The sequence below is a fragment of the Paraburkholderia sp. SIMBA_053 genome, from assembly GCF_046534895.1.
GTDB lineage: Bacteria > Pseudomonadota > Gammaproteobacteria > Burkholderiales > Burkholderiaceae > Paraburkholderia > Paraburkholderia caledonica.
Genome location: NZ_JAWRXU010000004.1, coordinates 516,020 through 573,690, shown reverse-complemented (window position 1 = coordinate 573,690; position 57,671 = coordinate 516,020). Strand labels below are relative to the sequence as shown.

At 60.3% G+C, this 57,671-nt stretch carries 52 protein-coding genes (1 of these 52 cut by a window edge); 26 read left to right on the top strand and 26 right to left on the bottom strand.

Translation table 11 applies throughout. The annotated features are described in order from the left end of the window. Window positions 1-143: 143 nt before the first annotated feature. Window positions 144-836: a phosphatase PAP2 family protein gene (locus tag SB753_RS17615; RefSeq protein ID WP_020068532.1), complete on the bottom strand. Its 693-nt coding sequence runs from the start codon at window positions 834-836 to the stop codon at window positions 144-146. 479 nt (window positions 837-1,315) lie between these two features. Next, window positions 1,316-2,737 carry a UbiA family prenyltransferase gene (locus SB753_RS17610; RefSeq protein WP_410801014.1) on the bottom strand — a complete coding sequence of 474 codons (1,422 nt, stop codon included), beginning with the start codon at window positions 2,735-2,737 and terminating at the stop codon, window positions 1,316-1,318. Window positions 2,738-2,948: 211 nt separating this feature from the next. Here SB753_RS17610 and SB753_RS17605 point away from each other — a divergent pair, with 211 nt between their 5' ends. Continuing rightward, a complete protein-coding gene (locus tag SB753_RS17605) occupies window positions 2,949-3,128 on the top strand; it encodes a hypothetical protein (RefSeq protein WP_410801012.1) in 180 nt (59 codons plus the stop codon). A 194-nt stretch (window positions 3,129-3,322) separates the two neighbouring features. Then, on the top strand, window positions 3,323-4,882 hold the full coding sequence (locus SB753_RS17600; RefSeq protein WP_410801010.1) for an ABC1 kinase family protein: 1,560 nt from the start codon (window positions 3,323-3,325) through the stop codon (window positions 4,880-4,882). Between the two features lie 95 nt (window positions 4,883-4,977). Here the strand turns inward: SB753_RS17600 and SB753_RS17595 are convergent, their stop codons facing one another. Then, on the bottom strand, window positions 4,978-5,982 hold the full coding sequence (locus tag SB753_RS17595) for a L,D-transpeptidase (protein ID WP_408415105.1): 1,005 nt from the start codon (window positions 5,980-5,982) through the stop codon (window positions 4,978-4,980). 268 nt (window positions 5,983-6,250) lie between these two features. Between SB753_RS17595 and nadE the strand changes: the two genes are divergently transcribed. Further along, window positions 6,251-7,111, top strand: a complete 861-nt coding sequence (gene nadE, locus SB753_RS17590) for an ammonia-dependent NAD(+) synthetase (RefSeq protein ID WP_410801008.1) — start codon at window positions 6,251-6,253, stop codon at window positions 7,109-7,111. Between the two features lie 140 nt (window positions 7,112-7,251). Here nadE and SB753_RS17585 read toward each other — a convergent pair whose 3' ends face one another. From SB753_RS17585 to SB753_RS17565, 5 genes are all read right to left on the bottom strand, one after another. Further along, window positions 7,252-7,518, bottom strand: a complete 267-nt coding sequence (locus SB753_RS17585) for an RNA-binding protein (RefSeq protein ID WP_027779729.1) — start codon at window positions 7,516-7,518, stop codon at window positions 7,252-7,254. Between the two features lie 440 nt (window positions 7,519-7,958). Further along, window positions 7,959-8,318: a hypothetical protein gene (locus SB753_RS17580; protein WP_020068524.1), complete on the bottom strand. Its 360-nt coding sequence runs from the start codon at window positions 8,316-8,318 to the stop codon at window positions 7,959-7,961. A 155-nt stretch (window positions 8,319-8,473) separates the two neighbouring features. Next, window positions 8,474-9,112, bottom strand: coding sequence for a hypothetical protein (locus tag SB753_RS17575; protein ID WP_088175398.1), 639 nt, complete (start codon window positions 9,110-9,112; stop codon window positions 8,474-8,476). 163 nt (window positions 9,113-9,275) lie between these two features. Then, window positions 9,276-10,931, bottom strand: coding sequence for a S10 family peptidase (locus tag SB753_RS17570; RefSeq protein ID WP_020068522.1), 1,656 nt, complete (start codon window positions 10,929-10,931; stop codon window positions 9,276-9,278). 54 nt (window positions 10,932-10,985) lie between these two features. Further along, window positions 10,986-12,545, bottom strand: a complete 1,560-nt coding sequence (locus tag SB753_RS17565; protein ID WP_088175397.1) for a protease pro-enzyme activation domain-containing protein — start codon at window positions 12,543-12,545, stop codon at window positions 10,986-10,988. 308 nt (window positions 12,546-12,853) lie between these two features. Here SB753_RS17565 and SB753_RS17560 point away from each other — a divergent pair, with 308 nt between their 5' ends. Further along, window positions 12,854-13,363 carry a DUF1993 family protein gene (locus SB753_RS17560; protein ID WP_020068520.1) on the top strand — a complete coding sequence of 170 codons (510 nt, stop codon included), beginning with the start codon at window positions 12,854-12,856 and terminating at the stop codon, window positions 13,361-13,363. Between the two features lie 82 nt (window positions 13,364-13,445). Here SB753_RS17560 and SB753_RS17555 read toward each other — a convergent pair whose 3' ends face one another. Then, complete coding sequence (locus tag SB753_RS17555) at window positions 13,446-13,766, bottom strand: YnfA family protein (protein ID WP_131320797.1); 321 nt, start codon at window positions 13,764-13,766, stop codon at window positions 13,446-13,448. 172 nt (window positions 13,767-13,938) lie between these two features. Between SB753_RS17555 and SB753_RS17550 the strand changes: the two genes are divergently transcribed. Beyond that, window positions 13,939-14,112, top strand: coding sequence for a DUF1289 domain-containing protein (locus tag SB753_RS17550; RefSeq protein ID WP_020068518.1), 174 nt, complete (start codon window positions 13,939-13,941; stop codon window positions 14,110-14,112). 17 nt (window positions 14,113-14,129) lie between these two features. Here SB753_RS17550 and SB753_RS17545 read toward each other — a convergent pair whose 3' ends face one another. Next, the gene (locus tag SB753_RS17545) at window positions 14,130-14,795 is read right to left on the bottom strand and encodes a LysE family translocator (RefSeq protein WP_392394413.1); all 666 of its coding nucleotides are present in this window, start codon (window positions 14,793-14,795) and stop codon (window positions 14,130-14,132) included. 155 nt (window positions 14,796-14,950) lie between these two features. Here SB753_RS17545 and SB753_RS17540 point away from each other — a divergent pair, with 155 nt between their 5' ends. After that, window positions 14,951-15,418, top strand: a complete 468-nt coding sequence (locus SB753_RS17540; protein WP_020068516.1) for an Lrp/AsnC family transcriptional regulator — start codon at window positions 14,951-14,953, stop codon at window positions 15,416-15,418. Between the two features lie 85 nt (window positions 15,419-15,503). After that, on the top strand, window positions 15,504-15,737 hold the full coding sequence (locus SB753_RS17535; RefSeq protein ID WP_087754396.1) for a hypothetical protein: 234 nt from the start codon (window positions 15,504-15,506) through the stop codon (window positions 15,735-15,737). Window positions 15,738-15,857: 120 nt separating this feature from the next. Here the strand turns inward: SB753_RS17535 and SB753_RS17530 are convergent, their stop codons facing one another. Both SB753_RS17530 and SB753_RS17525 read right to left on the bottom strand, forming a co-directional pair. Further along, a complete protein-coding gene (locus SB753_RS17530; RefSeq protein WP_408174484.1) occupies window positions 15,858-16,334 on the bottom strand; it encodes an OsmC family protein in 477 nt (158 codons plus the stop codon). A gap of 87 nt (window positions 16,335-16,421) precedes the next feature. Next, window positions 16,422-16,778: a hypothetical protein gene (locus tag SB753_RS17525; protein ID WP_410801004.1), complete on the bottom strand. Its 357-nt coding sequence runs from the start codon at window positions 16,776-16,778 to the stop codon at window positions 16,422-16,424. Window positions 16,779-16,981: 203 nt separating this feature from the next. Between SB753_RS17525 and SB753_RS17520 the strand changes: the two genes are divergently transcribed. The 6 genes from SB753_RS17520 (at window position 16,982) to SB753_RS17495 (ending at window position 26,923) form a co-directional block, all read left to right on the top strand. Further along, complete coding sequence (locus tag SB753_RS17520) at window positions 16,982-18,985, top strand: VTT domain-containing protein (RefSeq protein WP_410801002.1); 2,004 nt, start codon at window positions 16,982-16,984, stop codon at window positions 18,983-18,985. A gap of 361 nt (window positions 18,986-19,346) precedes the next feature. Further along, the gene (locus SB753_RS17515; protein WP_410801000.1) at window positions 19,347-20,669 is read left to right on the top strand and encodes a DUF3300 domain-containing protein; all 1,323 of its coding nucleotides are present in this window, start codon (window positions 19,347-19,349) and stop codon (window positions 20,667-20,669) included. A 20-nt stretch (window positions 20,670-20,689) separates the two neighbouring features. Continuing rightward, window positions 20,690-21,634 carry a DUF2950 domain-containing protein gene (locus SB753_RS17510; protein ID WP_410800998.1) on the top strand — a complete coding sequence of 315 codons (945 nt, stop codon included), beginning with the start codon at window positions 20,690-20,692 and terminating at the stop codon, window positions 21,632-21,634. A gap of 208 nt (window positions 21,635-21,842) precedes the next feature. Then, on the top strand, window positions 21,843-23,606 hold the full coding sequence (locus SB753_RS17505; protein ID WP_410800996.1) for a methyl-accepting chemotaxis protein: 1,764 nt from the start codon (window positions 21,843-21,845) through the stop codon (window positions 23,604-23,606). Window positions 23,607-23,863: 257 nt separating this feature from the next. Then, window positions 23,864-25,036 (top strand): sigma-54-dependent Fis family transcriptional regulator, encoded by a 1,173-nt coding sequence (locus SB753_RS17500; RefSeq protein ID WP_087754320.1) that lies wholly within the window; start codon window positions 23,864-23,866, stop codon window positions 25,034-25,036. Between the two features lie 84 nt (window positions 25,037-25,120). Next, the gene (locus SB753_RS17495; RefSeq protein WP_020068507.1) at window positions 25,121-26,923 is read left to right on the top strand and encodes an NAD(P)/FAD-dependent oxidoreductase; all 1,803 of its coding nucleotides are present in this window, start codon (window positions 25,121-25,123) and stop codon (window positions 26,921-26,923) included. 55 nt (window positions 26,924-26,978) lie between these two features. Here SB753_RS17495 and SB753_RS17490 read toward each other — a convergent pair whose 3' ends face one another. Further along, complete coding sequence (locus SB753_RS17490; protein WP_408167205.1) at window positions 26,979-27,830, bottom strand: LysR substrate-binding domain-containing protein; 852 nt, start codon at window positions 27,828-27,830, stop codon at window positions 26,979-26,981. A gap of 121 nt (window positions 27,831-27,951) precedes the next feature. Between SB753_RS17490 and SB753_RS17485 the strand changes: the two genes are divergently transcribed. Both SB753_RS17485 and SB753_RS17480 read left to right on the top strand, forming a co-directional pair. Further along, window positions 27,952-28,656, top strand: coding sequence for a haloacid dehalogenase type II (locus tag SB753_RS17485; protein ID WP_410800994.1), 705 nt, complete (start codon window positions 27,952-27,954; stop codon window positions 28,654-28,656). Between the two features lie 18 nt (window positions 28,657-28,674). Continuing rightward, window positions 28,675-29,463, top strand: coding sequence for an aldolase (locus SB753_RS17480; protein ID WP_410800992.1), 789 nt, complete (start codon window positions 28,675-28,677; stop codon window positions 29,461-29,463). Window positions 29,464-29,465: 2 nt separating this feature from the next. Here SB753_RS17480 and SB753_RS17475 read toward each other — a convergent pair whose 3' ends face one another. Then, on the bottom strand, window positions 29,466-30,317 hold the full coding sequence (locus SB753_RS17475) for a TetR/AcrR family transcriptional regulator (protein ID WP_088175387.1): 852 nt from the start codon (window positions 30,315-30,317) through the stop codon (window positions 29,466-29,468). Between the two features lie 180 nt (window positions 30,318-30,497). Between SB753_RS17475 and SB753_RS17470 the strand changes: the two genes are divergently transcribed. Genes SB753_RS17470 through SB753_RS17455 form a run of 4 tightly spaced genes read left to right on the top strand, consistent with a single transcriptional unit; the run spans window position 30,498 to window position 35,068 of the window. Beyond that, entirely contained in the window at window positions 30,498-31,466 is a 969-nt protein-coding gene (locus SB753_RS17470) for an HlyD family secretion protein (protein WP_410800990.1), read from the top strand. Then, on the top strand, window positions 31,463-32,413 hold the full coding sequence (locus tag SB753_RS17465; RefSeq protein ID WP_410800988.1) for an ABC transporter ATP-binding protein: 951 nt from the start codon (window positions 31,463-31,465) through the stop codon (window positions 32,411-32,413). Before SB753_RS17470 ends, SB753_RS17465 begins: the two co-directional genes overlap by 4 nt. After that, on the top strand, window positions 32,410-33,552 hold the full coding sequence (locus SB753_RS17460; RefSeq protein WP_410800986.1) for an ABC transporter permease: 1,143 nt from the start codon (window positions 32,410-32,412) through the stop codon (window positions 33,550-33,552). The genes SB753_RS17465 and SB753_RS17460 overlap by 4 nt, the downstream gene beginning before the upstream one ends. Window positions 33,553-33,562: 10 nt before the next feature. Next, on the top strand, window positions 33,563-35,068 hold the full coding sequence (locus SB753_RS17455) for an efflux transporter outer membrane subunit (protein WP_410800984.1): 1,506 nt from the start codon (window positions 33,563-33,565) through the stop codon (window positions 35,066-35,068). A 23-nt stretch (window positions 35,069-35,091) separates the two neighbouring features. On the opposite strand, the gene SB753_RS17450 is transcribed toward SB753_RS17455, so the two are convergent. Then, window positions 35,092-35,478, bottom strand: a complete 387-nt coding sequence (locus SB753_RS17450; RefSeq protein ID WP_020068497.1) for an ester cyclase — start codon at window positions 35,476-35,478, stop codon at window positions 35,092-35,094. 180 nt (window positions 35,479-35,658) lie between these two features. Between SB753_RS17450 and SB753_RS17445 the strand changes: the two genes are divergently transcribed. The 3 genes from SB753_RS17445 (at window position 35,659) to SB753_RS17435 (ending at window position 37,642) form a co-directional block, all read left to right on the top strand. Continuing rightward, a complete protein-coding gene (locus SB753_RS17445; protein WP_088175383.1) occupies window positions 35,659-35,856 on the top strand; it encodes a hypothetical protein in 198 nt (65 codons plus the stop codon). Between the two features lie 138 nt (window positions 35,857-35,994). After that, on the top strand, window positions 35,995-36,504 hold the full coding sequence (locus tag SB753_RS17440; RefSeq protein WP_410800982.1) for a phasin family protein: 510 nt from the start codon (window positions 35,995-35,997) through the stop codon (window positions 36,502-36,504). 271 nt (window positions 36,505-36,775) lie between these two features. Continuing rightward, entirely contained in the window at window positions 36,776-37,642 is an 867-nt protein-coding gene (locus SB753_RS17435; RefSeq protein WP_310069605.1) for a hypothetical protein, read from the top strand. Between the two features lie 28 nt (window positions 37,643-37,670). On the opposite strand, the gene SB753_RS17430 is transcribed toward SB753_RS17435, so the two are convergent. From SB753_RS17430 to SB753_RS17415, 4 genes are all read right to left on the bottom strand, one after another. Next, window positions 37,671-37,994 (bottom strand): hypothetical protein, encoded by a 324-nt coding sequence (locus tag SB753_RS17430; protein WP_087754332.1) that lies wholly within the window; start codon window positions 37,992-37,994, stop codon window positions 37,671-37,673. Window positions 37,995-38,016: 22 nt separating this feature from the next. Next, window positions 38,017-39,042 (bottom strand): sugar-transfer associated ATP-grasp domain-containing protein, encoded by a 1,026-nt coding sequence (locus SB753_RS17425; protein ID WP_087754398.1) that lies wholly within the window; start codon window positions 39,040-39,042, stop codon window positions 38,017-38,019. A gap of 118 nt (window positions 39,043-39,160) precedes the next feature. After that, window positions 39,161-40,537 (bottom strand): undecaprenyl-phosphate glucose phosphotransferase, encoded by a 1,377-nt coding sequence (locus SB753_RS17420; protein ID WP_020068491.1) that lies wholly within the window; start codon window positions 40,535-40,537, stop codon window positions 39,161-39,163. A 39-nt stretch (window positions 40,538-40,576) separates the two neighbouring features. Then, the gene (locus SB753_RS17415) at window positions 40,577-42,088 is read right to left on the bottom strand and encodes a mannose-1-phosphate guanylyltransferase/mannose-6-phosphate isomerase (RefSeq protein WP_410800979.1); all 1,512 of its coding nucleotides are present in this window, start codon (window positions 42,086-42,088) and stop codon (window positions 40,577-40,579) included. Between the two features lie 613 nt (window positions 42,089-42,701). On the opposite strand from SB753_RS17415, the gene SB753_RS17410 reads away from it, so the two are divergent. Next, a complete protein-coding gene (locus SB753_RS17410; RefSeq protein WP_204522844.1) occupies window positions 42,702-43,949 on the top strand; it encodes an O-antigen ligase family protein in 1,248 nt (415 codons plus the stop codon). A gap of 77 nt (window positions 43,950-44,026) precedes the next feature. After that, window positions 44,027-44,662, top strand: a complete 636-nt coding sequence (locus SB753_RS17405; protein WP_410800977.1) for a phosphatase PAP2 family protein — start codon at window positions 44,027-44,029, stop codon at window positions 44,660-44,662. Here the strand turns inward: SB753_RS17405 and SB753_RS17400 are convergent. Genes SB753_RS17400 through SB753_RS17375 form a run of 6 tightly spaced genes read right to left on the bottom strand, consistent with a single transcriptional unit; the run spans window position 44,638 to window position 53,228 of the window. Next, window positions 44,638-45,825 carry a glycosyltransferase family 4 protein gene (locus tag SB753_RS17400; protein WP_087754335.1) on the bottom strand — a complete coding sequence of 396 codons (1,188 nt, stop codon included), beginning with the start codon at window positions 45,823-45,825 and terminating at the stop codon, window positions 44,638-44,640. The genes SB753_RS17405 and SB753_RS17400 overlap by 25 nt on opposite strands. Window positions 45,826-45,877: 52 nt before the next feature. Then, on the bottom strand, window positions 45,878-47,194 hold the full coding sequence (locus SB753_RS17395) for a lipopolysaccharide biosynthesis protein (RefSeq protein WP_088175379.1): 1,317 nt from the start codon (window positions 47,192-47,194) through the stop codon (window positions 45,878-45,880). A 28-nt stretch (window positions 47,195-47,222) separates the two neighbouring features. Further along, window positions 47,223-48,233: a glycosyltransferase family A protein gene (locus tag SB753_RS17390; protein WP_310069585.1), complete on the bottom strand. Its 1,011-nt coding sequence runs from the start codon at window positions 48,231-48,233 to the stop codon at window positions 47,223-47,225. Between the two features lie 42 nt (window positions 48,234-48,275). Continuing rightward, complete coding sequence (locus tag SB753_RS17385; RefSeq protein WP_410800975.1) at window positions 48,276-49,727, bottom strand: hypothetical protein; 1,452 nt, start codon at window positions 49,725-49,727, stop codon at window positions 48,276-48,278. 21 nt (window positions 49,728-49,748) lie between these two features. Next, window positions 49,749-50,864 carry a glycosyltransferase family 4 protein gene (locus SB753_RS17380; RefSeq protein ID WP_087754339.1) on the bottom strand — a complete coding sequence of 372 codons (1,116 nt, stop codon included), beginning with the start codon at window positions 50,862-50,864 and terminating at the stop codon, window positions 49,749-49,751. Between the two features lie 45 nt (window positions 50,865-50,909). Further along, entirely contained in the window at window positions 50,910-53,228 is a 2,319-nt protein-coding gene (locus SB753_RS17375) for a polysaccharide biosynthesis tyrosine autokinase (RefSeq protein ID WP_027804711.1), read from the bottom strand. Window positions 53,229-54,353: 1,125 nt separating this feature from the next. Here SB753_RS17375 and SB753_RS17370 point away from each other — a divergent pair. Together SB753_RS17370 and SB753_RS17365 are read left to right on the top strand one after the other, a co-directional pair. Continuing rightward, a complete protein-coding gene (locus tag SB753_RS17370; protein ID WP_020068480.1) occupies window positions 54,354-55,235 on the top strand; it encodes a GlxA family transcriptional regulator in 882 nt (293 codons plus the stop codon). A gap of 104 nt (window positions 55,236-55,339) precedes the next feature. Further along, on the top strand, window positions 55,340-56,362 hold the full coding sequence (locus tag SB753_RS17365; RefSeq protein WP_204522849.1) for an ATP-grasp fold amidoligase family protein: 1,023 nt from the start codon (window positions 55,340-55,342) through the stop codon (window positions 56,360-56,362). A gap of 125 nt (window positions 56,363-56,487) precedes the next feature. On the opposite strand, the gene SB753_RS17360 is transcribed toward SB753_RS17365, so the two are convergent. Further along, window positions 56,488-57,671: the 3' portion of a hypothetical protein gene (locus tag SB753_RS17360; protein WP_027804709.1), read on the bottom strand. Its footprint extends 139 nt past the window's final position; only the last 1,184 of its 1,323 coding nucleotides appear in the window; its start codon lies beyond the right edge, outside the window — the gene reads right to left on this strand; the stop codon is at window positions 56,488-56,490.

Here is a 57,671-nt window from a genome sequence, read left to right as displayed (position 1 = left end):
GGACGGCGCACATCTCGGCTCTTATTCGCGCAGCGAAACCCACGTCACTGCATGCTACGTGCGGGATAAGAGTCGAGAGGGCCGGCATTCGCGTAACGCGCTCCGCTTGAATCGTTCGGTCCACCGTCTGAATGACAAACGAATCAGACAACCTTGAAGACGGAAGTGGCGAAGGCTCTGATTTCATCGAACTGGGTGACGAGCTCCAGGCACAGCACGAATCCCAACATGGCCGATGGTCCAGGATTGCGCTCGATCCAGCGCAACATGGGCGTCGCGTAATGCGCTCTCACGGAATCGCGAGTCATGATGTAGGTGATGACAATTCCAATCGCGGCTCCAGCCAACAGGTCGGTTGGGTAATGGAAGCCGAGGTAAGCGCGCGGCATGCAAATGAAAATCGCAACATACAGCAGCGCAAGAATGCCAACGCGGCGAGAAACGATGAAGATGCCTACCGCAACCGACATCCACAACATTGCGTGATCGCTCGGGAATGAGCTCCACGCTGATAACAAGCTTTCGCTTTGCGGGACAACTGGGAAATGAAGATGCAGATCGGGCGAAAACGCCGGTCGCGTGCGGAACGGTAAAAAATGCGCCAGAAGTCTTCCGGCAAGAAGAGCCAATAGCCCGCTCACGGTAGTCGCAATGACGACTTCACGCCGCCATTGCCGACGCTCGGCCGACTGAAACCATAGCCACCATAAAACGGGAATCAGCACCAGACCTTTGAATGTGTACATGTCCGCGATGGCTTGCACCGCATGATTGCACAGGACACAAGAATGGAATCCGCTAAAAAAAGTCTCGATGCTCGTGTCGAAGCTATTCATTTTTCGCGTAGACAATAAGGTACGTACTGGGACAGGACGGTGACCATCCGTCTTGCGGAGTAGGCCCGCCCAACGAGTCGCTTTGCTGCCTGCGGTACACCCAGATTATGTTATTTGCCACCGTACGATGCCGGGAACCGGCTCTCGAATGCGCGCTGGCGCACGTAAGAATGAAGAAAAATCTGCGCTCCGGCCGCAAAATGCGGAATGCTTTCAGATTGCCCTCGAGCGCTCCAGTCGACGTCGGCCGATTAATCGCCGTCATCGGGCATTGCCTCTGAACACAACATATCGTGCGAAGTACTCGCACAAGCGGGGGACATTTACGGCCGGAAAAGCGCGCGCCGCAGCGCCCGCACTTTCGGAGGAAGATATGGGCATTCCGCTTGCTCACAGATTTAACCGAGGGGCGCTTATAGCAATGGAGTGCTGACGAAAAGAATAGAGAAACCTAGTTGCATCGATTGAATGCTCAGAGGTCAACTTGCCGCTATCACCGTCGCCACGCAGAGAAATACTACGAGCAAGCTCAGGCGATTCTTGATGGTGAAGACAATTGGATCGTCATGCATCTCGCCGCGAAAGGCTAACATCCATACACGGCTGATCCAGAAGAGCAGCAGTCCGAATAGAAACCACAGTGCGTGTGGATGTCGATAAAGCAGGCGTACATCGGATGAATTCATATACAGCGCAAGAACCAGTACTGCGACATAACCGGAGGCCGTGCCGAATGAACGCAGAATGCCCAGATCCTGCGTGACGTATCCGCGCCCCACCGCGCAGACTTTTGCTTCACGCAATAGCGCGTCGAGCTCCGCATAGCGTTTGACCATGGCGAGGCTCAGAAAGATAAGAATCGAAAACATGATCAACCAGTCGGAAAGCGGGATGTCCCCTGCGGCGCCACCGGCCACGACGCGCGCGGTGTAAAGAGCCGCGAGAACAAAGACGTCGACAAGCATGAACCGTTTTAGCCTGAGCGAATACGCAAGCGTGGTCGCAAAGTAGCCGGCCAGTACCAGCTGAAAAGTAAAAGGCAGTAGCAGAGCAAATCCCGCAGACGCGATAAGAAGCACACATTCGAGAAGCATGCCGAAAGCCAGCGACAACTTTCCCGACGCAAACGGCCGATCGCGTTTGTGCACATGGCGCCGATCCGCGTCGAGGTCCAGCATGTCATTGAGCAGATATACAGACGAAGCGCAGAAGCAGAAAGAAAAAAATGCAATGACTTCGGCTTGCAGTGTGTCTGCTTCGGTAAATCGGTGCGATGCAAGCAGCGGCACAAAAATCAGGAGATTCTTGACCCACTGGTAAACACGCATTTCCCTGACAGTAAGCGCGATTAGCGATCGCCGATCCTCGAAGAAGAGAACCTTGTGATTGACCATTTCGGCCGCCTCGGCAATCTGGCGCGTTCCCACAACGATCGCCCGTCTACATTGCTTCCACACCGGCACGTCGCATAGCGCGTTGCCGCAATAGTCGAAACCGTGCGGACCGAATTCTTCGGACAACGCAGAAGCTTTATGAACACCCGACAGATTGTGGGCGTCAGTGCTTGCCAGAATCCCTTTGAAGAAGCCGAAATACGAGGCTATCTCTTCAGCGAACTTGCGGTTTGCAGCGGTGCATAAATATAGATCTCTGCCATACGACCGTTCTTCTCGCAGATACTCCACGAGGCGCGCGTTATAAGGCAGCACCGTCACGTCGATGGCGGCACGCTGAGCAATCTGCGCCTTCAGATGAGCCTTGCCGCGCAACAGCCAGCCAATGCATAAGAACGCGTACAGTGGATTTCGTTTTACAAGCACGAGGAACGATTCCACCAGGAGGTCGGTGCTCGTCAGCGTTCCATCGAGATCGACACAAAGGGGTACGCTCGCTTCGGCCATCATTTCCTCGTGTGAATGTGTTTGGATGCTCGATACGTTCACGCAACGCGCACTGCATACACTTCCCGCTTCGAGAATAGTGGTCTAGTTGTTCCAAACTGTGCGCCAGAACACATTTGTCACTGCGTCGTTAAAAAAACTGTCATAAAGGCTGCAACTCGATTTTCTTCAGGTTTCCTTAAGTTTTTCGCCATACCATCGCGACGGATGTATGTTCTCCGCTGTACCGCACGAACACTATTTCGAGAACTGCTCTCCTCAGAAAACAACGGCGCTCACACGTGTCGCTTATGTGGGTCATCAGCATCGTTCGTTCTTCCTGCATGTGCTCGATACCGAATCGATCAGCGCAATCGCGGGCATCGTTGGCTTCGAGAAAAACCAGCGTTGAAGTTCGAACAATGGTCAGATGCGATCACCAAAGAGCGCATAGCGAGACTGACGCGTCCAGCACGCTGCCTCCATAGCATGACCGGGCTGCCGGTTCGCAGAAGCGCCCGTCGGCGCGCATTCCTGATAATCTGATTGTCCTGGCCCCGCGGCGCCCAGTTCTTGTGCGCCGCATTGCCGCCAATCGAACTGCCGATGCCCCCACTGTTTCGCCGCTTACTCCTGCTCTACCACGCACTGCGTTACGGCGCGCGCCTGATCTGGCTCGCCGCGCCAGCCAATCGCAAGCTGCACTGGCTGGTCGAGCTTGTCGGCCGCGTGCATTCGTCGACACGCAGCGCGCGCAGTGTTCACAGCCTGCTGCCCGCACTCGGCCCACTGGCGGGTCAGTTCGCGAAGACGCTGGTCGAGCGCCCGGAACTGGCAACCTCGACATTGCACGACGCGATCGACGCGATCGATCATATGGAAGCGCCGCTGCCGCCGCGCGAATCCGAGGAAGCCTTGACACGAGCGTTCGGCCGGCCGCTCGCGACCCTCTTCAGCGCGGTCGACCTGATACCGGTGCGCAGCGGCTTCGCGGAACAGACGCATTTCGCGCGATTGCTGATGCCGGTCAACGGTCATCGCGAGGTGGCCGTCAAATTGCTGCGTGCCGGACAGCTACAGCAGATCGGCGACGAGCTTGCGCTTTTGCGCTGGGTCGCCCGCTGGCTGGAAAAACTGTCGAGCACCGCGCGACGCCTGCGGCTGCGGGCGCTGGCTCAAACCTTCGCGGACGAGATTCAGCGCCGCTTCGACCTGCGCGCCGAAGCCGCCAACCTGAGCCAGACCGGTCATCATTTCGAGGGCGACACGCGCCTCGTCGTACCCGACGTGATCTGGGATCTCTGCACCAGTCACACGCTCACGATGCAGCGCATCGACACGCTGCCGGCTACCGACCTGAGCGGTCTGCACGCGCATCAGGTGAAGCTCGCACCGCTCGCCGCGCATATTGTGGAAGTGGTGACCGAGCAGGCATTCGAACACGGCTTCTTTCACGCGACGCTTGACGCGCGACGGGTCCGCGTAAGCGTCGAGCCCGATTCTTTAGGACGACTCGTGCTGGCGGAATTTTCGATCATGTCTAGCCTCTCGACCGGCGAGCGAGAGTTCTTCGTTCATGGCGCGACCGCCCTGTTCGAGCAGGACTACGGCCGGCTCGCAGAACTGCACCGCGACGCCGGGCACGTGCCGCATCAGACTCGCCCCGAAATGCTCGAAGCTGAGTTGCGTACCCGAGCCGAAGCGCATTTTGCGGCGGCTGCGCAAGACCGCTCCGCCGGGTCGCTCTTCCACCAACTGCTGCACGCGGTGCTTCCGTTCGATGGTGTTGTCTCCGGCCGGCTCGCTACCGCGCAGCGATCGTTCCATCAGGCGGAGATGCTGGCGCGCGCGCTGCATCCGGGCGTTGACACATGGAACATCGCGCGGCGCGTGCTCGCGGACATCGCGCGGCGCGACGTCGATCATCGCGGCTGGTTCCAGCGCATTTCACGCGAGCTGCCGCATCTCGCGCATATGCTGCCACGCGTGCCGCAACTGGCCGTGCGCTATCTGCAGCACGAACACGACCGCGCGCGCTCGCCGCGGCAAAACGCCCAACTGCTCGCCGACATCGGCCGCGAATACCGGCGCACGCGGGCGCTGTTGTGGGCGTGCGCTTTGTGCGGCGGAATACTCGGCGCGGGCACGATATTGCTGATGCGTTGATGGCGGCGCTGATGCACTGATGGCATGGCGTCGGCTCCACTAATGCGCGGACCACATGGCGCTCAAGACGCTGACCGCCGACCAAACGCCGCGCATCAATCCGCCGTGTCCGCCCCCGCCGGCACTTTGGCGCGCGTCCTGGCGTCGGGCGCCGGCGCCCACGCCGGACGAGCCTTGCGCGCCGAATCCACCACGACGATATACCGTCCTGCCCACGGCATGATCTGCCGATCGCTCTTCAACACCCACAGCGATTTGCCCGAGTCGACGAGCGCCTCGTATTCCGCGTCGAGGATCCCGTAATGATCCAGAAAAGTGTTGAGCGATGCGGGGATCCGGACGCAACCCTTCGAGTGGCGCACGCCAAGCAAAGGCTCCAGCCGGTCGGGGTCGGTGGCGTGCATCTGGAATCGCATCTGCGAAATCCCGCCCTTGCCCCAGCCACGCTCTGCCTGCGCCCAGCCCAGATCGAAAATGCGCATGTCACGCTTGCCGTAGCCGCGGATATGGTTCTCGTTCTCGGTGCCTTCAGAGCGGAAATCCATGTTGGACGGCGTGTGCTCGAACACGCCGAGCGGCGTGACGAAGTGGTCGTATTCGCCAGGCCGTCCGGTGGACACGGGCGACGCGCCGATCATCTGCCAGGCGTCGGCGGGCGCCGCGCGGAAATAGATCAGGAGCGCCTGCACGTTTGCATTGCGGTCGACCATCACGACGTATTCTCCGGATAGTTCGCCGAGCTCGTGCTCATGCAGCGCCGCTTGCAGACGAGCGGCGTAGGCGCGCTGCTCAGACGCCGGTACGTTGAGCCGTCGCGTGACGTGGCGGGCGAATACATCCCGCAGCGCGAATGCCCGGCGCGGGTCCACGCCGCCGGCCGCATCGGGTGCCGCGACGGACGACGCATCCACGGAAAACGCCGCGTCGTTCGTTACCGCGAGCGGCCCGGCAGCGAAGGCCGCACAAGCGGAGACGGCAAGCGCGAGGCCGCATGTAACCTTGCTCAACCCGGCAAAGGTGGATAGCGCCTGGCCAGGCGTCCGCCGCATTACGCGATACGACTCACGCGCGGCGCGCGACAAGGAAAATGCATACGGCATACAGCCGGCTTTGCACTGGGCGGCGACTCGTGCAAAAGTCGGACAGACGAATACAGGCGGGCGAGGCCGCTTGAGATGGTTCATCGCGGGTTCGCACTGATGTGATTATTATTGGTTGCTCGCAGGTTGATGCGGCTCTCGGAACGAGGATGTTACTCAGCGCATGGCAATCTGTCGATGGACCTTCGGCGGGTCCGCTACGTGCTCGCCACTTCCGCGCTGAAGTTGTTTCTTTGACATTGCGCCCGGGCGCGAGGAGCACAAGATCATGAAGCAAACCGATCCAGCCGCGATTCAGGCGGACATCGCCGCCGAAATGCACGTCACTGCCGAGTTCGACGCCAACGCGGAGATCGAGCGCCGCGTCTCTTTTCTCGCGAATTATTTGCGCAGCAGCGGCCTGAAAGCGTACGTGCTGGGTATCAGTGGCGGCATCGATTCGACTACGGCCGGGCGCCTCGCGCAACTGGCCGTCGAGCGGTTGCGCGCCGCGAACTACGACGCGCGTTTCGTCGCGATTCGCTTGCCGCACGGCGAGCAGAAAGACGAAGCCGACGCGCAGCAGGCGCTGGCCTTTATTCGCGCAGACGAGACCGTGACCGTGGACATCAAGCCCGCCGCGGACGCGATGCTCGCGTCGCTGCATCAAAGCGGGCTGCCGTTCACGGACGAAGCGCAGGAAGATTTCGTCCACGGCAATATCAAGGCACGGCAACGGATGATCGCGCAGTACGCGATAGCCAGCACGCGTATGGGCGTGGTGATCGGCACCGACCACGCGGCCGAGTCGCTAATGGGATTTTTTACCAAGTTCGGAGACGGCGGCGCCGATGTCCTACCGCTCGCCGGGCTCAACAAGCGGCGGGTGCGTGCGGTCGCGAAAGCACTGGGCGCCTCCGAGGCGCTCGCTCACAAGGTGCCGACCGCGGACCTCGAAGCGTTGCGCCCGCAACGGCCTGACGAAGACGCCTACGGCGTTCCATACGAGACGATCGACGACTTCCTGGAAGGAAAATCCGTAAGCGATGAGGCACTCAAGATCATCTTGCGTTTTTACGAGATCACGCGGCACAAGCGCGCGTTGCCGTACACGCTGTTCGATTGGCCGGAGGCTGGAAGGGGAGACTAAGACGGCAAGAGCCGCTGAGCGACACAGCGAACACCGGTTGGGCGCACCGCCGGCTCAAGTCTTGAAACGCCGCTTTCTGCGCCTTGCCCGCACCCTACTCGCGCCTTCGCTGCGGAAGACGCCCGAGGAAGGCGCAGCAGTCACTGCTCCGGTGGCGGCTCGTCGGTGAATAGATCGGCGCTCGCCTCGAGCACCATGCCGCCCAACTGCTTGCCGTGAATCTGACGCGCGATGACCTCGCCGACATACGGCACCTGCGCATCCAGTTCGACCGTGGCATAGGCGCCGGGCGTACCGGCGTCGACGACTTCGACATTGCGAGCGTAGTGCCCCAATTCGCGCTGGAGGAATTCGCGCACTTCCTGCTCGCTGCACGACGGCGCGATGTTGCGCACGATCAGGTTCATGCGGCCTACCCTCGGCGGCTACTGCGGTCGGAGGAATGTATGTGCACGCGGCGCAATGCGGCACGCTGTCTGGCCTGCGCGGCGGCGAGTTCACGGATGAGTGCGGCGCCCGCTGCGCCAAGCGCGGCCAATGACAGGTAGAAGGCAATCATTCGAATCTCCGGTAATTGGGCTGGCCCTGTTTCAGAAAGCCACTTGCGACCATGCATGCAGCACGTCACGGCGTCCTGGAGGACACCGCGTTAAAGACGCAGTCAGTGCACTGTACCTGAACAGCGGAACATTCGCTGGGCAGCGAAGCCGCACGCTCCCTGGGTGCGCCGGACTATGGACCGCGCTTCTGGGCATGCGGAAGCCGGTCGCAAGAAACGGACCGCCGCGTCAATCACCGCAGAGATCACACCGAGGTGCAACGGGGCAACCCGGCTTATGCGCGAGGATCAGTCCGCCTGTTGAACGTTGGCTGCGCTGACCCACCACGCGTTCTTGCCTTGTGGCAGTTCGACCAGGACGGCCGACGGATCGTCGACGCCGTCGTCCGCAACTTCGCACACTGCAAGTCCGTCGGGTAGATGCTTTACTTCGCCAGCCGACTGGAACAGCGCGACGCGTTGCGCATTTAGCGGACGCAACTGGCGATACACGTCGAAGCTAATGGCTGCAGGCACGTCGCCGCGAATTTGCAGCGCGTCCGCTTTACCGCAATGAACCGGCTCGGCGGCGAATACGGACGCGCTGCCGGCGGCACACGCGAAGGTCAGTGCGGCAAGCGTCGCCGCGGCAAGAGGTGAATGGGTCATGATGATTCTCCAGGAATAAGTTCAGATGGCGCGATGAACGGCAAGCGACTCATGTGCGCACGTTGAAAGAAAACCCTCTTCAATCTGCACACGAGCGCGGCCAGGTCCATGCGAACGAATTTGATCAGCGGCACGCAGTTTCCGGGAACACAGCCTCAAGGCTGCGAGCCATGTCCGGCTGCCCGCCCGCTCTCGGCGCTGGTGGCGACGTCCAGCCGGCTGACGTCGCACGAGGTCTGGCTGAAGCCCGAATAGACCACCGACCAGTCGCCGACAATCGCCGCTTGCGCTTCCGCGAGACTGATCTTGCCCTCGCAGACGCAGCGCTTGAGCATGACCGCCGCACGCGCCTTTCGACGCTCACCCTGGCGGCCCGCCCACGGCAGCAGACCGAGGTTGGAAGGCGCGTCCGGCGAACCGCCGAGCACCACGGGTACGCGCCTGTCCAGCGCGAAATCGGCGCCGTCGTCGGCGTCGATGCCGCGCTCGGCAAGCATCCGGTCCTTGTGCGCCATGAGTTCATCGAACGGCGGCGCGACCGCGCTGGCATAACCCGGGCGGCATATCGTTTCGCCGATCGATTGCTGCGTGACGCGTTCGTCGAGCATGCGCGCCTCCTGCGCATACGCGCCACCCACGCGCAACGCGAACAGCGCCGTGGCGCTCAGCGCCACGGCAAACCGCAACGAGCGAGGACGCCGGGACGCAAGCGCGAGCAGATGTGCTCTAAAGATCCTACCTGTGTGGTCGCTGGAATAGCCGCTGCGACGCCTGTCTGCAATTTCTGCGTTCATTCGTCGGCGCGCCTGCGGAGGCACGCAATAGTCAATTCGCAAGGCAATTAAAACACATTCAATACGCATGCGAAAAAAATGCTTGCCCGCCGGATGCACGACGTGCTTTGCGATGGACCTTCCACGGCGACGCAATGCCGCCGCGGACCCACCACTGCCCGACCTACTGCGCCACGCGAGCCTGTAGCGCCCGAATACGGCTCAGTGCCTCGGTGTTCGCCACCGCCGAATCGTACATTGCCGCGAGATCCGCCTTCAACGCGGTACGCGAGCCGCCGTCGAGATAAATCATGTGACCCGACGGATAGAAGCGCGCCGAAAGGTTCTGCCGAACCTGCTGACTGAGCAGCGGCATCTGCTGCAGGTCGAGCACAGTCTGATAGAACGGCGTGACGAAATCGTAGAAGCCGTTTGCCGACAGCACCTTGAGGTCCGGATTCAGTGCCATGACGGCGGCCAGATCGCCGGCCGTGTATAGAATCACGTTGCCCTTGTCGTCCACGCCCTTTTGAGCACCGGTCGGGTCGATATGGCTGAAGTCCCAGAACTGGAACGCCTGATCGTTGAGGTCCGTGAACGCCGAGTTCGACGTGTATTTCAACTGCTCGTTCAGATAGACGTTCCACATCGTCGTGTAGACGCCCGAAACCGCCGTCATGGTCGGGTCGTTGCCGCCCGAATTGGGATCGACCTTGCCGGCTATGCCGGTTCCGATCGCGGTGACCCGGCCGTCGTATGCGCCAAGCACGAGACCTTGCGGCTTGAGAAGCGTGGTCAGAAATAGCGAATTGCCGCGGCTGTCGTACGACGCGACATCGAGGCTCCACGCAAGCAAGGTCGTCTTGTCGATGCCCGTGTATTCGGCGAGTTTCTCGACCGTCGCAGAATCGGTGGTCGGGAATTTGCGCAGCGCCGCCAGGTAGTCGGTGCGCGCGAACTGCGCGACTTCTTCAGCGAACGCGCCCAGATCGGTCGGCCGCGGCGCGATGCCGAGCTTCTTGTGATACCACGCGTCGGCGGCGGCCGTGGGCAGCGCGCCGACAGGATTGCCCGCCTGCGTGTAGTCAAGAATCGACGATTGCAGCGTAATGCCGTTCAGATCGACACCGCCTTCGTGCAGCCGGTAGGCGACCACACAACTGCGCGCCGTCCCGTACGACTCGCCGAACAGGTACTTCGGCGAATTCCAGCGGTTGTTCTTCGTGAGAAAGCGCTTGATGAATTGCGCGATCGAATCCGCGTCCTGGTCGACGCCCCAGAAATCGCGGTTCTTCTTCGGCGCGATCGCCGCCGAATAGCCAGTGCCGACCGGATTGATGAAGATCAGATCGCTTCTGTCGAGCAGGCTGTCGGGGTTGTCTTCTATCGTGTAGGGCGCGGGCGGCGTGAAGTTCGGCATCGACGTTTTGATGCGGCGCGGCCCGAACGAGCCGAGCAGCACGAATACCGCGGACGAGCCCGGTCCGCCGTTATAGAAGAAGGTGAGCGGTCGGGTTTCCTCTTTCTGGTTGTCTTGCGTGAACGCGACGTAGAACATCCGCGCGGCGGGTTCCGAACTGCTCGGATCGACGATCACGAGATGACCCACCGTCGCTGTGTAGTTGATCTTCTTGCCGTCTATCGTGACCGAGTGATGCGTGATCGCGGCACTCTCGTCCGTGGCCGTTACGGAGTCGTCAGGCCCGTTGCCGTATGCAACCGGATCGAAGAAAGGCTGATCGGCCGGCTTGCGTTTCCCACCGGCCGCTGGGGGCGTGCCCGAGGTTTGAGAATTCTGCGACGATTGCGGACTAACGGACGTTGACTCTGTGCTTGTCATGATGACTCCCTGGGTACGTTCACGTCTTGTGCCGGTGCTGCGGATTCCTGCTGACTATAGTGCTCCGGCCACTTTCTGACCATTGGGGCTGCCGAGTCCCGTACAGGCGTCCCAGCCCGCCGACGCCGCGAAGCTGCCGTTGTTGCCCTGCGTGATGTCGTTGCAGACGCCCGCCGCCTTATAAAGCTTCGGGTTCACGAAGCCCGCCGGCTTGCCTTTCGCCGCGTTGATGCGGGCAATCAGCGCAGCCCAAAGCGGCGCGACTGCGCTTGTGCCGCCGACCACGGTTTGTGTGCCCGCGACGAGCACGGTGTAGCCGGTCAGCGGCGAGGCGTCGCCCGCGACGTCGGGCACGCCGCGCTTCGCAAGCGGCTTCTTGCCACCTTTCGACAGCGCAACCGACAAGCCCTCCTGCCAGGCCGGCAACGAAAAAGCGCCACTCACGCCTCCGCCGCCGGCGCCGCCTTGCGGGCCGTCGTTCCAGACCACCTCATGCGTGATGGACGTCCCCGATGCGCTCAGGCTCGTGCCGCCGCACGCGAGTACATACGGGCTCGCCGCCGGGAAATCGACCTGATCTCCCGCGCCCGCGCCGTCGCTCGATCCGCTATCGCCCGACGCGGCGCAGACCGTCACGCCGAGCGCGGCCGCGGTTTGCAGCACGCTGTTGAACGCCTTCAGCGACTGGCTGGTCCAGATGGATTCCGGGCCGCCCCAACTGATGGAGATGACCGACGGCTTGTTGACCGTATCGTGCACCGCACGGCTGACGGCGTCGATGAAACCCGCGTCGCTGTTCGGCGCGAAGTACACGGCAATGGTCGCGCCGGGCACGATTGCGCCGACGATTTCGATGTCGAGAGTAACTTCGCCGTCGGGACCGTTGGGGTCGCCAGTCGGCTCATTGCGCGCCTGGTCGACGCTCACCGACTTCACCGTGGGCGACGGCACGCCGAGGCTCTTGAAGTACGACGAGAGGTCAGCCGGGTCATACCCGCCTCCCAGTTCGATGATGCCGACGCACTGGCCGCCGCCGTCGCCTTCGGGAAATTTGTAGAGAGACGCCAGTTCAATCGGCGTGAACGAAGCCTGATGCGTCCGGGCCGGGCGGAACGGCGGGCGGATGCGAAAGTGCGGCCGTGCCTGCGGACGGTTGTCGAGCCCGAGCACCGCCTCCACGACGCCGTGCAGATCGTCGGGCACGTTGACCACGCCGGTGCGGCCGCGAAATTCCCCGGCCGTATGGTGCTGATACTTTTCAAGCTTTACTCCGAACGCATTCTGGAATTGCTCAACGGTTCCCGACAGCAGCACGGAGCGCGCGGCCGGGTCTTCACGCACCACGCTCAGGCCGTGCGCAGCCGCGAATGCCTTGACTTTGGCGATGTCGTCGGGGGCTGCGCCATAGTCTTTGGCCAACGTCTCACGCGACAGCGGTTCCACGTTCGGGTCGCCTGCCTCTATGCGTTTCATCAGCGCGTCGAACTGCGCCTGCTGCTGGCGGCGCAGCATTACGAAAACCTCGATCTTTTCCGACGGATCGCAAGCTCCGATGAGTTTCGAACCTTGTTCTACCGTTCGCTCGCTTCCGGGCAGCGGGTGCTTGGTGGCCATGTGTCGACTCTCCTGTTGGCGTGACGGCGCCGGATGCACGAGGGACTGGCGGGGGCGCCCTGTCCGCTTTCTGCCCGACGACAGACGGCACGTTGCTGATTTCAAGGTGCTGCTTGCAGGACTTCGCAAACCTTCGGACCAATGCATTCGAACACAGTTCCGGCGCAGGCGGCAGTAGGCCGAATGGCTAACGCGGCGGCGCGTCATGCGCGGTTCGCGTCGCTCCGCTATGATGCTGCAGCGGCTATCCCGCCGTTACATTGCCTTACGCGCCGTCCGCGCGGGCAATCGAAGAATCAGAGGAACCCATGTCAATTTCGATGTATCAAGCATCACTGCCCGTGCTGATTCGTGGCCTCACCAATCTGCAGGCCATCCTCGGCAAGGCTCAGGCACACGCAGCCGAAAAGCAGATCGATCCGTCGGTGTTCACGAACGCCCGCCTCGCGCCGGACATGTTGCCGCTCGTGCGTCAGGTGTATATCGCAAGCGACACCGCAAAGGGCTGCGCCGCGCGTCTCGCCAATGTCGAAGCGCCCAAATACGACGACGTCGAACAGACCTTCGACGAACTGCATGCCCGCCTTCAAAAAACGATCGACTATCTGCAGGAATTCAGCCCGCAGCAGATCGACGGATCGGAGGAGCGCACAGTCACCCTGAAAATGCGCAACGGGCCCGTCGAGTTCACGGGCCAGTCTTATCTGCTGGGCTTCGTGCTGCCGAACTTCTTTTTCCACGTGACCACGGCGTACGGCATCCTGCGCCACAACGGCGTGGAACTCGGCAAGCTCGACTATCTGGGCGGGTTGAAGTAAGCGATTGGAATAGCGAATGCGCTGGGGCCGCGCCGGAATCGCGCCGCGGTGCAGCGGCACCCGGGCGCGCTGGTTCACGCGCTCAGGCGCGCGGCTGGAATGCGATGATTGCCATGCCGGCCAGCGTCACTGCGACGCCGGCTGCGTCCCACAACGTCGGCCGCACCTTGTCGACGCACCATAGCCACAAGATCGCCACCGCCACATACACGCCGCCGTACGCCGCATACACGCGGCCCGCGGCGGTGCCGTGCAGCGTGAGCAGCCAGGCGAAAAGCGCGAGGCTGAGTGCGCCCGGCACGAGCAGCCAGACAGAGCCGCCCTCTTTCAGCCATCGCCACGGCAAATAGCAGCCGATAATCTCGGCGACGGCGGTAATCGCATAAAGCAGAAATGTTTTCATTGAAGGCGAAGCATGACGGTTGTGTTCGTGTCATCGCCGGCCGGACATGGCCGCTGAATGGGCGCTCCATCGGCGCTCTACCGGCTTTATTAACACAATCACTTGGCGCCCAGGCATGCGGCATGCGAAAGTCCCCTCACCTCCTCTGCCCTCCACAACCTGTCCACCGGCTATGAGCACAGCATCGCCCTGTATTGACATCTGCAAATTCGACAGTGAAACCGGCTTTTGCATTGGCTGCTTGCGCACCCGCGACGAATGCAAAACCTGGAAGAAGATGAAGGACAAGCACCGCAGAAAAATTATCGACGACCGTTCGCGCCGCGAACGCAAGCTGAACCGGTAGAGCAGGTCGCATTCGCGTCAATCGAGAGAAAGTCGCAGTGCGAATCCGATCAGCGCCGCGGAGAAGGTCCAGCGCTGCAACGTTTGAGCAAGCGGGTGCGCGCGCATCCATCCCGCGATCCGCGCGGCGCCGATCGCATACGTGAGGTCGAAGCAAAAGCCGACCGCGAGCAGCACTGAACCCAACTCGATCATCTGCAACGCAACGGGCCCCGCCTCCGGACGCACGAATTGCGGCAACAAGACCGAACAGAACAGCAGCGCTTTCGGATTCAGCAGGTTGGTCAGCAAGCCCTTGACGAACGCCGCCCTCAACTGTCGCATGCCTGCTGTCGCCGTTGCGTCCGTCGGGCGGTTAGCTTCGTCGCGCGCCGCGCCGTCTTCTGGCAACGCGAACATCGGCGAGCGGAAAATCTGGATGCCGATCCACGCGAGATAAACCGCGCCGCCATAACGCACCACGTCGTACAGCCACGGCGCGTTGCGCAACAGCGCGGCGGCGCCGCAAGCGGACAGCGTGACGTGAGTCGCACGCGCCAAACCGAGTCCGCAAGCCGCCGCAAAGCCACTCCTCACACCGCGCCCGATACTGGTTTGGAGGATCAGCGCCATGTCGGGCCCGGGCACGGCATAAACGACCAGCAGCGCGGCAATATAGACAGCAAGAAGGTGTGCGGAAATCATGGGAGCCTCGTTGTTTCGAGGCTCCATCTTGCTATTGTCGACGGAGGTTTTGCTGGCGAATTTCCGGAGTTCTGACTGGGAATTTGGCGGAATGCGCTAACATCGCGCTGTTTCCGTCAGCTTCCCGCTAAAACTCGAAAAGCGCCCGCCAACCCATGTCAACTGACCTCGATAAGACCGATCGCGCGATCCTCGCCGCGCTGCAGAAAGACGGCCGCATGTCGAACGCGAAGCTCGCCGAACTGGTCGGCCTGAGCGAAACACCGTGCGCGCGACGCCTCAAGCGTCTGGAGAACGACGGCTACATCGGCCAGTACCGAGCAGTGCTCGCACGTTCGGCGCTCGGCTTCGGCGTGGTCGCATTCATTCTCGTGCGCTTCGCCGTGCACGACAAAGATCTGGCCAACCGCTTCGAGCGCGAGGTGCAGGCCATACCGCGGGTGATCGCGTGTCACAACGTGTCGGGCAGCGCAGACTACATCTTGCAGGTGGTGGCGCGCGATCTGGACGACTACGGCAGCTTCATGCGCGACCAGATGCGCAGTCTGCCGGGCGTGACGTCGGTCGAATCGGCATTGTCGTTGCGCGAAGTAAAGGCCGACGGCGGCTTGCCGCTATCGTGAGCCCGAACGTGGCATAGTCACGCCATTTCACGCGGCGCGCGCCGCACCCACTAACACGGAGTACCGAATGGACAACACCGGCAACATCGATCACGAAAAAGCCCGCGCCGAAGAGAGCGCTGCAATGGAGCGCGTATTGACCGCGACGCAACGCGTGAAGACAGCGTTTGCATCGTTGCAATCGCAATTTCCGCCAGCCGGCAGCGGCAATCCGTCGCAATTCGCGCTGCAGACTTTCGACGCCGCGTTGCAGGAACTGGAAGACGCGCAGGCCGCGTTCGACGAACTGCTGGGCGATCTGCTCGACGGCAATCGCTAATGCGCTGGGAATGCCCCCGTGCGGTAGCGGCTCAATAGCCGCTCGGTACGCGCTCAACACCCAGGAAAGGCGCGCTAGCTTCCGCTTGCTTGCAACCAGCAGCGCCCGGCAATAGATCGCTCAGTCCGGGCTCGTCTCGATCACCGGCTCGCACAGAATCGGAAAGTTCACCGAGTTCGCGATATAGCACTTCTCGTGCGCAACGTGATGCAGGCGCCGCGCGAGTTCCACATCGCCGCCCGGCTGAATCACGACGTGCGGGCGCAAAACGATCTGCGAGAAGCGCCCTTGTTGCGGACTGTCGAGCATGGTGCCTTCGGCGTGGTCCTGGTACTGCACCACGGCAATGCCGGCGTCCGCGCACAGATGCAGATACCACAGCTTGTGACAGGCCGAAGCGGATGCGACCAGCAAGTCTTCGGGGTTCCACCGCTTTGCGTCGCCGAGAAACGCGGCGTCGGACGAGCCTGGAATCTCGGGCTTGCTTCCCGCCGCAATCACATGATCGCGGCTGTAGTCGCGATATCCCGAGGTGCCGCTGCCGAGGTTGCCTGTCCACTGCACGGAGACTTCGTATTTGTGCTCACCGTATGCCATGGGCGCTTCCTGTAGTCGAATGAACCGGTTGGTGGAACGCCCATTTTAAGCCGGCCGCGCCAGTCAATCCGGCCCTCGCGACTCGATCTATCGCGGCGCCGGGGGCCTTCCGCTCAGGCTCGGTACGCGCGGATCGGGGTTCTGGTTCAGGCTCGTGCCGTTCGCACGCATGTTGTTCGGCACGCGGCCCGCGCCGGCACCCATCACGCCAATCCCGCCGGTTCCCGCGGCACCTCCCGGCGTTGCAAGGCCGGGCGTGGGCGCCAGCGTCGTGCCCGCTGCTCCACCGCCATTGACGCTTCCTCCCGGCGGCGTAGCGCTCAAGCCGCCAACGCCAACGCCCGCGCCCGTGCTGCCCGACTGCGCGCAAGCCATTCCACTAAAGCAGGCGAAGCATGCCGCGATCAGCACCGTCCGCCCCACACCGCCAGTTGCGATTTTCATTTGCTGCACTCCGTTAGGTAACGCGCCCCTCGACCAGTATGACGAACCGTTGCCCACTTCGTTCACCGCCGTCACGGGTTCTACGGGACGCCCTACCCAAGTCATCACTCGAGCCGGCACCCGCGAAAAGGACAGCTTGGGGAATAGAAACGCTCCATGCGCGTTATGATCGATCGTTACGCCATAACGGCTGATTACGCACAATGGAGCAAGCCTACCTTCACCTTTTGCATCAGCTGGCCGGCCATCCGGAATGGATGCTCACGGTTGTATTTTTCGCGGCCTTTCTGGAGTCGGTCGCGGTCATCGGTACCTTCGTTCCCGGCAGCACCGCAATGTTTCTTGCGGGCGCATTGACCGGCACCGGCTCGCTGAGCCTCGGCTGGGTCCTTGCATGGGCAATCGTCGGTGCAATCGCCGGCGACGGCCTCAGCTTCTGGCTCGGCAGCCGCTACAAGAAGCGGATCGTCAAGCTCTGGCCCTTCTCCCGACATCCCGAAGTGCTCGAAGCGGGTTACCGCTTCTTCGACAAGCACGGCGCAAAGAGCGTGGTGCTCGCGCGCTTTGTCGGACCGTTGCGCGCAATCGTGCCGGTGGTCGCCGGAATGCTCGGCATGTCCCCCGTGCGCTTCTACGCGATGAACGTGCTCTCGGCGCTGCTGTGGGCACCGGCGCATATCCTGCCGGGCGTCGTGTTCGGCGCGTCGGTGCTGCTCGCCGGGGCCGTCTCGTTCCGGCTCGTGGTGGTCCTCGCGCTGCTCGTGGGCAGCGTCTGGCTCAGCTACCGCGCAGCGGCTTTCCTGCTCTCGCACGCCAACGCGTGGTCGAACGCGGCTGGGCGGCATCTCGGCAGCTGGGCATGCCGTCATCCCGGACCGCTTGGCCGGGTCGCGCGAAGAATGCTGGACCCGCAAGCGCCGGATGCCACCAGCGTCCTGCTGGCGTCGCTGGTCGTGCTGGTGTGCGGCGCACTGTTCTTCGGCGTGCTTCATCAGGTGATCACCGGAGATCCGCTCACTCATGTCGACGAGTCCGTGTACCGCTTCATGCAATCGGTGCGCACGCCGTGGGGCGACACGGTGCTCGCCGCTCTGGCGACGCTCGGCAGCAGCGCGACGCTCGCCGCGCTGATCGTCACCGTTACGCTGTGGATGCTGTTGGAGCGCCGCTGGCGCACCGTGGGCTACTGGCTCGCGGCCGTCGTCTTTTCGCAGATGCTGATCTTCGCCTTGCAGTTCGCCATGCAGCGCGCCGCGCCCAACGCGCTCATGACGAATACCTACGCGTTTCCGAGCAACCACGTGGCGGCCACGGTCATCGTCTATGGGTTTCTTGCGTTCCTGCTCGCGCGGCGGGTCGGCATGCTCGAAGGATTGCTGGTGGTCACCGCGAGCACGCTCGTCGTAACCGTGGTCGCGCTTGCGGGCGTGTACTTCGGCCGCTACTGGGTATCGGACGCGATTGGCGGTGCCGCGCTGTCGTACGTGTGGGTGGCGATCGTCGCGCTGACTGCGATATTGCGTCATCCGGAGTCACCACCGGCGCGCAGCTGGATGCCGGCAATCGTCCTCGTGGTGGTGCTCGCCAGCATGGGTCTGCAGTCGGGTCTCGGCATGATGACGCCGCCCGGCACGCCAGCGCCTGTGCCGCTCGCGCGTGTGACGCAGCAACAATGGACGCTCTCCGTGTGGAAGCACTTGCCGTGCTATCGCTCGGACATGGGCGGTGACCGCAAGGAGCCGCTCACGCTGCAATGGGTATCGGATGGCGACGCGATCCGCCGCCAATTGCGAAGCGAGGGATGGCTCGAAGGCACCGACGTGTCCGCCCATAGCCTGCTCTCGCTGGCCTCGCCGGACGTGCCCGCGGTCGCTCTGCCCGTACTGCCGAAGCTGAACAACGGAGTGCCGTCGTCGCTCGTTTTCATGCGTCCCGGCGACACGCGTGCCGAGCGCGACGTGTTGCGCTTCTGGCCGAGCGGTTATGCGGTCGGCGACGGCGCGGCAGCCGTGCCGCTGTGGGTCGGCGCCATTGCGCATGAGCGGCTATCGCATTCATCGTGGCCGCTCAACATTCTGCGCGTCGATAAACAGGTGTCGCCGTTCGAGACTCGCGTGAAGTTTGTCGAAGGCCTCGGCGTCGGGGTTGTCGCGACGGTCAGCTGTCATGGCGTGCCGGTATCGCTGCTTGGCTCCGTCGCAGAGTGACCCACCTTATTCGAACGACGCGTTGAGGCGAGCGCTGTATTGCATCGAACATAGAAAAACTCAGGACGAAACGCAAGCAGACAATTCGACGTGTCTGTATTTTCACGACCTCCGGTTTTATGTCCTGAAGCAATAGATAAATCGTTCTCTTAGGTGATCGTTTCGCCAACTTCAACCTGAATATATTTTCCCGCGCATTGAAATTCCATATAAAAGCCGGTTAATAATCTGTCCATTGGCGCACTACCGGACTTCAAAACGCGTGCATGAAATGTTTCCTTCAGACGCCATGTCTTTCGGAGTCCGATATACGTTGTACGCCGTAATGAGTTGACGCAGCTTCGAATAGGGAGAGTTCATCGTGAAACGCTCACGCGCAAACCAGAGAGCGACGCTGATCGCCCTCGCCATGCTGGCAGGTTTGCCGGTCATGCTTCAGGTCGCGGTTCCCGCGGCTCATGCGCAAACCGCAGCGAATGTGTCGAAGCAGCAACTCGATTCGCTCACCGCGCCAATCGCGCTCTACCCCGACGCACTGCTCGCCCAGGTGCTGATGGCATCCACCTTTCCGCAGGACATCGGGGCCGCAGCGGCCTGGTCGAAAGCAAACTCCAACATCAAGGGCGACGACGCGGTCAAAGCGGTCGCAGCAGAGCCGTGGGACCCGAGCGTGCAATCACTGGTGGCCTTCCCCCAGGTGCTTGCCACGATGGCCTCGAAGCCCGACTGGGTCGCGCAACTGGGCAATGCGTTTCTTGCGCAGCCGAACGACGTGATGGACTCCGTGCAACGGCTGCGCAAGCAGGCGCAACAGGCGGGCAATCTGAAGACCTCCGAGCAACAGAAGGTTATCGTCGAGCAGAGCACGATCCAGATCGTGCCGGCCAATCCGCAAGTCGTGTACGTGCCGACGTATAACCCGACTGTGGTCTACGGTGCGTGGCCCTATCCAGCGTATCCGCCCGTGTATGTACCACCGCCTCCGGGCTATGCGGTCGCGAGCGGACTCGCCGCGGGCCTTGCGTTCGGCGCGGGCATCGCGATCACGAGCGCGCTGTGGAGCGACGTCAACTGGAACAATCACAGCGTCAATATCAACGTCAACCGGTACAACAACGTGAACGTCAACCGGCGCCTCGATGTGAACAGCAACACGACCCGATGGAACCGCGACACCACGTTCAACCGGAACGCCTCCGCGAATATGGGTAGCGCTCAGCGCGACGCTTACCGGGGGCGCGATATGTCGGCATCTCGCGCGCAGGCGCAACAGACCTTGCAGAACCGCACGGGCCAGAATCTGGGCGGCAGCGCGAGCGAGCGTTTGCAGGGCATCCAGCACGGCGGCGCCAACGCGAGCAATGTCCGGTCGAGCGCACAGAATGTAAATCGCGACAATGCGCTGCGCGGCGCCGGCAACGGCGCGGCGGCGCAGCAGGACATGCACCGCGGGCAAGAAAGCCGGCAAGCACAAGCCGGCGCACGCAACGGCTTTGGCGGGGGCGGGCAAGCGCGCGGCGGCAGCCCGGGTGCTGGCGGCGGAGGGCAGTCTCGCGGCGGCGGTTTCGGAGCGGGCGGCGGGCACCCGCCCACTGGCGGCTTCGGTGCGGGTGGAGGCGGACAGCCGCACGGCGGCTTTGGTGCGGGCGGCGGCGGACAGCGTCACCTCGGCCGCCAACGTTGAACGATACCCAGGAGCCGCTCATGAACCGCATTCACTCGATCCGCGTTTTCCTAGCGAACGCCGCCGTACGGCGCTCATCGCATCGTCTTGCCAGCGCTGCAATCGCACTTTCGACGCTATTGTTTTGCCCCGCACCGGCGCAGGCCCAAGCCGTTTACCCGACCCCGGAAGCCGCCGCCGATGCACTCGTCGACGCGATCGCCACCAACGATCACGCGGCGATGCAGCACGTACTCGGCACGAACTACAACCGCTTCATTCCGACGAAGGACGTCGGCGAAGAAGACATCTACGAATTCCTTGGCGCCTGGGCTGCGGGCCATCGGATTGTGGACGACGCAGCGCCGCTTCACGGCCGCCCGAGCAAACACCTGTCGGTGGGCACGAGCGGTTGGACATTGCCGATTCCGCTCGTGCAGGCGGCCAACGGCTGGCGCTTCGATCCACCGGCAGGCAGCGACGAAATTCTGACGCGCAAGATCGGCCGCAACGAACGCGCAGCGATCATGACCTCGCTTGCCTATCTCGACGCTCAGCGTGACTACCGCGCGTCGACCGGCCACTATGCGCAGCGGCTGCTCAGCACGCCAGGCAAGCATGACGGTCTCTACTGGCCCACCGCCGAGGGTGAACCCGAGAGCCCGCTTGGCCCGCTCGCTGCCGCCATGCCGAAAACCGGCTCGTTGAGCAAGGACGGCTACCACGGTTATCACTTCCGTATTCTGACCGCGCAGGGACCGCACGCGAAAAACGGCGCACTCGACTACGTCCAGAACGGCGCGATGACAAACGGCTGCGGCCTTGTTGCGTGGCCGAGCGAGTATGGCAAGACCGGCGTGATGAGCTTCATCGTTAATCAGGACGGCCAGGTTTATCAGAAGAACCTGGGACCGAACTCGGCGCGAGAAGCGGCAGCGCTAAAAGCGTTCGATCCCGATCCGACATGGCAACCGGTTCAGCCTTGAACGGGCCGCGAATCATGAAACGCCGATGACGGCTGTAACCATCAGCGCAATACATCCGGCAAATTTTGCCGGTCCCCATCTTGCCGCCATATCCACGCACCGGCCCGTCGCGGCGCGGCGCGGCTTGACGTCGTCGATTACAAACAACCTTCAGTATTCCGTCAGGCAGTCGTAAACCAGACATACGCCTTTCTGAATGCGGACGGAAATGAAAAACATCAAGGTATCGACACGACTGCAAGCCGGCTTCGGGCTGTTGACGGCATTCATGCTGGTGCTCGCCGCCATTGCCTTTTATGGTCTCTCGGAACTGGACACGAGTCTGGACGGCATCGCTCGCGTGAATAACGAGGAAACGCGTCTTGCGAACGAGTTGCGCTCGTCGATACAGGATCGCGCCATCGCGCTTCGCAACCTCGCGTTGATCAGCGATCCGCGCGATGTTGCGCAAGAGGCGGAACGCATGAAAAAGCAGGACCAGCTTTATGCGGACGCATTCCAGCAACTCTCACGTATGTTCGCCGAGCCCGGCACCGCGCCAAAGGAGCGTTCGCTGCTCGATCAAATCAAGCAGGACGAAGCCGCAGCGATGGCGCCGCAGCGCAAGGCGATGGACCTCGCACTGGCGCACGACACCGCCGGCGCGATGCAGGAACTGTTGCAGAACGCACGCCCGCCGCAGCGAGTATGGCTCGCACGCGCAGTCGAACTGGCGGCTCTAGAGGACCAACAGAATAAGGAAGCTCGAGAGAACGCTGTCGCCACTTATGCAAAGGTCCGCACGATGGTCGCGGTCATTGCGGCTATCGCCGTCCTGCTGGGCATTGTCACCGCCGCGCTGATCTCGCGCAGCATTCTGCGCCAGTTGGGTGGTGAGCCGAGCGCCGCGCAGGAAATGGCGGCACAGATCGCCGAAGGCAACCTCACCGTCAGCGTGCGAGTGGCGCCCGGCGATCGGACGAGTTTGATGGCTTCTCTGGAGGCAATGCGCGAGAAGCTCACATCGATTGTGTCCGGCATCAAAACGTCGGCGGAATCGATTTCCGTGGCTGCCGGCGAGATCGCGCAAGGCAATCAGGATCTCTCACAACGCACCGAGGAACAGGCCGCATCGCTTCAGGAAACCGCGGCCAGCATGGAAGAGCTGACCTCGACCGTGCGCAACAACACCGATAACGCGCGCCAGGGCAGCACGCTCGCGTCGGCGGCGTCGGCGACGGCGGCGTCGGGTGGCGAAGTGGTTCAGCAGGTCGTGGCCACCATGCAAGACATTTCTTCGAGTTCGACGAAGGTGACCGAAATCATTTCGGTGATCGAAGGAATTGCGTTCCAGACGAATATTCTCGCCCTCAACGCGGCGGTCGAAGCCGCTCGCGCAGGCGAAGACGGCCGGGGCTTCGCGGTGGTTGCCGGCGAAGTCCGCACGCTCGCCCAGCGTAGCGCGACGGCGGCAAAGGAAATCAAGGACCTGATAGAAGCGTCGGTGTCTCATGTGACAAACGGCTCACAGCTCGTTGAAAATGCCGGTCAAACGATGGGCGAAGTGGTGCGCTCGGTCAAACAGGTGACCGACATCATGGGCGAGATAGCGTCGGCATCGTCCGAGCAGACGAAGGGTATCGAGCAGGTCAACGTGGCCGTCACGCAAATGGACGAGGTCACGCAGCAAAACGCGGCGCTCGTCGAGCAAGCCACCGCCGCTGCACAGGCCATGTCGGATCAGGCGGAAAGCCTTCGTGCGGCGGTGTCGATCTTCCGTGTCGACGCGGCACAACAGGCGGTGCAAAGCACGGCGCACAGCGTTCGAACGAGGCCGGCGCGCGCCATTGCGACGTCGAAGAAACCCGTGCCGTCGCATTCAAAACCGGTCACGACTTTCACAAAGGCCGCCGTGGCGTCGCCCATCGCGCCAACGCAGCCCAAAGAACGCGAATTGCAAAGTGCAGGCGCGGACACCTGGGAAACATTCTAAGTTTTACACCTGATAAAAAAACCGGCCTGCGGGCCGGTTTTTTTATTGCTCCGGGCAAGCGTTCACGCCGCGTCCCGTGCGAGTTTCCACGCTGAGAAAAAAATCTCACCGGCGACGATGGTGCACTGCAGTGTGCTCTGCCGATTCGCGCATGCTACAAACGTACCGTACGTTTCAGGCTTCGGAGACACGCGCAGGATAGCGGCGCAGAATGTCTCCAGCACCCAGTTCGCGCTGAGTTCGCCCGGAGGCTCGTCATGCCCTACGTTCCGTCAACGAGACATATCGACCGCATATGCAACGTCATAGAAGGACGGACGACGCGTGCGGGCGTCGACGGGAAGCGGCTTGCATCGTCGTATAAACGCTCGCTCGAGCAATATCACCTCGATCCGGGCGCGACCGCCGGTCCGCGCATTCTGACCGTGCCGGAATTACGCGACGTGCAGCATCGCGAGGAATCGTTTCTGCGCGCGTCGGGCCAGTGCCTGTCGCGGCTGCACGAGATGGTGCGCGAGGCCGACTACTGCGTGATGCTGACCGACGCACAGGGCGTCACGATCGACTACCGCGTCGATAAAGACCGCCGGCACGACTTCAAACGCGCTGGGCTCTATCTCGGCTCATGCTGGTCCGAAAGCGAGGAAGGAACCTGCGGTGTCGCGACGGTGCTGCTCGATGCCGAGCCCATTACCGTGCATAGAACCGATCATTTTCGTGCGGCTTTCACCACCCTCACATGCAGCGCATCGCCGATTTTCGGTTTGCACGGCGAATTGCTCGGCGTACTCGATGCGTCGGCCGTGCGCTCCCCCGACGACCGCGAAAGCCAGCGGCTCGTCAATCACATCGTGCGGCAAAGCGCGCTTCTGATCGAAGACGCCTGTTTCCTCAACGCGGCCGCGGATTGCTGGGTGCTGCTTGCGCATCGCAACCGGCATTACGTCGAAGCGCAGCCCGAGATCCTCATTGCGATCGACGCCCGCGGCCACGTCATCGCCGCAAACCGCCGCGCACGCGAATGTGTGCCGGCGCTCAACCAGTTGCCGCGTCACGTGTCGGAAATTTTTGACGTTCCCGCCGAGCGTCTCTTCAACGCCAAAGCGGGCCGTGGCCTCGTCTCACTGAGACTGGGCGACACCGGCTCGCCGCTCTATGCACGCGTCCGTCAGCCCTCCGCCGCGCGGCTTGCGCGAAGCAGGACGACCGCGCCGCGAGAGAACAGCAATAGCAGTAACGCTGAGAGTGCCGCGCCGCACGCTGCGCCGGTTTTGTCCGATAGCGACGCGCTCGAACGCCGCCGCATCGTCGATGCAATGAACGACGCGAAGTGGCGCACCGAACTGGCCGCGCAAGCGCTCGGCATGTCCCGCGCAACCTTGTACAGGCGGATTGCGAAGCTGCGCATCCTGCCGCCGCACAAGTGCTAGCGGCGCTGCCCCGATTTCCCTAGCGGGCGTAGAACCCGCGCTACCAATGAAGTCCAACTATCCGTTTCAAATGGAGGAGCAACCATGTCTGAAAACACTGCAAATCAAGCGATATCCCAGGTGCTCGAAAGCCTCGAAGCCGCGCTGAAACGCGGCGATACGCAGGCCGCCGTCGACCTGTTTCAGCCGGAGTGTTACTGGCGCGATCTGGTCGCGTTCACATGGAACATCAAGACGCTCGAAGGCCGCGAGCAGATCGCCGCGATGCTCGATGCGCAGGTGGACGCGATCAAGCCGTCGAAACTCCGGCTTGCGGAGAACGAAACGGCGACGCAGGCCGACGGCATTGCGCAAGGCTGGATCACTTTTGAAACCGGAGTCGCGCGAGGCAGCGGTTTCATTCGCCTGAAGGACGGCCTCATCTGGACGCTGCTCACGACCATGGCGGAACTGAAAGGCCATGAGGAGCCGAAAGGCCCGAAGCGGCCTATGGGCGCCGAGCACGGTGCGCGCCGCGACCGCACGAGCTGGAAGGAGCGGCGCGAGGCGGAACTCGACGCACTCGGCACCTCGGAAGAGCCGTATTGCCTGATCGTCGGCGGCGGGCAAGGCGGTATCGGACTGGGTGCGCGGCTGCGGCAGCTTGGGGTGCCGACCATCATCATCGACAAAAACGAGAGGCCGGGCGACGCATGGCGCAAGCGCTACAAGACGCTCTGCCTGCACGATCCGGTCTGGTACGACCATATGCCCTATCTGCCCTTTCCGGACAACTGGCCGGTTTTCACACCGAAGGACAAGATCGGCGACTGGCTCGAGATGTACACGAAGGTCATGGAGTTGAACTACTGGGGCTCGACCGTGTGCAAATCCGCACGCTACGACGAGGCCAAGGGCGAATGGATCGTCGAAGTCGAACGGGAAGGCCGCAATCTCACGCTTCGGCCGAAGCAACTCGTGCTCGCCACCGGTATGTCGGGCAAGCCGAATATCCCGAGCTTCAAGGGCATGGACGTGTTCAAGGGCGAGCAGCATCATTCGTCGCGGCATCCTGGTCCGGACGCGTATCACGGTAAGAAAGTCGTCGTGATCGGCGCGAACAATTCGGCTCACGACATCTGCGCGGCCCTGTGGGAAGCCGGCGTCGACGTGACCATGGTGCAGCGCTCGTCCACGCACATCGTCAAATCGGATTCGCTGATGGAGTTCGCGCTCGGCGATCTTTACTCGGAGCGCGCGGTGGCGGCGGGCATGACAACCGCGAAGGCTGACCTGACCTTTGCTTCCATTCCGTATGCGATTCTTCACGAGTTCCAGATCCCGGTCTTCAACGCAATTCGCGAACGCGATGCGGCGTTTTACGCGCGGCTCGAAGAAAGCGGCTTCATGCTCGATTTCGGCGACGACGATTCGGGTCTGTTCATGAAGTACCTGCGTCGCGGCTCCGGGTATTACATCGATGTCGGTGCGTCCGAACTCGTCGCCGACGGCAAGATCAAGCTGAAAAGCGGCGTGGACGTGGTGGAACTGAAAGAGCATTCGGTGCTGCTCAGCGACGGCAGCGAACTCGAAGCGGACCTCATCGTGTATGCAACAGGCTACGGTTCCATGAACGGCTGGGCCGCCGATCTGATCTCACGCGAAGTGGCCGACAAGGTCGGCAAGGTGTGGGGACTCGGCTCGAATACGACCAAAGATCCGGGTCCGTGGGAAGGCGAGCAGCGCAACATGTGGAAGCCCACGCAGCAGCAGGCGCTGTGGTTTCATGGCGGAAACCTGCATCAGTCGCGGCATTACTCGCAGTATCTCTCTCTGCAACTGAAGGCTCGCATGGAAGGCATTCCAACGCCTGTGTTCGGATTGCAGGAAGTGCATCACCTGTCGTAGGCGTCGAGCAGTCGGGCCGGTTTTTCAGTTCTTGCTTGTCATTCCGCCGGCCCTTCTACGCCTCCATCTCCGCCAGCAGGAAGTCGACCAGCGCGCGCTGATGCACGTTGAGCACGCCGCCGGAGCTGACAAGTGCGAGCTCGGTCGGCGGCAAAGGCGGAAAGCCGTTGCACACGCGGTGCTCGGGCAGTACCGCTGTGGTCGGCAGAACGGAGATGCCGAGCCCTGAAGAAACCGCCGCCTGGATACCCGTGAGGCTATGGCTTCCGAATGCGATTCGCCAGCGGCGATGCGCCTTGTCGAGCCCCCTGATCGCGCGCTGCCGGTAGACACAGCCTTGCGGGAATAGCGCGAGAGGCACGGGTTCGTCTGACGACTCCTCCGGCGCTTGAGCATGCGCGCCTCGCACCCACACGAGCGACTCCGGCCATGAAGCCAGGCACTCCCCGCTCGCCGGCTCGCGTTTGACCAGCGCGATCTCGATCTCACCGCCCGAGAGCCTGCGTTGCAGCTCGGCGCTCATGCCGGCCACCGTTTCGAGCCGCACCCCTGGTTTCGTCTTGACGAAGCCGGACAACATCGCCGACATGCGGCGCGCGTCGAAATCTTCCGGTACGCCGATGCGAAGCGGCGTGACCGCGACGTCGCTCGTCAACGCATCTTGTGCTTCCTGCGCCAGCGCGAGCAGCCGCCGCGCGTATTGCGCGAGCAGTTCGCCGTGCTCGGTTGCCGTCACCTGATTGCCGGTTCGGTCGCGCATCAGCAACGTGCGCCCGACGAGTTCTTCGAGCCGCCGAACTTGCTGGCTCACCGTGGACTGCGTGCGATGCACGCGCTCGCCCGCACGCGTGAAACTGCCTTCGTCGACGACGCAAATAAGCGTGTTCAGCAGGTCGAGATCAAGCATGACGGACTCGCTTCGTTATTTAAGATGCAACTGACGTCGAGAGATTAATTTAATTTTCAAATATCTGTCAATGTGCTTAATCTGACGTCATTCACAGATCCACTTACGTCGGAGTCCATTCATGTCACTGCACAACACCGCCCGTCCCCGCTGGCTTACGTTCGACTGCTACGGCACGCTGATCCAGTGGGACGAAGGCTTGCAGGCGGCCGTCCGCGAAATTCTCGAAACCAAGCACGGTCATGACGTCGATCCGGCACGGCTCATCGCAGTGTACGACCGGCACGAGCATGCGCTCGAACAGACTGCGCCGCATCGCTCGTTTCGCGAGGTGGCAGGCGGTGGACTTCATCTCGCACTCACGGAACTCGGGCTGCCCGCTGACGGCCGCGATGTCCGCACATTGACCGACCGCATCTCCGCCATGCCGCCGTTTCCAGAAGTGGTTGATACGTTGCAGAGACTGAAGGAAGATGGCTACCGTCTGTGCATCGTGTCGAATACCGACGACGACGTCATAGCGGGCAACGTCGCGCAACTGGGCGGCCATATCGACCGCGTCATCACCGCTCAGCAGGCGGGTGCCTACAAACCCGCGCGACGGCTGTTCGATTACGCGCATGAGCAACTCGGCGTGACGCGCGACGAGGTCGTGCATATCTGCGCGAGTCCGCATCTCGATCACGCGGCCGCTCGCGACATAGGCTTTCGCTGCGTGTGGATAGATCGCGCAACAGGCCGCACGCTGCTGCCCGACTACACACCCGATGCAACGCTCTCCACACTCGATCAGGTACCGCCGCTTTTAGCTTCGCTCGGCTGGTGACTTTCAGGAACTACGACCATGGCGCATACGCTTTCATCCATTGGCGCGACGAATCCGCAGCCGACGTTGCGGCTCGAATCCGACGCCATCAACGAAGCACGAATTCAACTCGCGGCATGCTTTCAACTGGCGTCGCAATACGGTTTTGAAGAGGGAATCTGCAATCACTTCTCGGCTGTGGTGCCCGGGCACGACAACCTGTTCTTCGTCAATCCGTATGGTTATGCGTTCTCCGAAATCACGGCTTCACGGCTGCTGGTTTGCGATTTCGACGGGCATGTCGTAGCCGGCCAGGGCCAGCCGGAAGCAACCGCGTTTTATATTCACGCGCGTTTGCATCGATTGAAGCCGCGCGTGAAGGCCGCGTTTCACACGCATATGCCGAATGCCACGGCGTTGTGTCTGCTCGAAGGTCCGCCGCTATTGTGGCTCGGGCAGACAGCACTGAAGTTCTATGGCCGCACCGCAGTCGACGAGAACTACAACGGACTCGCGCTCGACGATTCGGAAGGCGACCGCATTGCCCAGACGATCGGCGATGCGGATATTCTGTTCCTTAAAAATCACGGCGTAATGGTTGCGGGCGCGAGCATTGCAGAAGCGTGGGACGACCTCTACTACCTGGAGCGCGCCGCGGAAGTTCAGCTAAAAGCGATGAGCACCAATCGCCCACTGAAAGCCGTGCCGCACGACGTAGCGCAGCGCACTTATGAACAGATGCGCGCCGGCGACAAGGAGAGCGCACGCGCTCATCTGGACAGCGCAATGCGAGAACTGCGCAGGCGCGCAATCGCATTCGACCAATAGAATTACTTGCGCGCCCGGTGCGCTGCGGCGACTGCGTCGAGCCCCGCCATGACGAAGCGCACGAAGTCTTCCACGAGCGCATTCTTATCTTTGGCAACGGCGGGCAGCAACGCTGCCTGTGCCTGCCTCGGCGCAATCATCAGCGCAATGCAAGGCAGCACGGTGAACATCACTGCTCGCTGCACAGTCGGCTCCTGCGGATTCAACTGCAATACGTCCCCCATCAAACCGAGCAGAACCGCAGCTTTCGGCCGCACCGCCTTTTCGATGAGTGCCGGAATAGCGGGCGACGGCGACAGCATCTCGCGCAGCATCAGCATGAATCCCCACGGCGCGCTCGTGCTGGTGGACAGGCCGACGAATCGCGAGATCACCGCGCGCAACTTGTCGCGAGCGTCGCCTGCCCCTTCTGTCAGTGCGGTCAATTCATCGAGGCTCACCACCTGACGATGCGCCTCCACGAGTGCCGCCTCGTATAGCGCCTCGCGACTACCGAAGTGATAGTTGACGGACGCCATCGGCGTGCCCGCACGCTCGCATATTTCCTTGCTGGTGGCATCGGCGAAACCGCGCGCTGCGAAAACCTGCCCCGCAACGTCGAGCAGATGCTGGCGTGTCGCCGCTCCGTCAGGCCGGCTCGCGCGCTTCGCTGCTTTCGGCCGTGGCGGCGTCTCACGCTCGGTCGATTGCTTTGCGCGAGACTTAGCGTCGGGCTGCACTGCCCGCTTCGTCTGCTTCGTCTGCTTCGTCTGTTTCGTCTGTTGCGTCGCTCTCGTCTGCGTTGTTCCCTGCGCTTTTCCAGCCTTCTCTTTACGGTCGACGCGCCCTGCGGTCGTCACTGGTTTTGTTGGCATGAGTCAGTTCCGCTGAAAAACAGTTTGAATTTGAATTCAAATTCACATAGCATTTATTTTACTTCATCCTGGCGGACCGGGCATTCGGAGAAGCATCAGGAGCGGCCCTTCCCGGCGATGAAAATGGAATGCCCGCTGAACACGCGCCGCGACCGCAGCACGGAGAGTGGAACGAGATCAATGAAGAACTTCATCACATCAATCCGGCGGCCCGCATGGACGCTCATCATCAGCGTCCTGCTCGTGGGGTGCTCGCGTCACGACGAGAATGCCTATCAGGGCTATGTAGAGGGCGAGTATGTCTACCTGGGTTCGTCGCAGGCGGGCAAGCTCACGCAAATGCACGTCACGCGCGGACAAACCGTCAAGGCAGAAGCGCCGCTTTTCGCTCTGGACGTCGTCGACGAAACAGCCGCCCTGCAGCAGGCGCAGGAACAACTCGCGGCTGCGCGCTCTCAGCTCGCCGATATTCAAACCGGCAAGCGCGTGCCGGAAGTCAACGTCAATCGTGCACAGCTGGCCCAAGCTGCCGCGAACGCGCGCAAGGCGGCGCTGCAACTCACACGCGACGAAGCGCAATACAGCGCAGGCGGCATTTCGAAAGCTCAACTCGACGATTCGCGTGCGAATGCGGACGCCACGTCAGCGCAAGTGCGTGAACTTACGAATCAGGTGCAAGTGGCGCGTTTGCCCGGCCGCTCGCAACAGATCAGCGCCCAGCAGGCGCAGGTAGCAGCGGCCGAAGCCGTGGTCGCGCAGGCGCAGTGGAAACTCGATCAGAAGCGCGTCAATGCGCCCGCTGACGGACTGATCTACGACACGCTCTATCGCAACGGCGAATGGGTGCCGGCGGGCAGCCCAGTTGTGCAGATGCTGCCGCCGCAGAACATCAAGGTACGCTTTTTCGTGCCCGAGACGCTGGTTGGCGCACTCACGCCGGGTCGCGAGGTAATCATGCATTGCGACGGTTGCGCGGCGGATGTGCCGGCAAAAATCACCTACGTCTCGAACAATGCGGAGTACACGCCGCCAGTCATCTATAGCAACGAAAGCCGTGCAAAGCTTGTTTATATGATCGAGGCGCACCCTTCCGTTGCGGATGCAACAAAACTTCATCCCGGCCAGCCGGTGACGGTGGTGCTCAAATGAGCAGTGACTCCGACTCCCGCGAGTACGTCATCGACGTGCATGAACTCAACAAGCATTTCGGCGACAAGCACGTCGTAAACAACGTTTCATTGCGAGTGGCGCGTGGCCAGATTTTCGGTTTCCTTGGACCGAACGGCAGCGGCAAGACCACGTGCATCCGCTTGATGTGCGGACTGCTCACGCCCGACTCGGGCACCGGCACATGCCTCGGCTACGACATCCGTCGCGACAGTGCGCAGATCAAGCGCAATGTCGGTTATATGACTCAACGGTTCTCGTACTGGGAAGATCTGACCATTCGGGAGAACCTCGACTTCGTTGCGCGCATTTACCAGATGCGCAACCGGCGCGAAACGGTCGATAAATCGCTCGAAGCACTCGGGCTGCAAAGCCGCGCGAATCAGTTGACAGGGTCGCTTTCTGGAGGCTGGAAGCAACGTCTCGCGCTTGCGGCATGCATGCTGCACGAACCCCGATTGCTGCTGCTCGACGAACCGACCGCGGGCGTCGACCCCACTGCACGCCGCGACTTCTGGGAAGAACTGCACCGCCTCGCGGCGCGCGGCATATCCGTACTCGTCAGCACACATTACATGGATGAAGCCGAGCGCTGCCACAAGCTCGCCTATATCGCCTACGGCAAGCTGCTCGCGCAAGGCACGTCGAAAGAGGTGATCGAGTCGCAGGATCTCGCGACGTGGTCCATTCAAGGCGAGCACCTGAGCGAACTGTCGGAGAAGCTACGTGCAACGCCCGGCGTCGATCAGACCGTTGTATTCGGCGCCGCACTGCACGCGAGCGGGCGGGATCACGCGGCGCTCGAACGCGCCATCAGGCAGGCCACCGCAGGCACCACACTTCGCATGGAGCCCATAGAAACAGGTCTTGAAGACGTATTCATCTATTTGATGAGTCATTCGAAAGACAACTTTGGAGCGCAAACGTGAGCAACGGTACTGCTTTTTCGTTGACGCGCTGGTGGAGTGTGGTACTCAAAGAGTTTCTGCAACTGCGGCGCGATCGCGTCACATTCGCGATGATCGTGGGTGTGCCCATCGTTCAACTCGCGCTCTTCGGTTTCGCAATCAACACTGACCCGAAGCATTTGCCCACTGCCGTCATCGTGCACGATCAGAGCGAGTTTTCGCGCAGTTTCATTGCCGCAATGACCAACTCGGCTTATTTCGACATCGTCGAGACGCTGCCAGACGAAGAAGCCGGGCGCCGCGCGCTTGCGAGGGGCCGCGTGCAATTCGTGCTGAATATACCCGTCGACTTCTCCAGAAGGCTGGTGCGTGGCGAGCACCCTTCGCTGCTGCTCGAAGCCGACGCGACCGACCCTACTGCAACCCAAACCGCCGTTGCCGCGCTGCCGCACCTTGTGCAACCGGTCGCAGACAAGGACATCACAGGACCGCTCGCACATCTGAATGGCGGGCAAAGCGCATTTGGCGTTCAGGTTCACAATCTGTACAACCCCGAAGGCATTACCCAGTACAACGTCGTTCCCGGACTCATGGGCGTAATCCTGACGATGACACTCGTCATGATGACTGGCCTCGCCGTTACTCGCGAACGTGAGCGCGGCACCATGGAAAACCTGCTGGCTACGCCGGTTCTGCCGATCGAGGTCATGACCGGCAAGATCGTGCCGTACGTCGCCATCGGGCTTATCCAGGCATCGATCATTCTGTTTGCGGCGCGCTTCATGTTTCATGTGCCTTTTGTCGGCAGCCTGGTGGCGATTTACCTCGCCGCGCTGCTCTTCATTGCCGCGAACCTGACGGTAGGAATCACCCTGTCGTCGCTCGCACAGAATCAGTTGCAGGCCATGCAGCTTACTGTGTTCTATTTCCTGCCGAATATTCTTCTGTCCGGTTTTATGTTCCCGTTCGCGGGTATGCCGCAATGGGCTCAATTCATCGGCAACCTGTTGCCGTTGACGTATTTCAACCGGCTCATTCGCGGCATTCTGCTCAAGGGCGTCGGATGGACGGACCTTTGGCCCTCGGTGTGGCCCATGGCTCTATTTACCGCCATCGTCATGGCAATTGCGCTGCGCTTTTATCGGCGCACGCTCGACTAGGAGAATGTTCATGAAAACACTTCTTCTTGCCTGCGCAGTGGCTTTGAGCGGCTGCACCGTGGGGCCGGACTTTCAGGCACCGGCAGTACCGCGCACGCAAAGTTATACACGCGAGGCATTGCCCGAGCGTACTGTCGAGTCCAACGGAGCGGCGGGCGCCGCGCAGAAATTCAGCCTCACGCCAAGGCTAACATCGATGTGGTGGCGTCAATTCCAGTCAGACGCACTGAACCATCTCGTGGACGACGCATTGCGTGAAAGTCCGACGCTCGCGCAAGCCCGCGCCAAGCTGATAGAAGCGCGCGAAAATTACACCGCACTCGCGGGCGCTACGCAATGGCCGGGCATCGACGCAACTGTTTCGGGTGCAAGGCAAAAGGTAGACCCCGCTGCGTTCGGTATTCCGCATGTCGAGAACCCCGGGCCGTTCTCTTTATTTAGCACATCGGTCAGCGTTTCGTATGTGTTCGATATCTTCGGCGGCAATCGGCGCGCGCTTGAGGCAAGCATGGCCCAAGTCGACTACGAATCGTATGAGTTCGATGCGGCACGGCTCGCGATTGCGGGAAATGTGGTGTCTACCGCCGTGCGCCGCGCCTCGCTGCAACAACAAATAGCGCTCACGCAGCGGCTTGTCGACGCACAGGCACATCAACTGTCGATCATGGAAGCGCGTTTAGCTGCCGGCGGCGTGTCGCAACTCGACGTCCGCAGCCAGCGCACGCTGCTTGCACAAACTCGCGCGTCTTTGCCGCCGCTGGCAACTCAGTTAGCCGCTGCCGACCATCAGTTGGCCATTCTGCTCGGGAGAGCGCCATCTGAAGCGGATTTCGACACCCTTACTTTCGACGCGCTGCATCTGCCAGTCGATATTCCAGTGGCTTTGCCGTCAACACTCGCTCGTGCGCGGCCGGACATCCAGGCGTCGGAAGCTTTGCTGCATCAAGCCAGCGCAAATGTCGGCGTCGCCACGGCGAACCTGTATCCGCAATTCGTGTTGTCGGCGGGAATCGGCTCGGAACGCACGAGCATTAGCGACATTGTGAATGGGCTGAACGTGTGGAATATCGGCCTCAATCTGACTCAGCCGATCTTTCACGGCGGCGAACTGCACGCGAAGAAACGCGCGGCGCAGGCTGTGTACGACGCGGCATTTGCGAGCTATCGGCAAACCGTGCTGGAAGCATTGCAACAGGTCGCCGACTCGCTGACGGCAATGCAAAACGACGCTCGAGAACTTCAGGCGCGCACCGAGGCCGCACAGGAGGCCGAGGCGAGCCTTGGCGTTGCGGCTCAGCAATATGCGGTCGGCGGAATCAGCCAGTTTGCTCTACTCGATGTTCAACGTCAGATGTTGCAAACTGCACTCGATCAAACGCGGGCTCAAGCAAACCGCTTCACCGACACCGCTGCGCTGTTTCAGGCGCTTGGCACGCAGCCTGACAGCCAGGCTGGGGGTTCGCCTGGGGATCCGCTTGGGAGTCCGCTTGGGAGTCCGCTTGGCAGCAACCCATAGCCGCCTGCTCGCTTTGCGTGGCATTACAACTGCGCTTCGATAGCCGCCTTATCGATCACGGACCACACCTGACCAATTCTTTCGCCGCGGAACTCGTAGAACACATTTTCGGTGAAAGTCACCGTTCTGCCGTTGACGTCGAGACCGAGAAATTTTCCTTTCGGTGTGCAATTGAAGCGCAGCCGTGCCGCTACATACGCGGGATCGGTAACCATCAATTCGATGTCGAAATGAAGGTCTGGAATCTCCGCAAAATTCCTCTCCAGCATCGTGCGATATCCCGACAAGCCGATCCGCTGATCGTTGTAGTAAACGTCGTCATGGACGAATTGCGTCAACCTGGTCCAATCCTGACTGTTAAGGCACGCAATGTAGCTTCGGTACACGTTCGATAGGTCGGGCTCAGTCATGGCAAGTTTCCATTTCTCGTCCAGGTGAGTGGGTTCCAGCATAACCGCTCGAAAGCTGGAATTGGGTAGTCGCGTTTCTCGAAACGACGGTACTGCGCGCGGCATACGCATTGCTGTCTCGTCGCAATGCGGTGCGCTCCTTGCGTCGCCTCTCGCCTCAACAGACGTTATTTCACGACCATGAAAAATTCGGCTTTGTGGATCATCGCGTGCGCAGCCTCGCTTGCCATCGCATTGCCCGGCTGCAACCGCTCCGGTACTTCGTCGACCGATCAGGCGAGCGGCGCAGCCGCAGTAAGTGGTGCCGCGCAAAGCGGGCCTGCCGTGTCGGCGCCCGCCACTGCGGCAAGCGACGCGCCTGCAGGCGCAAGTCAATAGTAATTTGACGCTGGCAGCCGCGCCACTGGCGAATTGCAGACATGCGTTCGATCCGTTTGCATGGCGAGGAATAGCCGTTGCTTGAACACTGCGCGTTGTTGCGCATTCCCTCCCCCCGCACTGATACGGAGCACCCTTATGAACGCTGTTGTATTGACCCAGCCGGAAGTTGGCCACGAAGACAATGCAATTGTCGCCTACCAGATGGCGGCGAAAGCAGTTGCCGGCCTCGAGAAAGTGGTCGAATTGAATGTGCAGACCGTCAAGACGTCCTTGTCCGAGCAGCAGGCGCTTGTCGATGCCGCGCTTTCTTCGGTATCGCTGGATCAGGTAATCGATCTGCAATTCCAGCAAATCCCCGCCGCAATGAAGAAGACCTGCGCGTATTGGGGGCATGTCGAAGACATCGCCGTGGATACGCATAACGAGCTTGCAGGCGTGCTCCAGGACAGCGTAAGCAGCTACCTGTCCACGCTGTTTTCGTTTTTTGGCAGCGCCGCTTCGATCGGCATTGCACCGGCGAAACCCACCACCATAACAAGCCCGCTCGTGATTGACGAGCCGCCAGCCACGCAAAGCGGACCTGTCGCAATCCTGGACAGTGCTGGCAATGTCGTGTCGTCCACAGGGCGAACCGATCTGCACTGACTTAACGTAAGGTGGCGCGGCTGAGGCGTGTTCGCCTGCCGCACCCTCGCGGCCGGGGCGACGTGAAAGGGCGTTAACGGCCATTACACTCAACGTTTCGCGACAAATGTCCTACATTTAGGGTCTTTACTAATATCGAAATCCGTCGCGTGTTTATCATTGGGCCACATGCATTCCAGGCAGAGGCGCGTGCGCCGTCCGCCCTCTCGGGTCCGATCAGTTTCGGGCCCCGCCTGCTTCCCACCGCACCAAATTTCCCAATGGATAGACTATGAGTAGCGCACGTTTCGCGTCGTTTTGGCATGGCCCAGAGCTTTCGGCCTATGAAGTGGCCTGTTTGAGTTCGTTCACCGCCTATGGCAGTGATGTAGCGCTTTATACGTATGGCGAGGTACAGAACGTACCCAAGGGCGTGATCGTCAAGGACGCAAGCGAAATTGTGAAGTCCGACGCGTTAACAGCATTTTCTATTGACGGTACCCCGTCAATGGCGCATTTCACCGATTATTTTCGCTTCGTCATGTTTACGAAGACGGACGAAATCTGGGTTGACACCGACATGCTGCTTTTGCGCGCGTTTGATCGCAGCCTGGAGGGCAACATTATCGGGCGGGAGTCGGCCACCAGCATCTGCACCGCCCTGCTGCGCCTCGATCCCGCCGATCCGCGCCTGCTGGAGCTTTTGCAACGGATCGAGGCGATGAAAGGCACCTCCATAAAATGGGGTGACACAGGGCCGCGTTTGCTGACGTCCGTATATGGCGTAAATGCAGGAGTACCAGAAAGCGACTTCTATCCGGTACATTTCGACGATTACTACAAGGTATTTCTTCCGCAGTACTTCGACGAGTGCGCAGCGTTGTGCGCCAATTCGTACTCGCTGCACCTCTGGAACAATCGTGTTGTGAAGATGGGTTTGTTCAAAAGAGTCGGACCGCCGCGCGGCTCATTCCTTCATCACGTCTTCGAGCAAATCGGCGCGAACAGACTTTTCCGGGAGTTTTATCCCGCGAATGTCATGCAGGCGATGATAGATAACGTCGAGCAAAAGGTCGGGCGCGACGAGGGCTTCCGCAAGCTCTTGCAAATTGGCATGCCGGTCGTAAAGACGGCAATTGTGAAGCGTCTGGGGGTTTGAACACTTGAGCGGCCGCGTGGCCGTTCGGTCATGCGCCTCGCGCGACTTCGATAAGCTCCTTCACGCGCCGCGCGATATTCGTCAACAAGCCCTGCGACGACCCGCCCTGCTGCTGGCGGTGCGGCATGCGCTGCAAGTCTTCCCAGTCGCTTTCCAGCGCCCGGGCGTGGCCCTCCGGCGGGAACGGCCATTCCATTGCGACCGCGCGCGCATGCGCGGCGCTCTGAGCTTGCCCTGAGCGCTCCACATACGCATTGATAGCCGACGCTTCACGCTGCGCCGCTTCTCGCGAAGCCATAGCAATGAAGTCGTCGGGTCCCTCAATATGGACGCACCACAATTGTTCGCTCACGCGCGTTCCTCGCTGAATACCGTCATAAGGCGCTACCCTTCAGCAGTTCCCACTTCAGGTCCTGAAAGCAGGGACCTTGGGTCGCCTCACTGAACTTCACATCGTTGTGTTCGCCGTTCCATTCCATAATTTGCACCTTGCCGTCACTGTCGACTGTCACGTCCCACCCAATGCATCGCGCAAACGGCACCTTGCGATGGAGTTGCAGAACGGTATCGATGCAATCGCTGAACGCAGGCACTTTCAGTCCGGCGAACCTGACTTTGGAATCGGGGTGCTCTTCAGTCGCGCCCCAATCGCTCATGAAGCCTTTGCGAGCGAATTCCCCCGTTACCAGGTCCACGGGCACACAAACTTCGTCGTCCACCGTGATATGGGTATGACTCGCTCTGCCCACGCGCAAAAATGCGGCGCGCAGCGAGGCGCGTCCAAGGTCGTCCACCGCCGTGGTAAGACGTAAGGTCGCGACCGAGTTGGCAGCGAACGCGCTCAGCAATGGATGCTGAACGATGAACTTCTGTATTACTCCGTTGCCGAGCGATTTGATGAGATCGCAGTCGAACGACTTCCGGTCGAAGAAGTGAATGCCTTTGCCTTGCCCTGAGCCGTCCAGTTTGAAGACGACTTTATCGCAGTCGCGGAACACCGCGTCTTCGAGCTCGCGCTCCGGGACCACCACGTTGCGGTCCGTAAAGAACAGGCCATTCGCGAAGTAGGCTATATCGGGAAACGCATCACCGCCGAAGATGACTCGCGACATGGGCTTCAGGTTCGAGATCCTGCCGTAGCCGCCTTTCATATTGGGCACGACCACGCCGCCGTAAAAGTTGTCGGGGATCCAGCCTTCCTTGAACGTGCCGCTGAACGCAGCGTAAACGCGAAGCCAGGGTGCGTAGATCGCATCGCCGAATACGTCGAGTGCATACGTATCGGCTTGCTTGAGAGTCGCCGGGTCCGCTGGTCCGTATTTCTTCTCCAGTTGCCGCAGGACGCGCTTAGCCTGCACGCCATGCACCCGGTGGAATGCGTATCGCCCCACGCTCTTTATTGAACGTCTGGCTACTGTCTCAACGTCGATCAGTTTCATAGTCCCCTCCCCCTTCTGATTATGCTTGAGCTCCGCACGCACTTCACTGCATTACTGGGGCCTCGATCCAACGGACGGATCAATAAGCGTTGGGATGATGCAGCCCCTTGAATACAGTCGCGAAAATGATCTTGACGTCGAGCGCGAACGACCAGTTCCGAAGATAGTACAAATCGTGGGCTACGCGGCCCTCCATCTTCTCGATGCGGTCCGTCTCCCCGCGAAAGCCATTGATCTGTGCCCACCCGGTAATACCGGGCTTGATCCGATAGCGGTGAATATAGCCCGATACGATGTGCTGATAAAGGTCGTCGTGCTCGAGCGCGTGCGGCCTCGGCCCCACGACGGACATGTCGCCACGCAGCACGTTGAAGAACTGCGGCAACTCGTCAAGGCTCGTACGCCGCAAGAATCGTCCGACCCTCGTGATGCGGGGGTCGCCACGCGTAGCCTGCTCAAGCACTCCTTCCTTCTTCGCATGCAAGCGCATACTCCGGAACTTGTAAATCATGAAGACGCGACCGTCCGCGCCCTTTCGGCATTGCTTGAAGAACACAGGACCGGGCGAACTGAGCTTCACCGCTATCGCACACGCGAGAAGAATCGGCGAGACAGCAATCAACGCGATCAGTGCGAAGATGCGATCGAACAGTTCTTTCTTCACGAGAGCGTTTGGCGGCAATGGTGAGGCGGCCAGGTTGATGGTTGGAAAGCCGAGCAACTCGGTCACGCTTCCATCGAAAAGGGCAAGCGCCCGGACATCCGGCATGAAGCGCACATTGATCAGATCGTTGCGGAATTCATCGACCAGTTCCAGAATCGCGCGCTCCTCCGACAAAGGCAACGCCAGCCACACTTCATCTATCTGCTGTTCGCGCACGTATTTCGCAAACGCGGCGCGCTGCTCGAACACAGGCACGGACATCGTGGTTTCCTTGTCCGGACGCAGGTTGTAGACAGCGTTTGCACGAAAGCCTGCGGCCGGCTCCATCTCCATCTTGCGCAAGATTTCGTCGCAATGTTCTCCGCACGCGGCGACAGCGACCTTCTGGAGATTCAACCCTGCGTTGCGCACTCGACCGAGAAGAACGTGGGTCACCATGCGCCCTGCGATCATTGCGCCGCCAGCGATGCCAGTCCAGTACACGAACCATAACCGGGAGACGAAATCGATGCGGTGCAACGAGAACATCAAAGCGAGTGCGCAGGCCTGCACCACGAGCCAGCCAAGCGCCACCTGCCCGGCGAGAACGCGTTTCGACCGGCCGCGCCACGACTGATAGACGCCCAGCGCCGGAAACACAGCGAGCGAAAACGCCGCCGCGAACGCGACAAATGCCAGGTAGAAGTTTCGTTGCGCGAAATCGTCGAAGCGAATGTGAGACGCGGCAACCGCGCCTCCGAGGATCATCGCCACATCGAACAGCCTGGCCATCAGACCTGTGATCAATCGCATAGCAGTTCCCTCGTACGCTCTCTGGTTCGCCACGGCCGATCAACCAGCACGGCCATACTTATCGTCGAATCGAACGATGTCGTCTTCGCCGAGATAGGTTCCGGACTGCACTTCAATGATCTGAAGCGGAACGCAACCGGGATTCTCGAGCCGGTGACGAATACCCAGCGGGATATACGTCGACTCGTTTTCGCCAAGAAGAAATTGTTCTTCGCCGCGCGTGACGAGAGCGGTACCGCTCACCACGATCCAATGCTCGGCGCGGTGATGGTGCATCTGCAGCGACAGGCGCGCGCCCGGCATCACAACAATTCGCTTCACCTGGAAACGGTCGCCCTGATCGATCGAATCGTAAAAGCCCCACGGGCGACGCACCTTTCTGTGCGCATCCGCTTCCGGTGACTTCTCCGCCTTGATACGCGACACGAGTCCCTTGATGTCCTGCACGTGCGAACGGTCGGCCACCAGAACGGCGTCGTCCGTCTCGACGACAATCAGATCGTTCGTACCGACGCATGCGAGCAGTCGGCCACCTTGCGAGCGAGCGTAAGTTGCAGTCGCACCTTCGAAGAGAACACGTCCGCTCGATGCGTTGCCGCAATCGTCCTTTTCCATCGCCTGCCACACGGCGTCCCACGACCCCAGATCCGACCAGCCGGCCTCGAGCGGCACGACCACGCCCGAGAATGGCGATTCGGGCTTCCCTAGATGTTCCATGACTGCGTAGTCGATCGAGTCCGACGGCGACTGCAAGAACGCTTCTGCGTCGGGAACGACACAGCCGTCGGTGACCTTGGCGCCTTCATAAGCTCGAACGCATGCATCGTGTATTTGCGGCTGGAACTGACGGATCACGGAGAGCCATACTGATGCACGCACTACAAACATGCCGCTGTTCCACCAATAATTGCCGGACTCGACGTACTGCGCAGCCAACTCGGGCGCTGGCTTCTCGACAAAACGTTCGATTCGATGCGCGCCGTCCGACAGTGCACTGCCGAGACGGATATACCCAAAGCCCGTGTCCGGGCCCGTAGGCGGAACGCCCAGCGTGGCAATAGCGCCCGCGTCCGCATGGCGAGCCGCAATTTCAATTGCCTTATGGAGCGCCGTCAGATCTGCAATCGCATGGTCCGCAGGCATCGCGACGAGAATTACGTCCGTGCCTTCAGATGCTGCAGTCAGCGCGGCAAGGGTCAGGGCAGGCGCTGTATCGCGGCGACCGGGCTCGACGACGATACGGGCATTCACGCCACTTTCGCGAGCCTGCTCAGAAGTTGCGAAATAATGTTCGGCACCGCACACAATTACCGGATCGGGCACGACGCTCCATAGCGGATTGAAGTCGTCCATCCGGTTCATCGTGGCCTGCAACAACGTCTTGTCGCCAATCACATCGATCAGCTGCTTCGGGAACTGCTCACGCGACACAGGCCATAGACGCGTGCCCGAGCCGCCTGCGAGAATGACTTGCGCGAGCGGGGGGCATTCCTGTGCTACGTGCTGAGCTTCGAAGTCCGTCTCGCCGGCGGTTGCAAAAACTTTATCCATTTATCGCTCCAAGACATATGGGCCGGACAGCGATTAATCGCGTAAGCGCCGACGAAATACGCTATACGTCGGCACTTTCCGGTCTCACATGTGATCAATGACGGGGTGTGGGCATCAACGGGCTACGCGAGCCGTTCTGTCCGCGTAAAGCAAGGATGCACACCGGGTTCTCGTCCGTGAGCGTCCACCCTTGGGCACTCAGGCAGCAGCGGGTCGCTCACGAAAAAACAAACGGCATACATATCGGCGTGGCGCCAGAATGCAGATGCCACTGAAGCATTACTCGATGTGATCAATCATAGACACCTCACGCTGCACCACAGCAATCGTGGCGCGAACAGTTGAGGTTTTGGCCAGCGTGGTGGCATTAGCGAGCGCGCCCGTCTTCGAGACCATTGTTATCGCCCGCCGTCTGTGCGGCAGCGCGTGGAAATCAGTGCCTATACGTGGTACCTTCGTGGGTGCTTGGATAGCTCATTCATCCATACGCAGGACCCAATTCAATTCAGGTTCGTCGCCCCGCTGCGGCGCGCCGCATCTCCAACCAGGTTGTGTTCGCACGTAATGGCCATGTCATTGCAGGCTATGCGCCATTTGTTTTTCGGGAGTCGCAATGGCTTACATTTCGCTACTTGCGTTGTTTCTTACTGTTACGAATCTCGTGCCACTTAGCGCGGTCGGCTTTGTACCGATCGTTCTTTACTCATGGCGTTTTTTTGGCCGGCGCTATCCGGCTTTTATTACACCATTGACGGCACTAACCGCCTTAATCGTCGTATCCACGCTGCTTTACGATCCGAAATCGTTTACCGAATTCGAGTTCTACCGGCGCGACGGCAACTTCTTCATTTCCTACGCTCCCATTTTTGCCGGTTGCCTCTATGTGCATCGGCTGGATCTGAACAAAGTGCTTCGCACGTTCTTCATCTTCGCGGTCGGGATCAACATTCCGCCATACGCTTACTACGTCGTCGAGACCGGCATACTGAGCATCTTCACGAACCCGGACAACAGCTTCGGCAGTTACTTTATTGCGCGCAACGCAGCGGGCGGATTCTTCGCCATGCTGTTCTGCCTCGGTGTTGGATGCTATCTGCAAAAGCGCAGCAAACTGCTGCTCGCGCTGATCGCGGCCAACGCAATGATGCTGTTTTCAACATACAGCCGCGGCTCGCTGCTCGGTGCCGCGGCTGTACTGCCGTACCTGTACTTCGGCCGTAAGCGCTGGCTACTGGCTGTGTTGATGGGCGGTCTGATTGCGGGCTCCCTTGCAATGGCCTTCTTCCATACCGACGGGACCATCGACTACATGGGCTACCCGTTCAATATCCACAATCAGGATGCCAAGGTCGCCAACCTCAACATCCGCTATGAATGGCTGTGGCCGCGCGCCCTCGCCTATTTTGAGCAAAGCCCGATCGTGGGCCTCGGCTTCGGTTCATTCGACGATCACATCGGCACTGTAACGTCGTACTTTCACCTGTTCGGTGCACCTTCCGACATCGTGGTCGAACACAGCGATTCGCACGCTCATAACTCTTACCTGAATGCGCTCGCCGAAACGGGTGTGGTGGGCCTGTTCCTCACGCTGACTTTCTTCTGGAAGCTGGTGGAGTGGAGTAAAGATGGAGCGGCTGCCAGCGCGTTGGTCGGAGGCGGCCAGAACTTTTCCGCGTTCCGCTTCGTCGAAATCTCGTCCGTGTGTTTGCTGGTCATGGCGGCAACAGAGCATCGGCTCGTGTCGCCTTCGAACGTTTTGATACTCTCGCTCGTCATCTCGCTGCTGCTGGCGTCACAATCCGCCAATGCGATCACTGCGGAATTCAATCGGCGCAAATCGCTGGCCCGCCGTCGCGTCTAAGAAGTTGCTACGCCTGCTGCGCTCTAGCGGGAACGTCAGTTCCCGCTAGAGCGAAACCCAACAAGAACGGGAACCCTATGTGGACAGTATTCACCAACATAGGCGATGCCGCCGTCACCTTACCCGTGGCCGCTGTCTGCGCCTGCTGGATCGCTCTCTTTAACGTCAAGCTCGCCTTCCGGTGGATCGTGATGCTTTCTGCCGGCATCGCCATTGTCGGCGCGAGCAAGATCTTCTACGCCGGCTGGGGCATCTCTTTTCCCGCTTCGCATTTCCGCGTGATTAGCGGCCACGCGATGCTGTCGACATGCGTGTGGATGGTCGCGCTCGCACTGCAATTGAAGTGGTGGCGTCTGCCGCCGTCGCTAGGAATTGCAGCTGGAATGGGAATCGGCGCGCTAACGGGCGTATCGCGCCTGATGGACCTCTCGCATACCTTGCCGGAGGTGATTGCAGGGTGGATTCTTGGCGCGGTCGTAGGCCTGATGTTCCTGCGAAAGGCCCTTTCCGAGCAGTCCGAACGTGCGCGGCCCGCGTCGTTGGCCGCGAGCCTTCTGTTCGTTTGCGCGCTCGCCTATGGACACCAGGCGCCGCTTCAGCGGCTTATTGAAACGCGGTCACCGCAAATACACAGCCACGCTCACTCGATCATGGCTCTTGCAGGCCGCGTCAAATATCGCATTCAAACTTACGAAGGCACGCTCGCCAGATGACGTTCGTCGACAGCCCGCTCGCGCACGAGGTACGGGCGGAGCTGTTCGATTGAGCTGCGCAGAAGCCGTGCGTCAATGAAATCCGTCAATGCGGTTTTGAAGTTCTCAGTCGAGAACCGTTCGGCATTCTGGCGGCAATTGACCGGGTCAAACAACGTAGCATTGCGCTCAAACCGCGTTACTGCTTCGAGCAAAGACTCAGCCGTCTGCTCACCGAAGAAGACACCGGTTGGCTGCTCGAGTGGCAAGCCTACAACCGATTCCAGTGCGCCTCCCCTACCGAACGCGATCACAGGCGTTCCGCACGCCTGAGCCTCCACAACGGAGATGCCGAAATCTTCTTCTGCAGCGAACACGAAAGCGCGAGCGCGCCGCAGATGATCGACCAGCACTTCCAGAGGCTGGTGGCCGAGTATCGTCACGTTGGGGCCCGCGACCGCCTTTATGCGCTTCATTTCCGGGCCGTCGCCGATCACCACGAGCTTGCGCTCCGGCGTCTGCGAGAAAGCCCGCACGATCAGGTCTATGCGCTTATACGGCACCATGCGTGATGCGGTCACGTAGAAGTTCTCTTTCTGCGTGCACATGACCATGTTGTCGAGATCGACCGGCGGATAGATAACCGTAGCGTCGCGCTGATACGCCTTCCTGATTCTTCGCGCAATGAAGTGCGAATTCGCAAGCAGATGGTCCACGCCATTCGCCGAACGCGAATCCCAGCCGCGGATATAGTGCAACAGCGCACGGGCCATGATGGACTTGAGGCCCTTGTTCAGGTGCGATTCGCGTAGATACTGATGCTGGAGATCCCACGCATAGCGAATCGGCGAATGAACATAGCTGATATGAATCTGATTGGGGCCCGTCAGCACGCCCTTGGCCACCGCGTGCGAACTCGAGATAACGAGGTCGTAGGCAGACAGGTCCAGTTGTTCGATTGCGATCGGCATCAACGGCAGATATGCACGATAACGTTTCCGCGCAAAAGGCATCTTCTGAATGAACGACGTGTTGACGGGCTTACCCTTCACACAATCGCGATCTTCGAGAAAGTCGACAATCGAGAAGATGTCCGCTTTCGGGAAGCATTCGACGATGCTTTTTAAAACCTTCTCTGCGCCGCCCGAAACCACGAGCCAATCGTGAACAATAGCGACTTTCACTTCAACCTCCTGTGAGATTACGCGCCGGACGCTTCAGCGCCGGCAATCCGGTTCAGTCGTCCTTGGTCGCGCCTGCCTGGGCTCTTGCGCCCCATGCAAGCCCCAGCATTCCTGCAGCGCGCCGTGCGCCCGGCACGAGCCCAACCAATTCGAGCCGGACCATGATGACCATCAGGATCACGGCGAGGGTCGCCTCGCCGATGACCCGCGCAGTTGCCATGCCAATTGCTCCGAAGCGCGGCGCGAGAAGCAGCGCCGCGGCCAGATTGACGAGGCCGGAGGCTACTCCTGCAAATGCAAGCAGCCGGTCCTTTCTGCGCGGAACGAATACATAGAACGCGACGAACTCGTTGAATGCGACGAACGGGAACATCCACGCGAAACATTGAAGAACTCGAGCGGCAGGCTCGAACGCCGGCCCGAGAATCAGCGGCAAGACAAAGGGCGACAACGTCATTGCGCCGCAAAAAACGAGTAGGCCATAGCCGAGCAGAAGCGCCGCGCCCTGACGCGTGGTCGCATGCGCGCCGTCCTTGTCGCCATGAGCAAGCTGCCGCGAAATCGTCGGGACGAATACCTGCGATGCGGGGCCCATCAGGCTGAGAGCAATAGTCGCGAAGCGCTCAGCCGCGCCGAAATACCCGACCTGAGCAGGCGTGGACAACAACGTCAGCAGATACGTCGACGACGCCGTGAGTACCACGGAGCCCGACGAATAGCAGAACAGCATCGTCGAGCTGCGAATCAGCGGCATCACGCCTTGTAGTTTCAGACGTGGCAATCCCAGTTGTGAAGTGGTAATGCCATACGAAATGATCGACGACGCCACTCCGGCAATCAACAGGCTCGCAAGCACCCACACCGAATCTGAAGGCTCCTTCACGAAGCTCAGCACCAGCACGAGGCTCACGGCGAAGCCAAAGACCTCGATCATGATCGGCGTACGAAAACGCTGACGCCCCTGGAACAGCCAGCCCAGATTCAATGCCGAAACGATGCCGAGCAATGTAGCCAGTACACCGATAAGAGGTCGCTCAGACAATGTCGGCGAGCACATGGTGGCGACGAGGCCGATGCATCCGCCCAGCGCGGCCAGCAAGAGTCGCGCGCTGACGTGCAGCGAGTAGATAGAATTGCACTCTTGCACCGAATGCGCCTTCGAGACTTCGCGCATTCCAACAAACGTGAATCCGTAGCTCACGAGCATCCAGATCACGTTCATAAGCGACATTGACGCGAGCACTCGCCCGTACTCGGACACGCCGAGAATTCTTCCGTAAAACGGCACAACGATGATGAGGTACACGTACCTCATCAAATATCCGCCGTAAACAAACGCAATGACGCTTGCGTTGTCTCGTCTTTCCATTCCGTTCTCCAATTGCGTATTCCTGACTTTAGCGCTGCGCCACGCGTCGGCGTGCGAGCGGGTTCGATATGTAGCGAACGACGAAGTCAGAAAGTGGCGAGTACGGTACGAGGCACAGGCCGGAAAGAAACAGCGTGCCGAACTTCTTCTTCACGCTCCAGAAAGGGTTAGCTACGATCGCATGCAGGTAGCCGCGCGAATCGTGCAACATCCAGCGCCACCGATGAACGAGCGTCGCCCGATACACGCTTGAACAGAAGATCGCCTTCTCGTGGCCAAAATCATGAAATGTCGCGGGCAGTTCGATCTCCAGACGCGACCTGGCAATATTTCTCAGGATCGCCCAGCGCATGCCCAGCGCCTTCGGCGCCTTGGAGATCTGCTCCGAATTGGCGAAGGACACCGTGCCGCCGTCGGCGTTATGCACGCGATAGCCGCCAAGCGACTTGCGCACCGTGGCCACCGGACCGACTAATGCAGCGCCGTAGATCGCGAAGAAGTCGGCGCCGTAGCGATTGATTCCCGGCGCGGGAATAGGAAACACCTGCTTGAGTGCGCTTACCCGATACGCGTTGCCAGAGGCCGGCGGCGACGGATAGAGCCAACCCGCCTGCAGAAGTTCTCCGCAGTTGGCGGGCGGTTCGGTGTTCGGCACGTAAGCCCCTGTCGCCGTTCCGCTTGCGTCCATGACGTCGAGCCGGAACTGCACCTTCGCCCACGAGCCGCTGTTGAAGACCTGCATTACTTCCGACACGGCGCTCGGATACAGCATGTCGTCCGAATCGAGAAGGATCGCGTATTCCGTTTCCAGCGCGCTAATCGCGTGGTTGTATGCGGCGACCTGGCCGCCGTTTTCCTGGAAGATCGCGGTAATCCGGCTACCGTAGCTTTCTATGATTTTCCGCGATCCGTCAGTCGAACCGTCGTCGAGCACGACAACCTGTGTGCCTGGATAGTCCTGGTTGAGCGCGGAATCGATCGCGGCCGCTAGATAGCGTTCGTAGTTGTAGTTGCATATGACAACTGTGACCTGGTTCATGGCATTCGACGCTATTTTAAAATTTTCGGTGAGTCGGAATTGCTACGCAAGCGAGCGGACGGCGATATAAGCAAGGTGAGTTGGCGGATCGTTTTCGGCGCCATTGACTTTGTCCGGCACCTTGAATCGCAGTTGCAAACCGTCGTTACTCCATGTGGTCGTAATGGCATCAGGTGCACTTACTGTGCCCGTCACCGCGTCTATGAAATCAATCTTTACTTCTCGGCCCGAAGGCCGCTTAAGCCCCGCCACTGTCACAGCGCGCCAGCCCGCGGATCCATTAACCTGCAGCACGATGTCATTGCCGGAGCGCAGACCGCTGCCGGATGCGCCTGGACCAAATTGCAACGGGTTCGTCAAACTTGCCAGCGAGCCCGAAACAGCCTGATGAAGTACGACGAGGCTTCTGCCCGACGCGTTGTAGGTCCGCCTGGGTGGACCGCGATGAGTCAGACGGAACGGCTCGTATCCGTCCCAGTGATAGATCATGGACACGTACTTGTTGGGTTCGTTCCAGTTCCGATCGAGCGCCCACACCGCGAAGTCGAAGAAGTACTCCGCCAGGTAATGCGGATTCTTCATATACGCATCGCCGATTTCGGTCTGCCAGATACCGCGCGCCGGCCCGTTCTTCACGTACTGCTGGTACAGCGGATCGAGATCGGCGACGCCCAGGTAGTGCGTGTCGAGATAGTCGACCCAGTCCAGCATGCGTTCATTCGAAGCGGGACTTCGGTACTCGAGCCACTTGCAGAAGTTGGACACGCCGCCCTGATCGGGCCAGCCGCCGTAGACGATATACGCGTTGTACTTCCGGATGATGCGGGCGGCAGGCAGATGCACACGTTCAACGTAGTCCTGCATCGCACGGTCGTACGGCTTCGCGCGCTTTTCATCCTTGTTGAAGTTCGGACCGTGCCAGAAGGTAGCCTGCGGTAAACCACCGGACAATTTCCCGGCCGCCTCGTTCCAGATCTGGAAATAGCGCAGGTTGAACGGCGGTGCGGAGTACTTGCGCACAACTGCCTCGACGTAACGGGTCCACGCCCGGACATCCACGGGCGCAGAATTGCTGTCACCGGGCACGGTGGCATTCCACGGCGGCGTATAGCCGAGCAGCAACAGCGACTTGATGCCATTGCGGTTGTTCAGTAGCAGCGCTGACGGAAGATCGTTGTCGAACTGCGATCCGGTCTTGTCGACACGCATGGGCTCAGTGGGTGAATCCGGCTGACCGGGGCCAACCGAATCGCGCCCCCAGGTGATGCCCATTTGCCGCCACATCTCGACGTCGTTGCTTGCGCCAGCCCATCCATTCGAGCCGATCAGGTCCGTGATCCTGCGACCTTCCGTACTTCCCGAACTTCCCGCTTGCGGCACTGTACCGGCCGCCGCCGAAGTCTTGCCGCGCGCAAGCGGTATGGCCGCACCAAAAAGGGCGGCGATTGTTCCCAACGCCCGACGTCTGCCGACACTCTTTCGAATGCGAAACATTGGCCTGCCTACCGACATGCGCTAGCCCGCCGACGCGCGGGCCGGCACGCCCGTCAACTGCACGCCCGCCTGCCCTTTGAGAATCTCGAGCACGGTTTGCGCGGTCACGTCCCAGCGAAACTCGCGCGCACGAGCGAGTCCCATTGCCCTATAACGTTGCCGCAATACGTCGTCTGTCATCATTAGAGAGATCTTCGCGGCAATGTCGTCCGCCGATGTTGAGTCGCAATACATCGCCGCATCTGCGCAAACCTCCGGTATGGAGGTCAGCGACGATGCGACTACCGGACAGCCGCAATACATGGCCTCGAGCGGAGGCAGGCCGAAGCCCTCGTACAGCGACGGAAAGATAAGACACCCGGCGTTTTCATAGAGTGCCTTCAGCTCGCCGTCAGTGACGAAACCGGCCCACACCACTCTTTCCGATTGCGGTTTCTCTTCGGCGAGTTCGCTATTGAAGATGCGCGCATTCTTGCCGCCGACCACTACGAACTTGACGTGGTCGAGATGCCCGAGCTTCTCTATCGCTTCCAGCACGCGTTGCAGGTTCTTGCGCGGATCGAGACTGCCGACCACGACGCAATAGGCGTCCTTGACGAGATTGAGCCGCTCGATCACCGCGGGGTCGGAGGTAACGCGGTCCAGGTGGTCCGCAGCGGGACTCACTACTGCGACTCGCGATTCGTCGATCTTCAGGTGGTGGCAAATCCGCGATCGGGAGAACTTCGACACCGTCAGAATCATCGGCTGCATTCGTGGCAGTATGAAGAAACAGAGGCGGTACCACAGTACGAATTTTTTGGAGAACCCGCCCGGCACGTCATACACCGCCATGTCGTGGAGCATCACCACCTGCCGGCGTTTCAACACCGGGTTCATGTTGCAGAGGTTGACAAGCCTGACGCCTCTCGCGGCAATGGGCAGTGTGATCTGTTCCCACAGCGTGCCGCGAAGCCATGGGAAGCGTCGCTGCCATTTCAGCAGCGCGCCCGGCTCCTTTGCGTCGCGCGGCACGAATACCTCGAGCTTCTCGCCCGGCGGCACCCGCATTTGCATCGCTCTCGTCAACTCATACGCGACTCTCTGCACACCCGTGACCGGCTGCGAAGTGAATTTACCGTTGATTGCAAACGCCATCTGCTTCTCCGTTTTGCGAGTTCATCGAACGACGTAGCAACTCGCTCACGTTCGCAGGGATCCACTGGTTGCGTCGGCATCGCCATAGTCGCTCGCATAGTTGGTTGCATAACCATAGGTGCGAGTACTACGTCGAAGCGGAATACCGTTGAACACCGCACCTGCGATGCGGCCGTCCGCGCGCTCCATCTTCTTCACGGTGTCCTCGATCTCTTCCTCCGATTGCATGCCCGAGCGCAACACGAGTAGCGATGCACCCGCTTCGCTCGCAATGATCGACGCGTCGGTGACCGCAAGGAACGGCGGCGTATCGAAGATCACCAGATCGAACTGCCCGCTCAGGCGTTCCAGCACTTCCTTGAAACGCGGCCTTGCGAGCAAGGCGGCTGGATTGTCCGGGCGCGAACCGCACGACATGAACGAGAGACCGTCGATACCCGTATGACGCAGCGCATTGCGCAGTGGCATACGGTCCGAGAGAACTTCGGAAAGACCGCCGCGATTGTTCTGATTGAAGAGCGATGCGAGATGGCCGCGACGCATATCGGCATCGATCAGAAGAACTCGCGCGCCGATCTCGGCCTGTAGCGTCGCAATGTTGGCCGCTACAAAGCTCTTCCCCGCCGATGGAGTCGGCCCGATCACCATCAGAATGTTGTTGCGTGAATGCGCGAGATCGCGTGCCAGCGAAGTGCGCACTGCTCGTAGCGCCTCCACAGAAGTATCGTTCGGGAAGCGTTCAGCAAGCACCTTGGTGCCACCGCCTGCCACCTGGATTTCTGGCACGCCGCCCGTGGCCGGCTGAGGCAGCCCTGCTCGCGCGGCAGCACCAGGCAGCGATTTCGCGCCGGCATTCGTTCTGTCGAGCAACAACTGCTGCTGGCTGAACAGGATCTCGCCAAATACCGGCACGCTCATTCTGCGTTCGACATAACGCGGATCCGTTACGCCCGTCAGCACATGTCGGCGCATGAAGACGAGCACAACGCCGGATACGAGGCCGAGTACGAGACCGCCAGGAAGCACCAGAATCGGCTTCGGTTTAACCGGACGATGCGGCGTTATCGCTTCGTCGACCACGTGCGCTCCGCCAGTGGTACTTGCGCGCCGCACCTGCAATTGCTCGGCCTTCTGCACCATCCCCAGGTAGATCGTTTCCGCCACTTTCTGCGCACGAATCAGATCGACGCTCGAGCGTTCGGACGCAGGCATACCGTTGAAATGTCCATCGAAACTCGCTTTCGCGTTCTTCAGTTGCGCGAGCTGCGTGTCGACGCTTTGCACCCAACGGCTCTGCGGCGTATAGCGCTCGAGCAATTGCGTGCGTTGCAGCTGGAGCGTTGCGATTTGCCGGTCAATGTCGAGGCCGCCTTGCAAGTAGGCCTGCGCCTCTGCTGTCGGCTGCATCGACTGAGAATTGGCCCGGAATGCCTTTAGCGCTTCTTCGGCTTTCCTCAGGTCTGCGAGCAGGCGAGGAAGTTCTCCGTTGATGAACGCGAGCGTGGTGGTGTCGTTGAGTTGCCGGCTGGCAATCGCCGTCGCCAGGTATTGCTGGCCCAACGCATTCGCGACTTCAGCAGCCTTCGCCGCGCTTTTGTCGGTGTACTCGATCTGAAGAAGACCGGAGTCTTTGACCTTGTCGCTAACCTTGATGGTTGCGTCGAAACGCTTGATTGCGTCCACCGCATTCCACCGCACTACCGTGAATTCGGTGCCCGGGCGTGCGACAAGTTCATCCACGCGCATTGAAATGCCATTACTGGACACCTGTTTGCCGATAACGCCATGGAGGAATACCTGATCTTGCGGCCCGCGCAATTCGTAGGTATTGTCCTCTCCAGCAACCAGCGTCATTTTTTCTTCTTCCAGATCTTTGGGAACGTCAAGCGTGCCGATCTTTACCTGCTCGCCTCCCCATGCGTACGACTTGAGTCCAAGCCATGGCCGGGATGGCTCACCAGGCGTCGCAAACTTCTCTGCAATGTCGCCGAGCAGCGGTAGCTTGTGCGGCGTCACGGAGACGTCGAACCGGAAACGTTGGATCACTGGCTCGAGCACGGAGCGGCTGCGCATGACTCCCATTTCCGTCACGGTAGACGGTGCGGGCGGAGGCAGGTTCTCCTGATTCTGGAGTGCAAGACCGAGCGCATTCGGTTCGGGCGGATCTACGCGAATGAGTACATCCGCGGAATAGATCGGGGACGCGATGAGCAGATAAGCGGCGGCGAGGCTGACCACGACGACCGTGGTAAGTACGATCTCCCAGATATGGTCGCGCATCAGACGCAACATGGCACTGGGGCTTAATTGGCCGCGCTCTGTACTGGCAGTCGCCGGGAGCGAATTCAGAGGATAGTAGTCCACCGGTTTGATCCTTCCATGTTTGATGGGCACAGTAATGAGTCGACACCGCCTGGCTCAACCAACGGTCCGCGGCTCCTGCCGTCTCTGACAGGAACGCATATGGCGTAGGCCCGACGTTTGATCGGGGACTACGTCATGGTTTGCCAAGCCAAGTGGCTGTCCACCTGCTTGAATTGATCAAAGGCTGCGCCGTTGGCAACACGGCTCGCCCCCGTCTCCAGACTTTCAATCCCCCAGATCACGAAGCGATACGCTTGACACCACGCTCCGCGTTTAATTCCGTACTACAAATCGTTAGCTTTTTATTACACCAGAGACCGACCTACAGTCGACTTCGCAAAGCGCGGTCCGGCCCCGGACTCATGTGAGCGATGCCTCGTCGTACGTCGTCAGTGCAAAGCACTTAAAGACACGGCAATTACTACACCTCAATCAACTTCTTTACGTGACAAAGGTGAAGAAATTGCGCATTGCTGGCATTCGATAGCGCCTACCGGGGCAACCGCTACTTTTCTACAGATGCTGCAGTGAAGCATAGCGTCGGTTCGAATGAGTGCATCACCCGGGGCGTAAATTCGGGTGCTAATGGCCGATTCCGTGGAAGAGATCACCACGCAACACACAATTTAGAAAGTGTTGTAGCTATCTGCAATGGATGTAACAGAGTGATACCGGTCTGCGCATTCAGCGTTATGCGCCATTTGTGTCTCTTCTCACGGGGCCGATCCGGCGCTGCTGGCATGTAATACCCCGTAAGCCTTCTCCCACGGGGCTTTGAAGGCAAAGACCGCTCTTTTGCCCTGCAAACGCGCATTCGTTCGTTCCAGCAATTGTTGCTGACTCGGACAGGCTTTCGTATGCCTTTATTCAGGCGCGCAAGGTAAGTATTTCTCCAATCCTCCGAATTGCGCCAAAACACCATCGATTACCGGCCACCATCGCCAGGGTCATTTGAGTACGCTAATCTCGACACGTAGGCAGTGATTCACCCTGTTTGGAGAACTAAGCGTGACGACTTCCACCGATTTTCTCAGGTCGTACATTGATGCGCACCGGACCAGTCCAAAGGCTGCAACACGGAAAGCAGCTAAACACATTGGGCTCTTAGTGTCCCAGGAATGCTCCATGGCGACTGCTGGATCTATCGGCGACGCATTCCGTCTGGCAAACGAATTGTCAGAAGACACAGCACCCGGGTCTCCCTATTCGCTTTCAGTACTTTCTGAAAGCGGCGGGCTCGTAACCAGTTCGTCTGGCATATCGATCTGGACCCAAAGTATCGAGCGCCATCGGCTCGGCGAATTCCACGCGTTGTTCGTCGCCTGTCGCGACGCGGCGAGGGCGTTGGAATCCAACGACCGTCTGCTCTCATGGATAGCCCGTCAAGGCTCTATTGCATCGTTCGATATCCAGCAAGGCGCCAACATGGTCGTCATTTGCAAGGACCCGATGCATTCCACAGTGCCGATCTTCGTATTCGACGACGCTCCGACGACGACGCGGACCAGCAGTGCCACGCCGACAGACCTCGCCCTTGCGCAGATCGAACGCGACCTCAGTACCGAGATCGCCCGAAAGATTGCCGACATGCTGCAAACGACCTACGTCGAGTCAGACAAATTCGAACTGGACGATGCGAGCATTACCACCACGACAGAGAAGATTCGCGAATCTGCGCGTTGGATCAAGGAGAACTACAGCAATCCTATCTCCGTGGCCAAGGCTGCGGAGTGCGCGGCCATGAGCAAACGAAACTATCAGCGCCGTTTCAAATTCGAGTTCGGCATGACTCCGCTCGAATACCTGCTGCGCACGCGTTTTGAAGTTGTTCGTGCGATGCTGCGCAACACCGATCTGCCGGTAGACAAGATTGCCCGGCGGTGCGGAATGGGCGACGGCAATCGCCTGGGCCGCCTATTCAAGGAACGCTACGGCATGTCTCCCACTCAATTCCGCGCGCAGCAGCGCCTGGAAGTGGCAGAGCGATGCGTCGCAATCGACGACTGAGGGTCCGGCATCAACACAGCCAGGCGGCGCGCGGTTGAGAGACCGCGCCGCCCGGCTTTGCGCGCGAATCGCGCGTCGCCAAGCTATCAGATATGGAACAGAAAATGACAACCACCAAATCTGCGCGGTTCTCCAACGAAGCCGGTACATCTACCCTGCGGGGCAGGAAAGCCGACATGTCGGAAGATGACGTACCCGACGACTGGCTGCTCTCGCACGACGCCGCAAAGCCAGCGCAACCGCGCAGACAATCGAGCGTTAGAAGACTCAAGGAGGCGGCCAAATCGATGCTGCCGGCGCCCTTGTTTCTTAGTCTGCTGCATCACAAGGAGATTGGCCGCTACCCGAACCTGCGTCGGCCCACCACCTTCAACGAAAAGATCCTGCAGAAGAACTTGCGGCCGGATCCATGGTTCGTCGAGTTGACCGACAAGCTCACAGTCCGTGAGTACGTAGCGAAAAAGCTGGGCGAGAAGCACGTTATTCCGTTGCTTTCCGTCCCCGACGCTTTCACGCAAGAAGTCTTCGATGCTCTGCCGAATGCGTTCGTCATGAAGGCAAATCACGGCAGTAGCTATGTGGAGGTTGTCAAAAACAAGTCGGCAACTTCATTCGAACAGTTGCGGGACCTTGCAAACTACTGGCTGTCGCTCGACTTCTACAAGATTGCTCGTGAAAGGCACTACCGCAAGATCAAGCCACGCATCTTCTTCGAGCAGTTGTTACTCGACAGTAGCGGCAACATTCCCGCCGACTACAAACTTCACTGCTTCGGCGGGCGTAGCGGACGACCGATCATCTACATCCTGGTGATTTCCGACAGATTTGGCGGGAACACAAGAGGTGATGTGTACGACGTCGATTGGAACCATCTCGACATAGCAATCGGCTATTACAAACGCAGTCCGGTGCCGGCACCCCGCCCCGAGAACCTCGATGCCATTCTGCAAGCGGCCACGAAGCTCTGTGAAGACTTCGACTATGTTCGCGTGGATCTGTATGCACCGGATAACCATGTGTACTTTGGTGAACTAACGTTTACGCCGGGAGCAGGTGTTCTGCCCTTCACGCCGGATAGCACCGATTACGACTGGGGAAGATTGGTTCCGGACACGTTCTGCCGCTGATGTCGGACAGTCGCAACTGTCCCAGCACGGACCACTTAGTAGCCATCAAATGCAAAATGAACCCGGCCCCATCCTGCAAGCAGGCGGGAGCGAGGTTCATTAACCGTTAAGCGGCAAAAGCGCGCTCAGGTGTCGGCGTGACTCGACGTAAAGCTGGTGAATGCGTTGTACGGCGCGTCTATCGGTGTGCCGTTGATCATGATGCCGTAGGTGTTGTTCCCGCTATCCAGCACGTAGTACATGACCGACTGAATGTTGTGCGTCTTTCGTGCGCCGTAGAATGCGGCAAGCCTGTCCGAGATGTAATTTCCGCGGTAGCTCTCCGAGCGCTCCGGACCTGCGTTCCATTCAGTGACGATAAGCGGCACGCCATAGCGGGCCTTGCAGTACGTTGCAAGGTCGAAGCCCGGACCTGCGCCGTCGGTCCCGATGTTGAACAGGTCACCATAGACTTCGTAATTGTGCCAGGTCGTAATGTCCCAACGTACCTGCGGATGACCACCGCTGCCGTCGGGTTGCCTGCCGTCCCATAGTGCGTCGGCCGCACCGACGTCTGCAACGCAGAAATTGATGCCGCACTTCGCGGACGACTGCACCGACTTCACACCGTCGATCATTCCGCGCATGACGCCGCGCATGACAGGCCAGTTCGCATTGTTGAAGTCACTCGCCTTTGAGCCGGCGTAGGTGAAGTCCATCACGGTCGCGTCTTGGCGCGTCAACTCGTTACCGCATTCGTAGATCGTCACGCCGTAGGGCTTCAACGCATTCGCGACAGTCGAGCCGACGGAGTAACCGCGGCTATACGCGGTCGATTCACTTCCGATCACAGCGCCGCTTGCGTCATATACACCCTCGTCGATCAACACGAGCAGCGTGAGTCCTGCCGACTGGAAAGCCTGCGCGAGCTTGACTACAGCATTCAATTGCCTCGGATCGTCGGATACGCCAACGCGGTAGCTCGTGCAATTCATGGCCTTCAGCATCGACACGACCTTCTCAGGCGTGTACGTATAGTCATAGTGGCCATTCATGCCGTAAAAGCTTCCTGGAACAGGAGCCACGTCGATGCGCGGATCGCTGCAAGGGAGCCATTGCTCTGCGACATCCGCGTTCACGAAGAACTGACCGGCGGTGCCGCAATGCCAGATCTTGCCGCCATACCAGAGCACAAGCGACACGTTGTACGTATTGCCAACGGTAGAGCCGTTTCTGTAGATCACACCGTTGGCGAGCGTCCATACGTCGCCGGAGCTGTCGGTGATAGAAGAGGCCGAAGGGATGACCGTTCCGTTCGCGGATGCAGCGG

Bases quoted from the DNA above. Each gene is read 5' to 3' on its own strand.
- SB753_RS17530 (WP_408174484.1), bottom strand. From the start codon at position 16,334: ATGGCATACGGTGAGCACAAATACGAAGTCTCCGTGCAGTGGACAGGC.
- SB753_RS17480 (WP_410800992.1), top strand. From the start codon at position 28,675: ATGGCGCATACGCTTTCATCCATTGGCGCGACGAATCCGCAGCCGACG.
- SB753_RS17475 (WP_088175387.1), bottom strand. From the start codon at position 30,317: ATGCCAACAAAACCAGTGACGACCGCAGGGCGCGTCGACCGTAAAGAG.
- SB753_RS17565 (WP_088175397.1), bottom strand. From the start codon at position 12,545: ATGGCCACCAAGCACCCGCTGCCCGGAAGCGAGCGAACGGTAGAACAA.
- SB753_RS17365 (WP_204522849.1), top strand. From the start codon at position 55,340: ATGACAACCACCAAATCTGCGCGGTTCTCCAACGAAGCCGGTACATCT.
- SB753_RS17540 (WP_020068516.1), top strand. From the start codon at position 14,951: ATGTCAACTGACCTCGATAAGACCGATCGCGCGATCCTCGCCGCGCTG.
- SB753_RS17500 (WP_087754320.1), top strand. From the start codon at position 23,864: ATGCCCTACGTTCCGTCAACGAGACATATCGACCGCATATGCAACGTC.
- SB753_RS17605 (WP_410801012.1), top strand. From the start codon at position 2,949: ATGTTCTCCGCTGTACCGCACGAACACTATTTCGAGAACTGCTCTCCT.
- SB753_RS17585 (WP_027779729.1), bottom strand. From the start codon at position 7,518: ATGAACCTGATCGTGCGCAACATCGCGCCGTCGTGCAGCGAGCAGGAA.
- SB753_RS17395 (WP_088175379.1), bottom strand. From the start codon at position 47,194: ATGGAAAGACGAGACAACGCAAGCGTCATTGCGTTTGTTTACGGCGGA.
- SB753_RS17380 (WP_087754339.1), bottom strand. From the start codon at position 50,864: ATGGCGTTTGCAATCAACGGTAAATTCACTTCGCAGCCGGTCACGGGT.
- SB753_RS17490 (WP_408167205.1), bottom strand. From the start codon at position 27,830: ATGCTTGATCTCGACCTGCTGAACACGCTTATTTGCGTCGTCGACGAA.
- SB753_RS17505 (WP_410800996.1), top strand. From the start codon at position 21,843: ATGAAAAACATCAAGGTATCGACACGACTGCAAGCCGGCTTCGGGCTG.
- SB753_RS17465 (WP_410800988.1), top strand. From the start codon at position 31,463: ATGAGCAGTGACTCCGACTCCCGCGAGTACGTCATCGACGTGCATGAA.
- SB753_RS17595 (WP_408415105.1), bottom strand. From the start codon at position 5,982: ATGCCGTATGCATTTTCCTTGTCGCGCGCCGCGCGTGAGTCGTATCGC.
- SB753_RS17560 (WP_020068520.1), top strand. From the start codon at position 12,854: ATGTCAATTTCGATGTATCAAGCATCACTGCCCGTGCTGATTCGTGGC.
- SB753_RS17545 (WP_392394413.1), bottom strand. From the start codon at position 14,795: ATGATTTCCGCACACCTTCTTGCTGTCTATATTGCCGCGCTGCTGGTC.
- SB753_RS17470 (WP_410800990.1), top strand. From the start codon at position 30,498: ATGAAGAACTTCATCACATCAATCCGGCGGCCCGCATGGACGCTCATC.
- nadE (WP_410801008.1), top strand. From the start codon at position 6,251: ATGAAGCAAACCGATCCAGCCGCGATTCAGGCGGACATCGCCGCCGAA.
- SB753_RS17555 (WP_131320797.1), bottom strand. From the start codon at position 13,766: ATGAAAACATTTCTGCTTTATGCGATTACCGCCGTCGCCGAGATTATC.
- SB753_RS17485 (WP_410800994.1), top strand. From the start codon at position 27,952: ATGTCACTGCACAACACCGCCCGTCCCCGCTGGCTTACGTTCGACTGC.
- SB753_RS17405 (WP_410800977.1), top strand. From the start codon at position 44,027: ATGTGGACAGTATTCACCAACATAGGCGATGCCGCCGTCACCTTACCC.
- SB753_RS17385 (WP_410800975.1), bottom strand. From the start codon at position 49,727: ATGTTTCGCATTCGAAAGAGTGTCGGCAGACGTCGGGCGTTGGGAACA.
- SB753_RS17450 (WP_020068497.1), bottom strand. From the start codon at position 35,478: ATGACTGAGCCCGACCTATCGAACGTGTACCGAAGCTACATTGCGTGC.
- SB753_RS17440 (WP_410800982.1), top strand. From the start codon at position 35,995: ATGAACGCTGTTGTATTGACCCAGCCGGAAGTTGGCCACGAAGACAAT.
- SB753_RS17520 (WP_410801002.1), top strand. From the start codon at position 16,982: ATGGAGCAAGCCTACCTTCACCTTTTGCATCAGCTGGCCGGCCATCCG.
- SB753_RS17600 (WP_410801010.1), top strand. From the start codon at position 3,323: ATGCCCCCACTGTTTCGCCGCTTACTCCTGCTCTACCACGCACTGCGT.
- SB753_RS17370 (WP_020068480.1), top strand. From the start codon at position 54,354: ATGGCGACTGCTGGATCTATCGGCGACGCATTCCGTCTGGCAAACGAA.
- SB753_RS17410 (WP_204522844.1), top strand. From the start codon at position 42,702: ATGGCTTACATTTCGCTACTTGCGTTGTTTCTTACTGTTACGAATCTC.
- SB753_RS17420 (WP_020068491.1), bottom strand. From the start codon at position 40,537: ATGCGATTGATCACAGGTCTGATGGCCAGGCTGTTCGATGTGGCGATG.
- SB753_RS17580 (WP_020068524.1), bottom strand. From the start codon at position 8,318: ATGACCCATTCACCTCTTGCCGCGGCGACGCTTGCCGCACTGACCTTC.
- SB753_RS17455 (WP_410800984.1), top strand. From the start codon at position 33,563: ATGAAAACACTTCTTCTTGCCTGCGCAGTGGCTTTGAGCGGCTGCACC.
- SB753_RS17575 (WP_088175398.1), bottom strand. From the start codon at position 9,112: ATGAACGCAGAAATTGCAGACAGGCGTCGCAGCGGCTATTCCAGCGAC.
- SB753_RS17525 (WP_410801004.1), bottom strand. From the start codon at position 16,778: ATGAAAATCGCAACTGGCGGTGTGGGGCGGACGGTGCTGATCGCGGCA.
- SB753_RS17610 (WP_410801014.1), bottom strand. From the start codon at position 2,737: ATGGCCGAAGCGAGCGTACCCCTTTGTGTCGATCTCGATGGAACGCTG.
- SB753_RS17570 (WP_020068522.1), bottom strand. From the start codon at position 10,931: ATGACAAGCACAGAGTCAACGTCCGTTAGTCCGCAATCGTCGCAGAAT.
- SB753_RS17415 (WP_410800979.1), bottom strand. From the start codon at position 42,088: ATGGATAAAGTTTTTGCAACCGCCGGCGAGACGGACTTCGAAGCTCAG.
- SB753_RS17495 (WP_020068507.1), top strand. From the start codon at position 25,121: ATGTCTGAAAACACTGCAAATCAAGCGATATCCCAGGTGCTCGAAAGC.
- SB753_RS17390 (WP_310069585.1), bottom strand. From the start codon at position 48,233: ATGAACCAGGTCACAGTTGTCATATGCAACTACAACTACGAACGCTAT.
- SB753_RS17435 (WP_310069605.1), top strand. From the start codon at position 36,776: ATGAGTAGCGCACGTTTCGCGTCGTTTTGGCATGGCCCAGAGCTTTCG.
- SB753_RS17445 (WP_088175383.1), top strand. From the start codon at position 35,659: ATGAAAAATTCGGCTTTGTGGATCATCGCGTGCGCAGCCTCGCTTGCC.
- SB753_RS17550 (WP_020068518.1), top strand. From the start codon at position 13,939: ATGAGCACAGCATCGCCCTGTATTGACATCTGCAAATTCGACAGTGAA.
- SB753_RS17615 (WP_020068532.1), bottom strand. From the start codon at position 836: ATGAATAGCTTCGACACGAGCATCGAGACTTTTTTTAGCGGATTCCAT.
- SB753_RS17510 (WP_410800998.1), top strand. From the start codon at position 20,690: ATGAACCGCATTCACTCGATCCGCGTTTTCCTAGCGAACGCCGCCGTA.